Here is a 50,668-nt window from a genome sequence, read left to right as displayed (position 1 = left end):
AATAAGGGATACCACATCCTTTCAGACCAGCGGATAACGGTGGTCTATTTGTTGTACCTGAAATTCAATCAACAATAAATTTTGAAAATTTTTCATTTTCCTATTGACTTTTTATTTGCAGGCTTAATCAGTTGACATCATTCTAGCATAAATTATTTGACTTTACCACTGCTGCGTATAGAGAAGAAATCATCTAATATCAGGTGGCAAATCTGTCGCCCCTGTGGTAAAATCGCAGTGTAACCATTTTTATCAACGGCAGAAGCCATAATGAAAATAAGCGATCCGTATATCCCTTAATTTTCATCCCTGAAAGGAGTTGACGCGCATGAAAAGTACAGCATATCTCTCATTAAACAGTGTCAGGAGGGGACACGGAAAGTCATAAGCCCCGGCTTACAGCACGCGGGAATAAAAATCCCTCCGCAAACTATGGAGGAAAAACATGGAAATTATTGATTTTAAACGGGAACATATAGAAGAAGCCTCTCTTCTGGCTATGGCTAATTATAACGAAGAGAGGACGAAAGTAACATGCTTACCTGAAGTCAGCCGGATCCCCGGTCTTCAGTCATTTGCTGACAATGGGCTGGGAGTAGCCGCATTCGAGAACCGGAAAATGACGGGTTTTCTCTGCTGCTGTTCCCCCTTTGAGCACGCCTTCCATACGGAGGCAGTCGGAACCTTCTCACCGGTTCATGCACATGGCGCCGTCAAAGAGAACCGGGCCTTCCTTTACAGGCGAATGTATCAGAAAGCCGCCGAAAAATGGGTGGAACATAAGATTGTGTCGCACGCGGTCAGCCTTTACGCACACGACCGCGAGGGGCTTGAGGCATTTTTCACCTGCGGTTTTGGTTTACGATGCGTCGATGCAATCCGGCCGATGGAGCTGTTGTCCTTTACCGCCCCGCTCCCCCTCACGCTTTCCGGCGGAATTCGTTACGAGGAGCTTGGAAAAGAGCATCAGTACAAAATACGGGACTTACGCCGCATGCTGATCGAACATATGGGAAAAAGCCCCTGCTTCATGTATCAATCGCCGGAAGAGATTGATCAGTGTCTTATACGGGCCGAAAGCGGAGATTCACGCATATTTGCAGCCTTATCCGGAGGCTCCGCCATCGCCTGCCTGGAACTCTCAGCTTCCGCGGAAACCTTCGTGTCGGAAACCGGCGGCATCCGCAATATATGCGGCGCTTACTGCCTGCCGCAGCACCGCGGAAAAGGCGTTTACCAGGGGCTCTTAAATCACGTGATTGAAACCTTGAAAGCGGAAGGCTGGACCCGTCTGGGCGTCGATTATGAAAGTATCAATCCCACCGCGGCACACTTCTGGCCCAAATACTTTGAACCGTATACCAGCGGCGTAGTCAGACGAATCGATGAATGTGCGGTCAGAAACAACTGACAGCTTAACCTGAAAAACACCGGGGGAATGCAGCAAAACGGCTGCATTCCCCCGGTCTCTACAGTTCCTCAATCTCCTCCAGAAACTTTTTAAACTCTTCCTTCGCCTCCTCAATCAGTCCCGTATCATACGTAGACAGCGCCTTCTCATACTTATGAAGCGCCGCCTCCACATGAAGCCGCTTCTCGCCAATACTCTCCTCGTAGATCCGCTCACCGCGCAGAAGCAGATACTTGTTTTCCTCCCGGTCTCTCGGATGGATCTTTAAGTAAGACAGCGTCTCGAACCGTTCCCGGATCTCCTCATCCGTCATATCCACATTGCTTCCCTTAAAGACTTCTTTCACCTGCTTCTGACTGGAGACCACCTTTACCTCCACCTCCAGAATCGAGTTAATATCGTATGTATACGTCACATCGACAGCCTCTTCACCGGCCCGCCCGGCCGGAACATCGATCATCAGCTCTCCCAGCGATAAATTATTTGCTGCAAAGCGGCTCTCTCCCTGAAGCACGTTCACGCGTATCTTTGTCTGATTGTCACTGGCCGTGTAGAGCCGTTCCGTACGGCTGGCGGGAATTACCGTATTCCGGTCGATAATCGGGCAGAACACACCGTTCTCAAACACACCCTTCTCCCATTCCCTCACCACCTCGGTTCCCAGCGTAAACGGGCACACATCCGTCAGGATCACCTCTCTGATGGATTCCTTCCGCTCCTTCATGGCGCCTTGGACCGCCGCGCCTAAGGCTACGGCCTCATCCGGATTCACATTGGTATCCGGAAGCATTTTAAACAGCCTGCTGACAAAACGGCGGATGACGGGACTCTTCGTCGCGCCGCCCACCATCACCACCTTATCGATGTCGGAAAGCCGGATATGGGCGTCTGATAAGCTCCGCTTTACCGGCTTTCGTATCCGCTCCAGGAGGTCCTCACACGCCTCCTCATACCGGGAGAGCTCCACATTAAATTCCACGATCTCTTCCCCGATCCTGCAGCGCATCCCAGAGCTTCTGGACTCCGTAAATCCCATCTTGCACAGCTCCGCCTGCTTATGAATATGGCGGACCGTCTTCTCGTCAAGGGACAGACGGTCCAGCTCCCGGTGTTTCTCAAAGAACATGTCCTCCAAAACAGCGGTAAAGTCCTCCCCTCCCAGGTAATTATCTCCCGCCACGGCACGCACCTCTAAAATGGTGTCGTAGAGCTCCAGAATGGACACATCAAACGTTCCGCCGCCTAAATCGAACACCAGAAATCTGGCGTGCTCCCGGTTCTGGTACAGTCCGTAGGCGATAGCCGCCGCCGTGGGCTCGCTGATGATCCGCTCCACTTTAAGTCCCGCCAGCTCTCCGGCCCGCTTGGTCGCACGCCTTCTGGCATCGTTAAAATACGCCGGCACGCTGATGACCGCCTCCGTCACCGGTTCCCCGAGATAGTATTCCGCGTCCTCCTTCAGCGCCCGAAGCACGAAGGAGGAGAGCTCCTCCGCCAGAAAGCTCTTATGGCCCAGCTGAAACTTCTTCCCGCTTCCCATATCGCGTTTAAAAACACTGGCCGTACTCTCCGGATGGAGCAGTCCGCGTTCCACCGCGGAATCCCCCACGTAGATCTGTCCTTCCCCCTCGATACTGACCACGGAAGGCGTCAAACGCCTGCCTAGTCTGTTCGGGATAATCTTTGGACCTTCCTCTGTATAATAAGCCGCCAGGCTGTTGGTCGTTCCCAAATCAATACCTATGATCATTTCTTTCTGTCCACCCTCTTCTGTAGATTATCAAGCGCACAACTGACCGCTATGGAATGGGGATTCAGCCGGTCTGCCTCCCGGTACATGATAAGTGCATTCTCCTGATCTCCCATTGACTCATAATACCAGCCCTGGAACAGGAATTTTTCGTAACACTTCCGGTAGCGGCAGCCCTTGCACCGGTGTCCCTGATCCATCTGCCCGAACAGCTCCAGGCCCTTCTCCCGTTCTCCCAGCGCCAGATAAAGCCAGCCCATCACGCCTTCCCTGGCTGGTTTGTAGGGACCATAGGCCAAATAGTCCTCCTCCGTCCCTTCCCCGGACAGCTTAAAATGCTCCAGCGCCGCTTTCGCATGCTCTCTCGCAGGACTGTATTTCCCCATCCGGTAATATGCCCGCGCAAGATACCGCTCATAATCAAATAGGTCGCCGTGATCCGTCGTTCTGCCAATCGCACGCTTCAGCCAGGCCACCGCCTTCGGATAATTCTGCATCTGATCCATATAAGCCTCGCCTAAATCAGACTGCCGCTCCGCCTTCTTATCTGCCGCTGCGTTTTCGATCCCTGTCTTATAGAACCGCAGAGCCTTTTTTTCGTTCCCCTGGTAAAACCACAGATCCCCCATGCGGCTGTAATAATCGTCCATCTTCGTCGTATGGCCGTACGCCTCCTCCGCCTTTTCGTACTCCCCGAGATAGGCGTAAAGCTGACCGATTTCCTTCCAGAATGACGTATACTCCGGAAACAGCTTCAAATCCTTCTCATAGCACTCAATCGCTTTCCGGTAATCGCCCAGAGCCTCATAGCAGTCAGCCATATTGCTGTACGGAAGCAGGCTCTTACTGTCCTCCATGTATTCCACGGCCTTCTCAAAGTACTTTACGGCCTCCTCAAAACGGCCCAGATACTTATAACAGCAGCCCAGGTTATTATACGCGGCCCAGTCCTTCGGGACATACGTAAGCGCTTTCTCAAAATCGCGTATGGCCTCGTCCAGTTCCATGGCATTCATGTAGATCAGTCCGCGGTGCACCAGATAGTAGCAGTTCTCCGTAACTGCGATCTGACGGCTGATATAGGCAATGGCTGTATCAAAATCGGCCCGCCTGTACTGATTCTCATACTTCTCCCGGTAATAATCCGCCAGCTTCTCGCAGGCGTCCCGGTACCCCTCCTGCAGCTCCAGAGCCTTTTCAAAGTTTTCCGCTGCCTGTACCTTCATCTTCTTTCCCTCATAACACAGGCCGCGGTTGTAGAAGAGAGAAGTAGAATCGTGATAGACCTCCGCGGCGCTGGCGTATTCCGTCAGTGCCTCATTGTACTTCTTCATATCCAGATAGATATTTCCCCGCACCAGACGGTACTGCATCCGGTCCTTATTGTTCCGGATTGCCTCTGCCAGGTGGGAAAGCGCCTCATGAAACTCCTCATTGTCCCAGTGAAGGAGAGCCGTCTCAAACTCCACCTCGGAAACATCCTCTATGTCCGTTTCCCCCTCGATCTCCTTCATCAGTTCCCCACACAGCTTTAAGGGAAGCTCCCGGTCCTCTTTCGTTCTGGCCAGGTTGCGCAGAACCTTCACCTCATACAGCTTTAAGCAGCTGGAAAACTCTGCACCGTTCTCCCTGGCCCGGTCGATGACCTCCTTGGCGTCTTCAAACTGATTGTGGTAAAAAAAGACCTGCGCCGCCAGAAGATACGGCTTATAATAGCCGGCGAAAATGCCTACCGCCCGGTGGTAATCATCCACCACCTGCTGCCCCTTTCTCAGCTCATAACACGCCTCCTGCCTGAGGAGATAGGCCGGATAGTAATTTTCGTCCTCTGCTGTCATCTGATCACAGACATCTACCGCCCGTTCATACTGTTTTGATTCGCAGAGAATGTGGGCAAGGTACTGGAGATATCCCATCCGCTCCTGCTGCCCGTCCGCCTCTTTGGCTGCCCGCTCCACGTAACCGGCCGCGGCCTCTGATTCCCCCTGCTGAAAACAGCAGCCGCCCAGAATATAGAGGGCCCTGCCCTTTCTCGATCTCCGCCTCCGGTTTTCCTGCGTGCCGTCGTCCACGGTCTCGGTAATCATACGGAGCCATTTTTCCAAATAGGGACGCGCCTCCTCATAGCGTTCCGCCTGAAATAAAACCCGTCCAAACAGATTGGTATAGCTGTATTCCTGCGCTTTTTCCGGCGTATAGCTCTCCAGGTACCGGATCGTCTCATCCAGCCGCTCGTTCTGGAACAGGCACCATGCCAGCTCAATGGCCCCCTCTTCTGCCGGAACATCCTTTCCCTCCTCGTGGTACTCCGGATTCTCACGAAGCCTGGCGATCAGCGCCTCATTCGCCGCTTTCAGCCGGCCCAGAATTTCTTCATCCCGCCCGTCCAGCTCCAGAATCTCCATCATCCATTCCCGCGCCTGCCAGAATCTTCCCTTTTCCATCAGGCATGAAACGGCGCCGGATTTTGCCTGATAATAATCCGGATAGCTTTTCAGCACCCGGGTCCAGATGGTATAAGCCTCATCCTTTTTCTCCTCCATATAACGGACACGGCCGATATACGACCAGATATAAGGATCGTCTCTCATGGAATCGCCGCATGTTTTCTCCAGCGTATCGGCGAGACGTGATGCACGGTCCACATCATGCTCCGCGAGCAGAAGGCGCAGACGCTCCACCTCCTCATAGGGATGCCAGACGCCGAATGCTGCCAGGTCGTCCAGCTCCTGCCTGCAGCCCTCGAATTCATTTCTGTCCGCCTTCTTCTTCACCGCAAAATAGCCGTCCAGATAGCCGTCCACATTCTCTTCCCCCGCGCCCCTGCGCCGGAAATACTCGAACCGGATAAATCCCTCGTGTTCCACGTAATATTCCACATAATTCAAAAAATTTTTAGGAAATTTCTCCTCCAGAAGCCCGATATCCTCCACAATCTGAAAGCTTTTATCCAGCAGCTTCCATATCTTCTGCGGCAGATAGACATGGTTCATCAGATAGACCAGAAGCCGCTCCCTGGCCTCCAGAGACGTATCCAGGCCGTCACAGACCGGATCCTCCAGAAGCTGCCGCCACTTTCTTTCATCGGTGCGGCCGTACACATCACGGTAGCATGCGTCAACCCGGTCGATCCACTCGTCGAGCTCTGTCTTTTCCTCCGACGCGTCTCCTGCTCCGGATTCCCCTTCCTCCTCCGGCGCCGCCGCAAACGCCGCCGCAGTCTCATACGCCGTCCGAAGCCGCTTAAAGCCCTCCGGATCATCCTCCGGATTCGTCTCCTTTAAAAGGCGCATGTAAGCCATTTTCACGGCGCGTTCATCCTTCGTCTCTTCGATGCCCAGAATATGAAAACTCATCTCTTTTTCCATAAGATCCCCTGCCTTACTTATCGTTCAGTTTATAGTAAAACATGTACTGCTGCAGAATCCCCGCGTACCCCCTGTACCGTTCGAGGGGAAAACCGCCCGGATAATAGGCATTCACGATCTGCTTTACATGAGTGTCCACCGGAAATGCTTCCACATGGTGAAGCCCGAATAAGCAGACGCAGTCGGCCACCTTCCTGCCGATTCCAAATTCCGCGGTAAGCATGCCGTGAGCCGTGTGGTAGTCGGCGGCGCGCAGATCATCGAGCCACGCCGCACCGTCCGGGCCGCTGCATTTCAGCGCCATGGCCCATATGTACTTATCCCGGTACCCGAGTCCCAGGCCGCCGAGCCCCTCCGGGCCGCCTGCAGCCACTGCCCCGGCCTCCGGAAACGCATTATACGTTCTCTCCACCGATTTCACGCCTTCATTCGGGTCCAGGACCAGCCCGGTGCCCGTTTTCCTGGTTCCAAATTTCTCACACAGCGCATCTACGCTGTTTCGAATCCTGGAGATATTATTGTTCTGCGAAATCAGGAAGGTGACGATCATCTCCCACAGATCCTGACGTAGGATCCTCACGCCCCCGCCAAAGGCCATGGCCGCCTGCAGGTACTCATCCTCCGGGTCCACCGAACGCTTCACCGCTTCATAGTCGGTATCCATATCAAAATAGGAACGCCAGATCCCTTCAAATTCAGCTTCCTCACAGGAAAACAGAAAGCGGCTTTTGTCCTGCATGATTTCCACATACTGTTCTCCCGCTGCAGCGGACCATATTCCGCCGCATTCCGTTTCCGCGGCGGGCCGCATGCGGAAGCACTGACCGGATTTCGCCAGCTGGCCCAGATCCATATTTTTAATCTCTGTCTCGTACATTCACGGTCTCCATTCTGCTGACGCGGCACGCACTCTAGTTCCTGTTCAAACGCTTTAGAGCCGCACGGAGCGCCGCCTCATCGCCATCGGCAAAGCAGTATCCATCCATGCCGCAGGCTCTGGCGCCCTCAATATTCACCATCACATCGTCGATGAAAAAGCACTCCTCCGGCTTTAACTGGAACCGGTCAAACAGGTGCTGATACATCTCCTTCTGCGGCTTAATGCATTTCACCTCCGCCGAAAAGAGAATTCCGTCAAAACATTCGATGCCCGGAATTATCCGATAGCATTCCAGAAGCCGTACCGATGCGTTGGAACAGAGATAGATTCCATATCCCATCTCCTTTAATTCCCGGACCAGCTCTCCCATACTCTCCAGAGGCCACATATTGTACTCATGCCAGTGCGCCAGGCAGAGAGCTGCCATCTCCTTTGCATGATCCGTTTCCAGTCTGGCCTGCATCCGCTGTAAGGCCTCTTCCTCTGAAATCACACCCATGTCCAGCATCAGCCATTCCGGCGACACAAACACGCTGGTGCAGACCGCTTTTTTCTCCTCCTCATTGTCCATAAAATGGCTGCAGACTCTGTCCGCATCGTAGCCGACCAGCACTTTTCCCATGTCAAATACAATATTCTTTATCATCTTCTTATCTCCCGTCTCTTATAGTTACAGATGACTACATTGTATCGGATATTCCCCTTTCCGTCAAGAAAACACACACGAAGCGCGGCTGCCTCATTCCGCTCCATCTGCAAAAAAAGTCCCCGCCCGGGTACCTGGACAGCCGGATCAGCTGCCATGGTTCCCGGACGGGGAGAGTGTTGTATGGAAACATTATTATTGGGGGGTGCTTCCTTAATTACAGGAAAATTATACCGCCTCCGCCCCATTCTTACAATAGCTTTGCCCGAATCTTCACGTTTTCTTTACATGCCCTTCCTCCGGCCTGCTCATTGCCTTCAAAATACCTGCAAACATAAAAAGGCGGATAAGGATCAAAAGTAGATTGACAAAATTTCCCTGCCGTTCTATAATTAGTAGTAGTTACTATTATTATATCTTACCCAGGAGGAATATATTCACATGAGCAAACACCTCTTTACCGACATCCGGGTTCCCATCGAACCTGACAATCCCTCTGTTATGCGGCATGAGGAATTGTGCATCAAATGCGGCCAGTGTAAAACGGTCTGTACCGAATCCATCGGGGTAGCCGGCTATTACGATCTGCTGAAGACCGGCGACACCGCCATCTGTATCCACTGCGGTCAGTGCGCCAATGTCTGTCCCGTCGGCTGTATTACGGAAGTTCCTGAATGGGAACACGTAAAAGCGGCCGTAAACGATCCCGGCAAAATTGTCATCTTCTCCACATCGCCGTCTGTGCGTGTAGCTCTCGGGGAAGAATTCGGCATGGAAGAGGGGAGCTTTGTGGAAGGCCGCATGGTTGCACTGCTCCGTGCTCTGGGCGGTGATTACATACTGGATACCAACTTTGCAGCAGACTTAACCATCATGGAAGAGGCCAACGAACTGATCCGCCGTTTAACAAGCAGCAATATCCCCATTCCCCAGCTCACCAGCTGCTGTCCCGCCTGGGTAAAATTTGTGGAGACGTATTATCCCGAATTCAAGGAAAATCTCTCCACCTCCAAGAGCCCCATCGGTATGCAGGGGCCGACTATCAAGACGTATTTTGCCAATCAGGAAAATCTGGATCCGAAAAAGATTGTGAACGTAGCGGTCACCCCCTGTACCGCGAAGAAATTCGAGATACGGCGCGAGGAGATGTGCTCCGCAGGCAGCATGCTGGGAATCGAAGGCATGCGTGATATGGACTATGTCATCACCACAAGAGAGCTGGCCCAGTGGGCCCGTGCGGAAGGGATTGATTTCCCTGCCCTGGAGCCCTCCGGATACGATCCGTTTATGGGAACAGGATCCGGCGCAGGAGTCATCTTCGGCAATACCGGCGGCGTCATGGAAGCCGCGGTCCGCACCGCCTATGCTGTGCTCACAGGCGAACCGGTTCCCGATGACCTCTATGATCTTAAAGAAGTCCGAGGGCTGTCCGGTACAAAGGAGGCCTCTCTGACCATCGCCGGAACCAGACTGGATATAGCCGTCGTCTACGGCACCGCCAATGCAAGGCGCCTGCTGGACAGCATCAAGCGCGGTGAGAAATTCTATCAGTTCATCGAAGTCATGACCTGTCCTGGCGGATGCATCGGAGGCGGCGGACAGCCAAAGGATAAGAACTTCTCAGGTGACGGACTGCGCCAGAAACGAATCGACGGCCTCTATGCAAGAGACCGCCAGATGAAGCTCCGTTTATCCCATGAAAATCCGCAGATAAAGGAAATTTATAAAAAATTCTATGAGAAGCCGCTGAGCCCTCTCGCCGAGGAGATGCTTCACACCTCCTACATCGACAGAAGCGGCGATTTAGGCAATTAACCCCCAGACACCGTACCGTCTCAAGCGTACCGGTGGTTGTTTCAATCCCTTAGCAGCTCATGGCGGCGTTTAAACCAGAAGTAATATGGAACTTCCGCCATCAGCATAAAGCTCCAGCCGATCAGGCAGGAGCAGGCGACCCCCGTCATCCCCATCCGCGGCACCAGAAGATAGACAAAGACAACGCGGAAGGAGATCTGGATCAGCGTGGAGACCAGCGTAATCGACATATTCCCCATTCCCCTGAAAAACCCCTGGATTCCGTTGGTAAACGCCGGCATCAGATAGAAGAATGCCATCAGGCTCAAATACTCCACGCCGGGCGCCACCATCTTCGTATCTCCATCCGATACAAACAGCCTCATCAAAGGCTCCTTCATCAGCAGAATCACGGTGCAGATGATAACCCAGTACCCCGCTTCCACAAGGAGTCCGTACCGAAACCCTTTCTTAACCCGTTCTTTCTTCCCTGCGCCCCTGTTCTGGGCGATAAATGTCATCATACCACTCGAGATACTCTGTTCCGGTGTAAATGCAAAGTCATCCACCCGGTTCACCGCGTTAAACGCCGCAATCGTACTGACCCCCAGCGGATTGATCGCCCCCTGAATCAGAAGCTTTCCGATGGGCTGGCAGGACTGCTGCAGCGCTGTGATGGAGCCGTGCTTCAGAGTCAGCTTCAACAGTTCCCCATCCACACGGAGATCCTCCCGTTTCAGCTGAAGCAATGGCACCTTCCGGTAAACGTAGGCGACGCAAAGGAGGGCCGATACCGCCTCCGCGATATCCGTGGCCAGTGCCGCGCCCACAACGCCCAGCCCCAGGCCTGCCACGAAGACCAGATCGAGGCAGCCGTTGAGAACCGAGGCCATCGCCAGAAAACGGACCGGTGTCCTGGAATCCCCCACACTCCGCAGGGCGGACGCCACTGCATTATACAGATAGGTAAACGGCATTCCGAGAAATACGATCCTCAGATACAGCACTGCCTCCCCGAAGATCTCTTCCGGTACCCGCAGAGCCTTCATCACCACCCCCGAACACGCCAGCCCCAGAAGAACTACGACAGCCGAGAAGAAACAGCCGAAGATCAGCGTAGTGGATACCTGGCGCTTCAGCTGCTCCCCGCGTCCCGCCCCGAAGAATTCACTCATCAGAACCGAGGCTCCGATACAGATTCCGGTTATCCCCAGAATCACAATACTCATCACGGGATTTGCAGTCCCCACCGCCGCCAGAGCATTCTCTCCCGCCCATCTGCCGACGATAATCGAGTCCACGGCATTATAGGTCAGCTGAAATAAGTTGCCCAGAACCAGCGGAATAGAGAAACGGATCAGCTGTGACGGTATAGTTCCTGTTGTCATATCCTTCATCATAATGTACCGTCTTCTCCCCTTCCCTTTGCCGGAACCGCACCGATCCAGACTAAAACCATTCCGGCTCCTGCACAGACCACACCGGCGGTCAGCATGGCCGGAACCCCTGCCGCATCAATGATCTTTCCGCCAAAGAAATTGCCTACCATCCCGCCTGCCGTGATGGACGCGGTAATAAATGCCTGTCCCTTTATCCGGTCCTGCGCTTCCATCACCTCATCCGAGTAGTACACAGAGGCCGGGATCAGAATTGCAAATGACAGTGCCTGCAGCAGCTGGCTTGCATGGACCATCAGCACACTTCCGGCCAGCCAGATTGCACCTGCCTTAAGCAGAAAGCCGAGCCCCGCAATCTTAATCAGACGGTTGGGGCTGATTTTCTCTGCAAGTTTTGAAAACAGAACCATCACCGGAATCTCGCAGACTGCGGCAATCGCTATGGAGGTTCCCATATCAGAGCTGTTTCCGCCAAACCGCTCCATAATCTGTATCAAATAGGTATTTACCATATTGTGAAAGGCAAACAAGAATACAATGCCGCCCAGAACCAGAAAAAACCTCCTGTACTTCTTAATCAGCGCCCATCCGCTGCCGGGTGCGTGCGGGGAAGTACCAGTCCTTTTTCCTGATCCGGAAAATGGTTCTGCTGCTTCAATTGTTTCCCCATTGCAGCTCTTCTCTCTCTCCATCCGAAAGGAGGAAATCACCGCCACCATGGTAACCAGCAGGAAACAGATGGCAATGGGTATTACACGTTCGCCGAATGCTGCCACCAAATAACCCATGATCCAGGAAAGGACCGCAAATCCCAAAGAGCCTGTTGCTCTCGCCACTCCGAAGTTCATGGATTTTCCACAGCTTATATAGTATCCGTTCACCGCGTTAACCAGCGGCTGCTGAACGCTCACCACAACCATTATCACCATAAGCAGTCCCGCTGACAGAAACCGGGATCCCGGAGCCAGCATCAGCACCGCAGCCGGAACGATGCCGAGGCACGTAATCCCCGTCATCCTCTGTCTGAGTGTGTATCTCTCACTCTTATCTGCAGCCGCCGCGATCCATGGCTGCAGTATGGCGCCCGTAACATTTCCCAGCGCCATCAGAACACCGACATCCCCCGCTTTAAATCCCTGGGACAGCAGAAATACCGCAATAAAAGTAAAGACCGCACCAAACAGCATCCAGTAATTCCCCTGAAGTGCCGCATATTTTATCGTAAGACCTCTGTCACCACGCGTTTTTTTCATCCCTCGCCTCCCGCGGGCCTTAATAGCTCCTCAGCTTATCACTCCCGTCGTCCGTCGTATTCTCCAGACGCTTTACCACCACATAGTATCCCGCCTTATCGTTAATCCTTACATAGACCCGGTCTCCCACCCTGTGTCCCATGACAGCGCTGCCCAGAGGTGATTCCGAGCTGATGAGCCCCTTCATGGAATTCCCTCTCACGGTGGTCACCAGCTTGTACGTCTCCACCTCGTCGTCATCCTCAAAATATAAATCCACCGTATTGTAAAGGCCAATCTCATCTTCCCTGGATTCATCAGACACAATCTGCGCCGTCTTAATCATACGCTCTAAATACCGGATCCGGCTCTCATTCTGGTTCTTGTCCTTCTTGGCTGCGTGGTATTCGAAATTCTCGCTTAAATCTCCGTGAGCCCGCGCCTCCTTGACCGCTTCCAGCGCTTCCCTGCGCACCACCAGCTTTCTGTAATCGATCTCTTCCTGCATTTTCTGAATATCATTCTTTGTCAGCTTATCATACATAATTCCGCTTCCCTTTCTGTCATTCTGCCATCTACTGAGTATATCATATCGGCGCATTCATTTCCATCTTCGTCATCACGTTTTTTCAACGGCCCGATCCGAATTTACTGTTCATACGCTTTCATGGCCTTTTTAATTTATTTTCTGCTATATTTCTTGACTTATATCATAGTTTTTGTGTATCATTAAAGCAGATTAACAGGAGGCGTTATATATGAAACAGGATTGGGCAGCCTTAAAAGAGGAAAACGAAATACTAAGCAAACTGGCCAGCCACGACTGGCTGACCAGCATTTATAACCGTGGTGCTACGGAGACAAAGATCAACCAGCTGCTGGCCGAGAAAAAGACCGGCGTCCTTTTCGTACTGGACGTAGACCAGTTCAAGCAGATCAATGACCGATACGGCCACATTACCGGAGATTCTGTTCTTCAGGAGGTCGTCCGAATCTTAAGCCTCATGACCTTTAAACATGATATCCTGGGCCGTGTAGGCGGGGATGAATTCGTTATCTATATGCCCCTTGCACAGAACCAGAATTTTGTAGATGAGCGGTGCCGTCAGATCCGGTCCCGCCTTTTGGGAATCCAGATGACCAATCCGCTTATCAACGGAATCTCCGTCACCGTATGCGGAAGCCTGTATCAGCCCGGAGACGATTATAAAAGCCTGTTTGACCGCGCCGATCAGCTTCTTCTGTCAGAGAAACGAAAGAAAAATAAGAAGCCGTTTCTCACCGCAGCCGAAGAACGCCGTTCTGCCGCCAGAAAAGGCATTGAGATCGATATGGCGCTGATTCGCACCGAATTGTCGGAGCAGGAACTGACCACCGGCGCATACTGCCAGGATTACGATACCTTCAAAAGCATATACCGCTTCGTAGAACGCCGGCTGCGCCGGAGCGGTGAGAGCGCCTACATCATTCTTTTTACTCTGACCGACAAAAACGGGGATTTTCCAAAGCTGCTGACCCGTGAGAATCAGATGGATACCTTAAAATCCGTCACCCAGTATTCCCTTCGTCTCGGCGACGTCTTCACCCAGTACAGCAGCTGCCAGTACCTCGTCATGGTTTCCGACGTGGACGGTCAAAACGCGGAACTGATCGCCCGGAGAATCTCCGAAGCCTTTTATGCAGAGACGGCTGATATTGAAGATAAGCTTCTGCTGCATCACTGCTACCCGCTGAAACCGGCAGGGACCTCTTAACATCACAACACTCCGAAAGCGGATACTGAAACCCGTTTTCGGAGTGTTGTTTTCATTTCATCGGTTATTTTCCCCATTTCTTTGACCTTCTTTCCCTTACTTCTTATGAAGGGAAAGCAGCTTATCGAGATACACGGACTTTAACTGCTTGCTCGCCAATGCCTGCTTAACCGGAGGCAGCTCCAGAATAGAGGCAAACACGGCCGCCATGGCCCGGTGGTTGGCAAACGCCTGATTATCGAAAATCAGATTCTGCAGCGTCCCCTTCTCAATCGCCTGGAGCACAAACCGGTGAGTGCTGTTGACCGGCGTGATAATCTGTTCCGGCCTCCTCTGCAGCTCGATGGCCTTCACCGCGCAGTTTCTCGCGCAGACGCCGCAGCCCAGACAGATCTCCTTATTCACCACTGCCTTCTTCTTTCCGTTCTCCCCCTCTTCCATGGATACAGCCAGAACCGGACAGACCTTTGCACACTTGCCGCAGCCCACACAGTGTTCCAGTGATATCTCCGGAATATAATTCGTCGTTGCCACCGGCTGCATCGGGCTGAAATGTCTTGCCGCCTGCAGCGCCTCACAGCAGCAGCCGCAGCAGTTGCAGATGAAGGCCGGATGTTCCCGCACGTTCTCCCCGATCTGCACCAGATTGCTGGCATAAGAACGTTCCAGGGCGTCCAGCGCCTCCTCCCTGGAGATCAGACGCGCGTAGTCGCCATGCTGCGCCAGAGACCGTGCCACATTATCGAAGGTAAGGCAGACATCCCATGGCGCATTGATCTCACACGGATGGCCTGCATGGTACATCTTATGGCGGCAGTAGCACAGCCCCAGTCCGATGTATTCCGCCTCCTCCACGATATGGGTGGCCCGCTCGTAATCCAGGATATGATTCGTCTTATCATTGGCCAGAACCGGCTCCTGGACATACACACGCCCCAGCTTCGTCTCCGTGGCAAAGAACAGATCCTTGATGAAATCCTCCTCCACGTTCATATACTGGTAATAGAGCTCCCCCAGATAGTGCTGGTCAATGTCTCCTCTCGTCCTCATCAGTGCAAACTCGATAAACCCCGCCATAGGCGGCGGCATCACAAACTTGCGCACACCGTTGTGATAGGAGTCCACCAGAAGCGCCTTTTCGCACAGGTGGTCCAGCAGCCGCTCCGCCTTAAACTCCGACGTCTGCCAGATCTTCGCCGCCTTCTTCACCGTAAACGGGCGTACAGGCAGGAGCGCCACCCACTTCGCCTCTTTCTCCGTATACAGGACCTCCAGTATCTTATATAGGGTCTCTGAGGTCGGAGCCCCCTGTGTAAACCAGTTGATGCGGTCGCTTAGATTCCGGTAGGCGTCCCGCGTTGTCAAATGTCCCATTCCTGTTCCTTCTTTCTGTCCGGCTTAGAGCCAACTTGTACCGCTTCCTGTTTACCGTTCCGGCTTCCGAACCCAGTATTCTTATAGAAATATTAACATATTTTTGCAATTAATACCAGAAAAGAAGGTCAAACAGCTGCTCGTCATCGTTCCAGGCATTACAGTTCACACTCTGTCCGGTGGTCCGCAGCCCGCTTTGGCTCCTTCCCGTCTAGGAAAACAGCTCACGGTACAGCCGTCTGGCGTAATTATCGGTCTTCCCGCCTAAATACCGCTGAAACCACTCCCGGACAGCATATTCACCAAAATGGCCAAACGGCGGATTCCCAATATCGTGAACCAATCCGGCACACAAAAGCGTATCCGAAAATTCCGTCTCCGGGTTATGCTCAAACCAGGCGTCTTTCCCTGCCTCTTTAAGCCGCCGGTACACCAGTTCTCCCAGCCTCTTCCCGATCGCGGAGACCTCCAGAGAATGAGTAAGACGCGTTCTGACATAATCATCCGACTCCAGCGGAAATACCTGCGCCTTGTCCTGAAGACGGCGAAACAGCGTACTCCTGATAATCGTATCATAGTCAGACCGGCCAGGCTCCTCCCCGTCTCCTGATTGATAAAACCGTTCCTTTGAAAGCAGTTTTTCCCACTCCATACAGTTCCTTTCCGATGCTCAGTCCATCTCTTTCAATTTTAGGAAAAAATAGATTTTACCACAGTCCGGCCCAGGATACAAGCGCTATTTAATTAAAAATCCCTTCCAGCCACTGTCCGATCCGGCTTCCAAAGTCTTCCCCCCACTGTACCATCTTCTTCTCATACTCTTCCTCCAGTTCCTCGATACGCGCTTTCACCTCCCCGGAGAATTCTCCTGCTCCGAAATTCCCCATAAACGCCTCGATCAACGGGTCTGTAATCTTCATGATCCATCTGCCGTTTTCCCGGCATACCGTCACCACCACATCGGTCGTCACACTTCCTTCTGCCTCGTCCAGATACGGGAGGACTCCTCCCCTGTCGTAATCCGCTTCCGCGATCTCCTCAAACAGTTCTTTCAGCCCCGTTCCCTTTCCGTCCGTCATTTTCTCCAGAACATGTACGGTATAGCGCCCCATTACATCGGACATATCCGTATTTGTAATGCGCACGGAGATTACAGACCGTTCGCCCTCCGTCTCCGCACCAGTGATCTCCCACGTCAGATTCTCCACTATCTTCTCCGCAAACGCACGGTTGGCCTTCTCTTTCGCTCCCTCCAAAATCCCCGGCTGCTGCAGCTCGCTGAATACCCGGTAACGCCTTCTCACCGGTATTCCCAGCCAGTTTCTTTCTGTGCTCACGTAATTATCCGTAAGAGCATTGAATGTCTCCAAATCCAGTGTCTGCAAGGCTTCCATCGCTGACTGTACCGCCGCTTCCGGCGTCTCTGCATAATCTGTGCTTTTCTTCCCGCTGCATGCCGCCAGGCATACGCATATGGCTGCCGCCATGAATATTATCTTTTTAAGTCCCTTCATTTCTAACTCTCCCCTTTCCGCGCTTTGTTCCCTTTATTATACAATTCCCCGCTTTATGGAACAATGGCCGCAGCACAAACCGGCAGTGCGGCAGCAAAAAAAGACGCCTTCCGGCGCCTCCTTCTGTTCTTTCTCAAATCATTCATTCTGCCGCGGGAATCATCGCGGAAAAGCAGAACCAGCCATCCTCGCATCTCAGTGCAGAGGTTCCCCCCAGGCGTTCAATCACGCCATTCACATTAAGCAGCCCGATCCCGTGGTTTCTGCCATCCCTTTTTGTAGTGGCAATCTTCTTCCCATCGATGATGACAGGCTCCGCCACAGGATTACTGACGGAGAGAATCAGTTCCCCATCTTCCAGGACCATTTTAAACCGGATGATCCTGCGCTCTTCCAGCTTTTCACAGGCCTCCACCGCATTGTCCAGCAAATTCACCAGAAGCGTGACCAGATCCTCCTCCCCCATCATCAGTCCGGACAGGTCATTGACAGACAGGATCATGGTAATATTCTTTTCCAGCGCACACTGATATTTCTGGTTTAAAACTACATTGACAACCGCGTGATTCGTGTTTACCACATCCGCGCTTTCCCGCAGATTTCCATTCAGTGTTTCAACGTAATGAAGCGTTTCCTCCAGGCGGCCCTCCAGCAGCAGCCCCTGAATGCAGTTTAACTGATTTTTATAGTCATGCAGCTCCCGTCTCTGCCGCTCATAATTCCTCTGCATATTCTGGTACATCTCCATCTGGTTCTGCGTGCGTTCCTGGAGCAGCCGCATCTCCTGGACCCTGGCGTCTTTTTCCAGAATATTTCCGATGAAATACAGGGCAATCACATTCAGAATGCCAAAACCGGATACCGCTACCAGCCGCTCTGTTTCACCGCTTCCCGTCATCATGCTGATTGCCATGATGACGATCATACTGAATACGGGGAAATATCCATACCTGGCCCACTGCCCCCCGGTTAAGCCGCTCAGCCCTTTTCGGTACCGGTAATGAAACAGCAGAATCAGGCACAGCAGAATACTGTAGGACAACTCTTCCTCCAATGCCTCAAGCCCCCTGTACTCCGACGGCAGTGCCCAGACAGCCGATACCACGATGGCCATCACGATCCACATAAGAGCACAGAACAGCACGGAAAGAATCAAACTCTGCACCGCCTTCATCTGAAAATAAATCCACGAAACCAGCCACAAAACAACGATCACTCTCACCGGCTGCAGGATATAAGGCGGAATTTCCGTCAATGCGATGGCCAGAAATCCCAGGGTAAATACAGGAACAGCCGTATCCTTCACCCACCTGTACCGCCACACACGCATCGGCACGATGGTTTCATAGTATATGCCGCATCCGATCCCCAGCATCAGGCACAGCAGAATATTCCGCATCACAATCCCCATGGCATCGCTCCTTTGTATACTGCATACTCTTCCTTCACTGCCTGGAAGCGGGGCCTGGGAATGGGCAGACGTTCCCCGTTATCGAGCTCCGCCTCATAATTCCTGATTCTCCTCACGTGCCGCATATTCACCAGATAGCTCTTGTGGATACGTAAAAAACCATATTCTTTCAACCGCCGTTCCACCTCGTCCAGCTTTAAATACGCCTGACAGGTCTCCGGCTCCGTCCCCTGACAGCAGAAGACAGCCTTATGCTTCCGGCTCTCTACATAGAGAATCCGCTCGGTAAACAGCCTTACCGTTCCCTCTACACAGGAAAATTCCACCTGCTCCAGCCGTTTTCGCTTAAGAACCGCATCCATACACTCCGGAAGCGCCGCATCCAGCGTATCCTTCATGATAAACCGCACCGCATCCACCTTATACCCTTCCGGTGCGTAATGAAGAAACGCGGTCACAAACACAATCGCCGTCTCAGAACGGAGGGACCGCATCCAGGCAGCCGTCTCGATCCCGTTCACATGGCTCATACTGATATCCATAAATACAACATCATATTTCACAGCATTTTCCGGCTGGCTTACGAATTCTTCTCCGGACATAAACAAAGAAAGCGCATACTCAAGACCGCGCCTTTCCAGATACTCCGTGAGAAGCGTTCTGATGGTTTCCCGGTAATAGTTTTCATCATCACATATGGCAATCTGAAGCATAAGACCTCCCTGCGCACTTCCGCCGTATTAAAAAATCCCACAGACGAAACCGCCTGCGGGATTTGAATAAACTCGTGTTCTGTCTGATTATCTCTTGGAGAACTGAGGAGCACGACGAGCTGCCTTTAAGCCGTACTGCGCGAGTTTTTGAGCTGTTTTTCCTTGATATTCCGGGCTTTTCCGGCTTTCGGCTTCTCAGTTATCCGGTGTGCGGACCATAAAAAACGGCCTTTTTTCATTCAGCGATAGCCTGATGAAACGCACCATTTACTACCCCAAACAACTCCTCTGGTTTATTGTACTTCACTTTTGCATAGATGTCCATAGTTGTTTTGCTGTTTTCGTGTCCGGCAAGGTATTGTACTGTCTTTGGATCAACGCCCGCATAGAGAAGATTGGTGATGTAAGTGTGCCGCAGCTGATGAGGTGTCACATCAAAGTCCAGCGTATATCTGATTTGGGGTTGATTCTTCTGGGTCATACCCAGCGTTGGAGTAACCGTATATTTGATACTCTCCCCATTTACATACTTATAATAGTTCCGGGGCTTAGTGGAGCGGACAACGACATACTGCCACACTCTTTGAAACTGCGAGGCAGCCAGTGGCTCTCCTTTGCTGTCAGCGATCACATAATCTGATATGGAATTTTCTTTCGTTTCTCTCAGACAATCCACCAAACACTTCGGTATCGGAATATCCCTTTTTGCCGCCGGAGTTTTTAGCACCGTAGAAACCACGGGTCTGTTATGCTCTGTACGCCATGCCCGTCTCACCGATAGATAAGGCGTATCCTCGTCCAGAAATACACAATCCCATTGCAGTGCAAGAATTTCTTCCCGACGCAGACCGGAATACAAACCGAGCATAATAAACAAATATGGAGGAAGCCCCTTGACTGTATCCAGAAGCACGGCTACCTGCTGATCTGTCAATGCCTCCTTCTTTTTTGTCGGTTTTCCGCCTTTACCGGATATTCCCGCACAGGGATTGTGCTCAAGAATTTGGTTTCTCTCTGCCGCATAAAAAATGCACTTGAGCAGCATATTGACCTTATTGTATAAGCCTTCCGATTTCTTTGACAATGGAACAAGAGCCAGCCGAATATCGTCAGCAGTCACTTCTTCCATATACATCTCTCCCAGAGGTTTGATGATATAGTTTGTCATATCCCTCGTATAACCTCTGAGTGTAGACGCAGACACCTTTGCCGACTGCATCAGCAGCCACTTCTCTCCATACTCAGCTACTGTCGGGTGCTGCCGGTGAAAGATAATTTCTTCCACCTGCTTCCGAGCCTCTAACTGCTTCTCATACAATTCTTCACAAGTAGCGGCATACAAACTCAACTCTTTGCCATCTGCATCCGTAATCCTGGTTCTGTAATACTGGATTCCTTTCAATGTAATGGTCCCATACTTCGGGATCTGTGTTTTCTTTTTTGCCATCTTTGATCGTCCTTTCTTGATAATGTGTAGTCTCCGTATCTACACTCTCTTTTTATCAGAAAGCCTCGATTTAATCAAAGATACGGCTGATGTAAAACAAAGAGCGAGACATCCTTGCCTCGCTCCTGCTTTACTTCCTATTTTATTATTACTGTGCTGCGTCCCAGCTTGCAAACGCGCAACTCATTGATCTGACCAGCTCATCTGGTCTGTTGTACTTAACCTTTGCATAAATGTCCATGGTAATCTTGCTGCTTTCATGGCCTGCCAGGTATTGAACCGTTTTGGGATCTACCGATGCATGAATGAGATTGGTAATGTAAGTATGCCGCAGCTGATGGGGTGTTACTTCAAAGTCCAGACTGTAAACCACTTTTCCGTTATGAGCAGCCTTTTCTCCCAAGACAGGTGTGACAGTATGCTTTACTCTTTTTCCATCTTCATACCGATAATAGCTCCGCTCCTTGACCGTCCTCGTAACAATATACTGCCAAAGTCGCTTAAACTGCGTGTAGGACAGCGGTTCGCCGTCCCGGTTTGAAACCACATACTCCGAAGTCGATGTTTCCTTTGCTGCTTTCAAACACTCAGCCAAGCAAACAGGAAGAGGGATATTTCTCTCCGCAGCCTTGGTTTTCAATTCGTCTGAGATTACCGGTCTGTTGTGTTCTGTGTGCCATGCCCGCCTTACCGTCAGATATGGAGTATCCGTATCCAGATATACTGAATCCCATTGCAGAGCAAGAATTTCTTCCCGGCGCAGCCCTGCATATAAACCAATCATGACAAAGACATAAGGCGGCAAATCTCGGATAGCATCCAAAAGGCGTGCTGCCTGTTCATCTGTCAAAGCCTGACGATCCTCTTGTGGAACACCGCCACCTTTTGTCGTGAGATAAATCGTCGGGTTATGGTCAATGATCCTGCTTTCCATTGCTGCGCGAAAGATAGATTTGTAAAGGATTACCACAGATTTATAAACCGATGCAGATTTCTTGGAAACCGGAACAAGGGCAAGCTGAATATCATCCAGGCTAACCTCACCCATCCGTTTATCTCCCAATTCCGCTATAATATGCCGCCTGACCTTTGAGGTGTAATCCGTCAAAGTAGTAGCTCGTACATGAACCGACTGCATCAGCAGCCACTTTTCACAATACTCTGCAACTGTGGGCGTTTTCCGATGAAAAGTGGCATTCTCAATCTGTTCCAACGCAAGTGTTTCTTTGTTGTATAGTTCTTCAGGTGTTTTTGCGTAGATAGCTACGAGCTTACCATTCGTGTCTTTGATTCTGGTCCTATAATATAGGACACCTCTTTTCATAACTGTGCCATATTGAGGAAGCATTATTTTCCTATTTGCCAATTCCTCCACCTCCTAAGAATATACTCCAGCGCTGTATCTATGTTTTATCAGACCATTATGATTTCGACAAGGATACGGACCGGCTCACACTCCAGCTCTGCGAGGTTTACGATATGTTGCGTTCTTTTCTGCTGGCTTTGCTCTGTGGGTGCATTTTGCGATATACTCCTGAAGGCCCGCCGAGGTAAAGTACACACAGCCATTCTGCACATATTGCACATAAGAAATAAGGCCATTGTTACGGGCCGCGTCCAGCGTTGCAATGCTGATACCCAAAATTTCTGCTGCTTCTTTTCGCGTAATAAGTTTTTCCATAAAGCATATTTCCTCCAATCCGTCAAGTTTGTCATCGTGTTTGTTCAAAATCACATGAATACGCTGGCAGCCGAAACCACCAGCGCATGGTATCTGATTTTGAACAGAAAGCGGCAAACGCTTCCTATTTATATTTCTCAGCTTTCGTCACATTTGCCACGCCCCCTGACGATGGGAACACAATAGGTCTCCGCTGGCGCGGATGTCATAACTCCGCAGCATCGTTCGTAACGTGTGCCGCAGGGTTCCCCCCAAGTCTTTGGCGGGCCGTGAGGAAGTATCTTTAAGCCCCCATGTAGTCATCGCGCCAAATCTGCCACCATTCTTTTATGAAATCGTAGATCGCTCCGAAGCAGTGCTTTCATCACCTCCCTGACTGCTCCATCCTCGCGGCGTTTCATATTCGCTCGTACATGGGTTATGTACCTGTTGTGCTGTCTATTCGATTGTCAATGTGCAGATGAAGGAGGAAAACTTGTCCTTCTTATTAACACTGACAAAAAAGGCAAAAAACAGGCGCATCAAACGAAACTCTATCAAAAATATTTTCCGAGCTGCTTTAAGCCGCGCCGGATACTGTCTCGGACACGGCTTGGGTCTACACCTTCTACCCCGGCAATTTCATTTACCGTCATTCCCAGGTAATATCGGGCATAAATCCTCTTTGCCTGTTTTTCCGGTAAATTCATCACAGCAGAATAGACCTGCTCCTGAAGCTGCTTTTCCTCCAGAAGCATCTCCGGTGTTTTCGGCTTCAACAGCACCGCATTTTCAATGCCATTCTCGCAATCCAGAGAATACTGTGCTTTATAACGATACATCTTTCGCTCATACGCAGCCTCCGCACGTTCAGCTGCTCGAATAGTCTCCATTACTTCCTCTGTCACATCTACAAAAAAGTCTGTTGTATAAACATCAGGATAAAGTTCCCGAAGGTTAATTTTCTTCATTATGTACCTCCATTTCGATTCACGGGTGATTGACGAGTGAATCGAATGGAGGTGGGGAACGACACCGGTATACAGCCGGATTATCTCCGAAAAAAAGGCAACAAAAAACGCCAGATTCCCGCAATGGGAAACTGGCGCACCAAGAACAGTCATTATTATGCTGAATCACATGGAACGATAATGCCGATGCAATGCTATACTTGCCCGGAGGAGGGGCAATGCTTTTTTTAATTGATGTAGATCATGGGAGCTTTGAAAAAGCAAAAGAGACACGGCAAATTAACCTCCAAGCGGCTACCGTGTCCCTGCAAGTCGTCATTAGTTTGTGTAAACGCAAAGAAACGGCGGCTCTGAAATTGTCCTTCAAAACCGCCGATTGAGTTCAAACCTTAAAATAGCGCACGAAATTATCTGCCCCAGTCAACGGTTTTTTTCTTTCCCCGGACGGGGCAGATAACTTATTATGCAGAGCAGAGCGGAGCCGATGTGCGCTAATCGGTTCCTTGTACTTTCTCCTTCAGCTTTCGGAAAGATGTATCACTGATGGCGTGTTCAATCCGGCAGGCGTCTTGTTCCGCTGTTTCCTGATCGACGCCAGCAGCGATAAACTGCTCCATAAAAAACAAATGGCGTTCATAGATTTTCTCGGCAATCTCCCGACCTATGACGGTCAGATGAAGGAACCCATCATCATCCACGGTCAGAAAACCTCCATTTTTCAAAACGCCTACCGCATGGCTGATACTCGGTTTGCTAAAGCCCATGTGCCGGGCAAGGTCAATGGAGCGGACCATGCCCTGTTTCCTTTGAAGAACCAACACGGCCTCTAAGTAATCCTCGCCTGACGCATATAGTTTCATTGCCTCCTCCTTCCCACGGCTATTTTAGTTTCCATCCAATCGCTTTCTTGCGAATACCAATGAAATCTGCATAAATACCAGGCTGCCTTATCAAATCCTCATGTTTGCCTGTCTGAACAATGTGACCACCAGACAACACGAAAATTTGATCTGCGTTTCTGACTGTTTTTAGCCGATGAGCTATCATAATAACCGTTTTATTCTTTGTCAGTTCTGCAATAGCACCCATCAGAAGATTTTCATTTTCTGGATCGACGCTTGATGTAGCTTCGTCTAAAATGATGATAGGAGCGTCTTTCAGGATTGCTCTGGCAATCGAAATCCGTTGCTTTTCACCGCCGGACAATGTAGCGCCTCCCTCTCCAATTACGGTGCCATAACCATCTGGCAGGCTCATAATAAACTCATGGCAGCAAGCCTTTTGAGCTGCTTTTACAACTTCTTCATGGGAAGCCGCTGGATTGCCGAATTTGATATTATTTTCTATGGTATCAGCGAAAAGATATACCTTTTGGAATACTTCGCTAATATTGGTAAGCAGACTGTCCAGTGTGTAATCCCGCACATCTACACCGCCGATTGTAATTTTTCCTCCGTCAACATCCCAAAACCGGGCGATCAGGTTACAAAGCGTACTTTTTCCGGCACCGGACGGACCGACGATAGCCGTTACGGTTCTTTCGGGTATAGTCAGGCTCACATGATCCAGAACCTGGTGTTCGCCATAAGAAAAAGAAACATCATCAAAAACAATATTGTAATTTTCAGGCTTTACGGGTTTACCATGTTCGTCCATGACGGGAGTTTTGTCAATTTCGTTTACTTTGTCAATCGAAACATCCAGTAACCGCAGGAGTGCGGAAGTATTTCCGGCTGACTGAAGCTGACTAAAGAGCATAAATGATGCTACTGTCATAAGCAGGCAAATGGAAAGCGCCATCGTTCCATTCAGGTAAAAGTACAACCCCTCCACTATAACAAGAATACTTGTTCCGTAGAGAATGATTTGTTGCAGCATATTGTAAGGGACGAATGTACGCTCTAATTTCAGATTTTTATCCTTGCTGTCCAGAATTGCCTGTCTCATTTTGCTATTGGAATTTTGACCGAGATTAAAGGATTTTACAATCAGCATCCCTTGAACGTATTCCAGCACATTAGAAACGAGGGCCTCCTGGGCCTGCTGTCTTTGTGGCGAAACCGTTTCCGATTTTTTCTGTAACCGGCCGATGCACCATGTAAAAAGCAGAATCCCGCACAAAATCGTCAGTCCGATCCGCCAGTCGATACAGAGCATAACAATAGTAATAATCGCTGCATGGATATAGCCGCCTAATATGTTGGTTAGCACCATGGACGCATTATTTTCAATATCGCCCATAGTCGTAGTGACGACAGAAGTCAAATTCCCCAAATTGTGATCGTTGAAATACCCCATCGGCATATATTTCATGCGATCTCCAATATGAATCCGTTTCTCCGCGCACATAAAATATCCAATTTGCACCTTGCCGAAATCTGAAATGTAGCTGCAATAAATTTTAAGCAACATACTTGCCAGGGTGATTCCAAATATCATCCAGATCATAGACGTAGTAAAACCGTCTGTTAAACCCGAAAAAACCATGGCTAATGCTCCAAAGGACATCATATCAAAAAGGGAGTGCAGGACAGAAAAAAGGATAGCTTTTTTCATTGTCCCCTGCATTTTCCCTGAAAACTGATAAATCTTGCTTAATGTCTTTATCATCTTCGCACCTCCTACGCCACATCTTTTGTGTCCATGTGCGCTTTCCACATTTCCTGATAGAGCGTACAGGAAGTCAATAAGTTTTCATGTGTTCCTTCGTCAATAATCTGCCCATCTTTTATGACAACAATTTTATCTGCATCGGTAATCGTAGAAAGACGGTGCGCAATCATCAGAACGGTTTTCCCGGCAATCACTTTTGCCATTGCCTCTTGAATTAAGGCTTCATTCTCGGCGTCAATGTAAGCGGTTGCCTCGTCAAGAATAACAATCGGCGCATTTTTCAGTACAGCGCGGGCAATCGCAATTCTCTGGCGCTCACCGCCCGACAAGTGACCTCCTGCACCTCCGACAACTGTATGGAATCCATTTTCCAGATTCAGAATGAAATCATAGCAGCCACAATCTCTGGCAGCCTGATATACTTCTTCATCCGTTGCGGATGGTTTTCCCATACGGATATTTTCTAAAACAGTTTCGTCAAAGAGATAGTTGTCCTGTGAAATATAAGCGATGTTATCCATAAGCTGTGACAACGGAATTTTGCGAATATCTGTTCCGTCTAACTTGACAGTTCCGTTTGTTACATCCCAAAATCCCGCAATCAGCTTTGTAATGGTAGACTTGCCGCCGCCACTGGGACCGACAAAAGCGGTAATGCTGTTTTCTGGAATAGAAAGGTTGATATTTTTTAGCAACGGCTTTTCGCTTTCATACGAAAAGCTGACGTTTTCTAACACAATATTGGAAGAATGAATAGACACCGGCGTTTCCGGGCGATCCAGTTCTTTTTCATCCAATACGGCGCACAATTCCCCGACTACTGATTTCATTTGAGAAATGCTGTCCGTAAAGTTCATGGCATTTAAAATTGGTGTGATAATACCCAATGACAGCACGATACAGGTAACAAATGCCGGAACGCTCAGACTCCCGTTCCGGTACAGGACACAGCCAATAGGAAGAACACACACTAACACACTGGGCCAGATTGTAACAAGCATGGATTTGTAAAGCTGCACGCTTTTCATCCAGTTCACAGCATAGGCCGCATTATCTTCAACGGCATCTGAATATTTCTGGTAAGAATTAGCAGACTGATTAAACGCCTTAATGACTTCTATTCCGCCGATATACTCAACCACAGTGCTGGTCATTTTACGCACGCGCATAATAAGACCCTGGAATTTTTCTTCATATCCATTTGCCATTCCCTTATAGCACAACATACCAATCGGCAGGGTAATCAATGCAGCCAGCGCCATTCTCCAATCCAAAAACAGTAGGTAAATCAGAATACAAATCGGAATACAGAGATTCGCTGTCAGCTCCGGTACTAAATGCGCAAGGGTCGTTTCCATTCCCTCCACACGATCTACCAAGACATTTTTTAATTCTCCCGATGGGGTGTTAATCATATAGCCCATCGGAACCCTGGTAAGTTTATCTGCTAGTTTCAGGCGGATCTCCGCCAGAGTTGCGAAAGTGGCCGTATGGGAAACTAAAGTAGAGAAATTTGCAAAGCATACTTTCCCAAGGAAACCAATTCCCGCAATCAGACACCACTCCATATAGACGGACACAGATGTCTCTCCATCCATCAAGAGAATCACAATTTTTGAAACTGCAAAAAACGGCAGCAATCCGGCGGCAACACCCAGGATTGCCAAAATCACTGAAAGAACATATTCACCCTTATATGGAGCGGCAAGTTCCATCAGTCTGGACATGGGATTATCTTTCTTGTCCATTTCACATACGCTCCTTTTCATAAAAATAGAGGTTGGTTAAACACTTCTAACCAACCTCTATTATATCTATTCGGCTATTTTCTGCCACTCTGATAGGGCGTTAAACCCTCCATTTAGACATTGGATTATATTTATTCCGCAGGCTGTACGTTATCGATCTCAAAGAACTGTGGCACGCTGGAGAAAGTATATCCGGCGATTTTGGAGGAATTATATACAACCAGATCCTTAGAATAGGAGATCGGAAGGTCAATCACATTGTCGTTGGAAACATTCAGTGCAGTAGCAATCGCACTCTGAACCACTTCGGGATCAGCAGAGGTGGAGAACGCATTTACCGCATCCGAATAGCTCTGGAAATCCTCAAGTGCCTGCAAGGAAATAGCATGAGGATCAGCACCGAGGGATTCCTGCAGGAACTTGTGCGGTTCAGTATAAGACCCTTCTGTATTCCATGTTGTAATGTCATAATTTCCTGCAACGCCTTCGGTCCACCAGGTCATCTGATCCTGGCCGGTAGTGGTTACGTCAATACCAACCTCTGCAAGCTGGGTCTTAATTGCAAGAGCCATGTCCTGTGCAAGAGAAAGATCAGTCCAATAGGTGTAATTCAGGGAAAGCTGCTGTCCATCTTTTTCACGGATACCAGTGCTTTCATTCATCACCCATCCAGCTTCATCCAGAAGTGCATTTGCTTTATCCAGATCATAGCTCCATGTGCTGTTATAAGTAATGTCTGTGTAGGGCGCTCCGGGTGCAAACAGGCTGGTGGCCGGAGTTTCGTATCCATAGGTCAGGCCCTTGGTGATTTCTTCCTTATTGACAGCGTATGCAATCGCCTGGCGAACCTTAAGATCGCTCAAAATTTCGCTGGACGCATTCAGAACCAGGTTCCGGGTCAGGGTATTTCCATCATTGATTGCGCCCTCGATCCCATCCAGAGAAAGAGCCTGATTATAGTCATCATAGCTGAGAAGGTCAGCACCGTAAATCAGGTCAACCTCACCAGTCTGTAATGCCTGAAGTCTGGAAGATGCCTCCGGGATATACTTTATGACAACTTCATCATAGTAAGGAGCTTCGCCCCAATAGTTTTCATTTCTGACAAAACGGGTGCAGTCACCGGAAATCATTTCTTCGCGGATGTATGGACCAGTGCCGACAACATCTGTGAATGTCTGGAAGTTTTCAGCTTCAAACACATTCGGGGACATCATACCAGCAACATTCTGGAAGCAGAAGTCATTGATATAAGAGAAGCAAGGGGCAGCATAATGAACGGCCACCGTGTATTCGTCAACAACCTCTACGCTTTCAATGTTGTAAATGCCCTTGATACCGCTAAAATTAGGGTTGGAACGGTCAAAGTCCAGAATTTCCTTTACGCTTTCCGCATTAAAAGCGGCTCCATCTGTAAAAGCAACATCCTGACGGAGCTTAAAGGTAAGGACAGTATTTGTCTCATCCCATCCCCATTCCTCGGCCAGTTCGGGAACAATTTCCCCGTCCTCGTAGGCAACCAAAGTCTCATAGACCAGACCGCAGGCGATATTATTCTCCTTGTTCATGGTCAGTGTCGTAAGGTTGTCCAGTTCCTTTGCTGTGACGATCGTCAGTACCTTCGCTTCGTTTTCACCGCCAGTCTGCGTCTGATCGGAGGTATCATTCTGACCACAGCCGACCATAGACAGAAGCATACTCACGCCCAATGCAGCGGCGAGAAGTTTCTTGTAAATCTGTTTCATGTTATCCTTGTCCTTTCTTGTTTGATAATTGATCTATTAGATAGCCTTGCTCGGCGATCCGTCCCTCCCGCATGATGATAATCCGATTTGCAATACGCATTGCGTCCTTTCTGCTATGCGTAATGAAAATGCAGGAGCTGCCGGATAGCTTCACAAAGTTCTCTACTAAAGTAAGTACGGCATCCGCCGAAATCAGGTCAAGCCCGCTGGTCACTTCATCCATGATTAAGTAATCTGGTTCCACGGCAATCGCCCGAAGCAAAGAGAGACGCCTCTGTTCGCCGCCCGAAAGCTGACGGACAGGAGTTTCCAAAAGCCTATAATCCATGTGTACGGCATCCATCAAATCTAAAATATGTTTTTTTCTCTCAGCTCTTTTCTTATCAGTTAAGTTCACCAGTGCTTCTTCCACATTTGCGTATGCGGACCTGGCAGGATTTAAAGTGCCGGAAGAATCCTGAAAGACCGCCTGTATTTTTTTACGATGCTGTTTCCATGTTCGATAATTCCAACAGGTTATATCTTCACCATCCAGTAATATCTTTCCCGAAGTGGGTTTCTCAAGTCCAATCAGAAGTCTTGCGAGCGTACTCTTTCCTGATCCGCTTTCTCCCTCAATAGCAATATTTTCGCCCTTGCTAAGACGGAGATTGATGCCCGAAAGTGCATTGAAATCTCCCTGATTCGCATTATGATATACCTGATTTACATTCTGGATTACAATTTCTCCCATTTCCATTCACCCCGACTTTCCCTATGGCTCAACGCGGAAAATTGTTTCATCCAGTCTGTCTGCGGACTTGACAAGAGTTTATCCATCGTTCCATGCTCAATAATTTTTCCGGCTCCCAGAACATAAACGTTCTGACATAAGTTTTTAAGTGCGGCCACATCATGGGATACAAATAATATGCCTTTGTCCTTCATTTGCTCCTGCATGATGAGAAGCAATAAATCCCTGTTTTCTTCATCCAATGCAGCGGTTGGTTCATCGGCTAAAACATAATCCGGCGACATTCCCAATAAGATTGCCGCAGCTACTCGTTGTAGCATTCCGCCTGATAGTTCAGACGGATACGCCCCAAAAATCCGATCCGTGTCTTTTAGATTCACGGAAACCAGTTTCTCTTTCGCCAGGTCAGTTGCTTCACTTGTATTCAAATGCAAACGATTGACAAAGGTTTCCCGCATCTGATAACCGATTTTTAATCGGCTGTCAAAAGCCGTCATAGGGTTCTGGGGGATAAATCCAAGCTTTTTCCCACAAAGCTCACGATGTGACTTGCGGGAAAGATGTGATAAATCTATATCGTCCAACAAAATCTTCCCGGCATCAATATGACAGCTTGTATGAAGCATTCCCAAAATGCTCCGCAGCAAAGTTGTTTTTCCAGAGCCGCTTTTACCTGTAAGTCCAATCACACGGCCTGCAGGAATTTCCATAGATATGTCTTTCAGAAGGTAGCGGCCTGACCGTTCCTTGACATCTAACTGTTCAATTTTTAACATCACTCTGCCTCCTTCGTTGTCAACTGCCTGCCAATGACGTTAAAGCAGAGTGTCGATAAAATTACCGCCCCTATTGGATAGAGAATCATGGTCGGGTGAAGAACCAAAGCACCCCTTGCGTCTAAAATCATACTTCCCCAATCTACTACATTATCACCAAGCCCTAATCCAATAAAGGAAAATCCGGTAATAGCCAGAATCATATCCGCACAGGAAAGGCACAGAAAGCGAATCATTTCGGCAATCAAATTCGGGAAAATATGAATCAGCATGATTCTGAGCTTTGAAGCGCCGGAAGCGATTGCACACATGACATAGGCTTTTCCCATTTCCATGTCGGTACGGGTACGAACCAGTTTTATGTATCTCAAAATGTAAGACACAGTGAGCGCGACAAGAGTAGTTTTCGCTCCGCTGCCCCAGGCTCCAATAAACACAATCAAATACGCAATCGGAGGAATAGCCGTGACAGCGTTAATCAGTCCATCTATCAGCGCATTTTCTTTCATAACGGCCCGGCTCGTCACCATTCCAATAACAGTACCAATCAGAAAAACAATAAGAGAGCCGCCTAATACAATCCCCAGCGTTGTCCATCCGCCATAAAGAATCCGCGACAGAATGCAGCGGCCTAACGCATCCGTACCAAACGGATATTCTGCACTGGGATCAGCATATCTCGCCAACAGATTTGATTTCATCGGATCGTTGGGAGCAAATAAAAATCCGATGAAAAAGAAAATAATCACAAGTGTCGGAATAAGGAGCGCAAACCGTTTCCGAAAACGCTTAGCGTTCATTTATGCCACCCCCTTTTTACGCCCGATTGCCCACTGCACCAAGTCAGCGGCAATGTTGCAAAGAGCAATCGCCAGCGCCAGAAAAAACACCTCGGCGTGTATCATGGGAGTATCGCGATCAAGCACATGGTTTACAATCAGATAACCAAATCCCGGAATTGAAAAAATGGATTCAATCACCGTTGCGTTAGCCAGTGCCAAACCAATGCTTTGTAAAAAGTTTGGAACTAAACCCATCGCTGCCCGCGGAAAAAAATGGCACAGCAAAAGCCTTTTTTCCGAAAGCCCACGGCAACGGGCATAAAATGCGTAATCCTCGTTGCTTTCATGCTCCAGAGCATCCATCAGAAGCGGCGTATAGAAAGAAGCCCCGAATACGCCAATGCAGATTGCCGGAGATATGTAGCTGAGTAGGGTTGTATTTCCTGCCACAGAAATTAAGGACTTTTGAACAGCAAAATAATCCAGATAAACGGTTGCCAAATAGAAAGAGGGTATGGACACACCCAAAATGCACAAAAGCCTGACTGCCTTTTTCGGAAGTTTCCAGGGAAGTAAAAAGGCAATACAACTAACGATTACAATGAAAACAACCTGAAAGATAGATGCCAGAGCTACAATTCCAAGCGTTTTCGGAAAGGCTGTGGCAATATCCGTCCAAACATCATGTCCATTTGCCAAAGAAACGCTTAAATCAAAATGCAGTAAGTCCCATACCCAACGGCCATACTGGACAAGCAATGGTTTATCAAAACCTAACTGAATCCGAATTTTTTCAATCTGCTCCGCTGTGGGGTTTCCGATCATCCTCTTTGCATAAGCTGTGGCCGGATCAACGGATGACAGTCTCATCAGCAAGAAAGACAACAGAGTTACAAACAGTAAAGTAAATATCAGTTCAATCAGTTTCCGTAGGATATATTTTCTCATATCCTGTTTCATAATACCGACTCCTTTGAGAGTTAGAGGGGGCTAACCTCCATGTAAAAAGAAAGAGCGTCTGCACGACGCTCTTAAATCATCTGCTAGTACAGATGATAGTATATTGTATCTGGTATTTTGCCGCCACTCTAAAAAGACCAAACATCCTCTATTTGGACAACTTTTTTCGGAACTCGGAAGGCAGTTCTCCAAATTCCTTTTTGAATACTTCGGAAAATTTACTTGGATTATCGTATCCCATTTTAGCCGCAATTTCTGTTATGCTGTCAGAAGTATCCCGAAGCAAGATCGTGGCAGCCTGCATACGATAGGATTTCATATAAGCATAAATAGAACACCCATAAACGCCCTTGAAGCAAACCTTCATTGAGGTAAGAGGAATTTCAAATTTTTCTGATAACTCCTGCAAAGTATAATGGTTGCGAAGATCAGCTGTCATATATTCCTGCATTTTCTTTATTGTTTGTACTTGATTTCTTGCAAAATATCTTCGTTCTTCCTGGTAATCCTGAAGCGAAACCTGATTCAGAAACATCAGCAATTCCAACACTTTCACTTTTAAATAGTAAGCGATCATCCGAGGCTCCACCCGATAAAGTTCCGAAAAAATATGTTCAATTTCGCTTTGAGTTCTTAATACAATGCAGGTATCATTCTTGCAAAACTTATCTGCAATCGAAAAGACATCTATATTCAGACCTCCAATCACACTTTCTATCCGCTTCATAGTTTGATCTGCCGTAGGCAGATCAATGGTAATAGAAATGCCGTGATAATGCGACAACGGAAAGTAAGTTGATGTAGTTTCGTTTGTCAGGCGGTTAATTGCAAGATCGCCAGCACCGACATACTGATAATCTCCATTAGCAAATTCGCATTCAAAACGTCCCTCCCGGCAATGATTGATTTCAAGTACATCAGAGTGCGGAAGCTTGTTTTGATTCTGTCCATCGCTCATGTGAAAATCATTATAGAATAATTCAATACCCGGAAGAATTTCATAACGAGTGATAACACCCTCTCCAGTTACGTTTTTCATTCTGTAAATGGAGCAGCCATCTTCGCTGACAATTTTTTGAATTTCCGGATCAAAAAAGTCTGTAAATTGCTGTTCGCTCATTTGTATTTCCTCCCTGGTTAGCATAAGCAAACCACGGTTAGTATAGCATATTTTCATGGCCGCAGTCCATGGATGTTTTTTGAATTTTGAAGTATGCGTGTTGATTCTCGATATCATAACTCATATAAAATTTTTATTCCTCTCTTTTTATGCACTCTTTTGTAAACTAACCATACCTTAATAAAAATCTATTTGCAATGTTTAACTTCGGTATAATCATTCCTATTCGTCAGCATAATAAGGTTATTCCTTTGTGTAAACCGGAACGATACAATATTCTTGAGGTGAACGATTATGCCGATTGATGATTTAACTGCTTTAGGGCAAAAAATGCGGGAAGCCCGAAAGAATAAAGAACTGACACAGCAGGAACTTTCTGATCTGAGCCATGTTTCTGTAAAGCAAATCGCCAATATCGAAAAGGGAAAAATGAATCCTTCCTATTTGATTTTAAGAGCATTGGCAAAGGTCCTGCACATCTCTTTAGATACGCTTATAAATCCAGATATTTCTCTGGAAGATGAAGGTGTCAATCAGATGAAAATGCTTTATTCCAGCTGTCCGCCAGAAATGCGTGACACCCTGCTGCATCACACCCAGGAAACGGTGAAAGAACTGACAGAGTTGTCCGAAAAATTTGAAACGAATTGAGCCAGTGAGTGAAATTTAACGATTCTCTCACTGGTTTTTTTCATTTTCGGAGAAAAGAGGCAAGCAATGCCTGTGTTAATACACACAGGCCCGCAGAGAAGAAAATCCCTCCGTGATTTTCCTCTCCGCTTGCTTGTTGAGGGCAACGCCCCCAAGCCCCTTTGAACACAGAATTTCATTCTGTGGCTGCGCGTTCTGCGAACGCTTTTGACCAGGACCAGCTTACCGCTGGCCGTGGTCTTTTTCCTTTTCAACATCCTGTTCTACCTCCATTTTCAGCACTCGATCCACATTGGCCTTTGCCGTTAAAAGCTCCCGCATTTCCTCACGGGAACGCCGGTACTCGGCATAGGTCTTTTTCTTTTCTTCCAGCAATTTCGCGTACTCCGTCTGCAACTCTTTGACCTTGGGAAGCTTCTTGACTCCCATCTCATCAAAGGCATTCTTAGCAGCCTGGTGGAGCAGAATTTCTTCCTCATGTTCTTCCAGGAATTTCTTAGAGTAACCCGCCTTGCGGTATGCCACATAGACCTCACGGGTCTTGGCATAATTTACGATGTGAGTACGCAGAACAGCGATCTCTGCCATGCGCTTTTCAGCCGCTTTGATCTGCGCCGAAAGATCATTGTGATGTGCCGTGGCAGCCGCAGCCTTTTCTTCCAAAACCGCATACTCCAGCAGATTGTTCTCTGACAGGTAATTCATGGTCTGCGCCATTTGTTTCAGATTAAAAACTTTAGCCCATCGAGCATAGCCAGCACCTTTTCCAGCCTGCAATTTTGCCTGAATGTCCACCAGCAGATTGATCTTCGGCGGCTCTGCCTGTGTGACTGTTTTCTTTCGCGGGGTATGTGCTTTCTTCCCTAAGAGAACTGCCCGCAAATCTTCCAATCCATATCCTTCGCCCAGACTGTCCATGCGGGCGGCTTTCTCCCAACCAGAGAGTTTCAGTCGATACGATTTTCCGCGCTTTGAGACTTCACAACCATACTCTTGCAACAGCTTCAGCAGTTCTTCAAAGTCAGCAGGACTTTGTGATAATGCGTTGTCAATCATCACACGCAGCTGTTCCCGATGGGAGGGCTTGGCCTGTTCGCCCAGCCACTTGTTGTAGCTTTTTCCGTGGGGTTTTGGGTCCTCCACAATGGACAATCCGTTCTCGATACAGATGGTATCGCTCAAGCGCCGGACGGCTCTGGTGCTGCCCCAAAAGTTGCGGAATTTTCGGTCACAATCTGCATTGACCGCCGACCAGATGATGTGATTATGAACGTGCGATTTGTCTATGTGGGTGCAGACCACAAAGGCGTGATTGCCCTTGGTAAACCGCTTGGCAAATTCCACGCCCAGGCGGTTTGCTTCCTCCGGCGTGATTTCACCGGGTTTGAATGACTGGCGCACATGGTAAGCGATCACATCATCCGCGCCGCGCACTCGTCCGGTAGCGGCAATGTATTGCCTCTTTGCCAGAAGAAACTCTGCATCCGCAGTCCGGCTGTCACACGCATAGCCGGTAATGAGCCTGCCGTTATCTGTTTTCTTTGGATTGGCCACATAGTCGATGATGTCACTGATCGCCCGACTCTCTGTGCGGCCTTTGCCGACATGAAGCGGCATAATTCTTGTAGTTGCCATAATAGAAGGCCCTCCTCTCATAAATATTTTTGTTTTCGCTGAACTCTTTGCTTCTATCGTTGCAATAACTTTCTCCGCTGGGTATAATAAAAAAGAACTTTCTACAACCTCAAAGGAGGGATTTCTATGATAGAACAGCTCATTGCTGAAGCAACAGAATGTGATTTCAAAGTTGCTCTCGAAATAAAAAAGCCAAAAAGCTGGTTAAAAAGTGTCAGTGCCTTTTCCAATGGAATCGGCGGCACTCTGTTTTTCGGAATCTCTGATGACCGGAAACCTATCGGCTTGTCCGATGTTCAAAAGGATGCTGAGGCGATCAGCCGCTTAATTAAAGAACGTATCACACCATTACCTCAGTTTATCTTAAAACCATTACAGGAAGATGGTAAAAATCTATTAGCTCTGGAGGTTTCTCCTGGCCGTAGCACCCCATATTATTACAAGGCAGACGGCGTGATGGAGGCATATATCCGTGTTGGAAATGAAAGCGTAATTGCCCCTGATTACATTGTGAATGAATTGATCTTAAAGGGAACCAATCAGTCCTTTGATACCCTAACAACAGACGCGGTAAAAAAGGATTACAGCTTTACACTTCTGGAAGCAACCTATCTGGAACGGACCGGTCTCCGCTTTGAGCCATCCGATTATGTTTCCTTTGGTTTGACTGATAAAAATGGACTCCTGACCAATGCCGGAAAACTCATGACCGATCAGCACACGGTTTATAACTCCCGTATGTTCTGTACCCGGTGGAATGGCTTGGAAAAAGGCTCTATCTTTGATGATGCGCTGGACGATAAAGAATACGAGGGAAATTTAATTTATTTACTGAACAGCGGCAGTGAATTTATTCGCAATAATTCCAAAGTCCGTTTTGTCAAAAAGGCACAGTATCGTGTAGACAAACCGGATTATGCTGAACGAGCTGTGACAGAGGCTCTTGTCAATGCGCTTATCCATCGTGATTATATTGTGCTTGGCAGCGAAATCCATATTGATATGTTTGATGATCGGGTGGAAATCACATCTCCGGGCGGTATGTTTGGCGGTGGATCAATTCAGGAATATGATATTTACAGTATCCGTTCCATGCGGCGAAACCCTGTGATTGCTGACCTGTTCCATCGCATGAAGTACATGGAACGCCGTGGAAGTGGCCTACGCAAAATCGTCAGTGAAACCGAAAAGCTGCCTGGATACACAGAGGCATATAAGCCCGAATTTTCCTCAACAGCGACAGATTTCAGAGTCATCTTGAAAAATGTAAACTACAACTTAGAGGGTGACGCCCACCAAGTTATCCACCAAGTTACCCACCAAGTTATTGAACTATCAACGGTATCCAAACAGATTTTGGCTTTTTGCACAACACCAAAATCCAAGAAAGAGCTTGCAGTATTTTGCGGCTTCAAAGATTTAAGAAACTTCACTTTGAAGCATATCAATCCGCTTTTAGAATCCGGGCAATTAGAAATGACTATTCCCGATAAACCTAAAAGTCGCAATCAAAAATATATTACAGTTCGTTCCGAATAAACAGAGAAGCAGGGCATTGGGTCTCATCTCCCATTGTCCTGCTTCTTTTTCATTCCAAATTATATTCACATCATTTACCCATACACCCAATCCTGAATCGCAAATTTCAAACTCTGCACCTTTCCCAGCAGCCAGATCGCAGCCAGCGGCAGTCCCATCGGGCTAATCAAAAATGCCATAATCAGCAAAATTGCACCATTCTGCGGGGAATAGGTAATAAGCACAGCCACGCCAAGTAGAGCAATTACCGTGCTGAGCAGACCAAGCACCAGACCAGATATGTAGATCAGCCCCATGCAGAGCCAGACAAAAAGCGTCAACACCAAAACGACCGGTGCAGTTACAATCATCAGCAAGCATTTCAAAATCTTCATTCCAGTTCCTCCCTCCAACGCTCCAGATGCCGTTTGCACAGGGCATCCGCTTCTCTCTCATCATCTTCCGTCAACTCCCGTCTGCCTTTGGTCAGTTCAATCTCCACATAAGTCCGGTAATCATCAGCTAAGAGATTGAACAGTTCCTTGGGAGTATGGCACACCTCGCCAGAGCAATAGTGAAAATCCTGGTCAAATTCAACCCTTACACATCCGTGGCGGCTGATATAAACTTCTATGGTCTCGTCTGCGGTCAGGTAATCCGCAAAAATCTCCAGCACCTTTTCAAAGGTCAGCATCTATTTTCACTCCTTTGCTTCACTTTTTATTCTACTCATATTATCCGGTACGGACAGGCAAAAAACAAGGATACCGCCAAAAAGAAAAAGCGGAGGAAGGTGCGGCGAAGAAACGCCGTTCCTCCCTCCGCAAATGGAGTATCTATCCCTGTTATGAAAGTTTAGAAAGCTGAGTAAGGATTTGACTCACACCCTCCCATAGCTGTTCCTGCCGCTGGGATATATCCTCCAAGTCAGCATCGTAAACCCGCCCGGTCTCATGCACTTTGCGGGTCAGCTGATTTAAGTTGTTGCTGCTTCGGCGCATCAGGGAAACCAACTCCTTCAGCTCCGGCAGATCCAGTTTGACCACATAACCATCCAGCGCCATTTTCCGCAGATAAGCACTCAGATTTTCTGTCCCGTATTGCTGCATCTTTTGATGGATCAGTTCCAGTTCTTCTGCGGACACCCAAAACAAAACCGGCACATCTCGCTTGCGCTTTGCCATGGTTATCGCTCCGGCTCCCGTTTTTTCGGGGCGGCAGACTTATGGGCGGGCAGTTCCTGTTTGAGCTTATCCCGTACTGAGGGACGGGACGGTTCCAGCTTTTCTCTCTGGGTACGGCTACGCTGCTGTTCTTCACGCACCAGATCAATAAAACCATTCAAAACAGCAGGGTGGCTGTTTAAGGCATAACCACAACGGACGGTTTCTGGATTATCGTTGGGAATGGTCTTGGCCCATTCTTTGTTGCGTCGGGAGTAGCGCCCATCCCAGTCCTGAAGCTGGACCGTGTTAGACAGAACCATAGACACACGCTCCATGCCATAGGTCTCAATCACACCCTTTGCCGCATCGTGGCTGAGATACATTCCGTCGAAGTGTTCCCGCACCGCCGCTTCAATGGACTCCTTGCATTGGAGATTTACATTGTTGGAAGCTCGGTACTGCTCCAGCTCCCCATGTTCTCTCGCATAGGAAGCTGAATGGGGATAGACCGGTGTTGTTCGCAGTTCCTCTTTGGCTCTGCACACATCGTCGGCACGGCTTTCAATGCTGTCCCGGATCACATCCATATAGCCGGTCTCCAGCTTTTCAAAATAGCGGTACACATCCGCCAGCGGAGAGGGAGATTCCAAAAGTGCCTGAGCCTGGGTGTCGGTCAACTCCAGTTCCTCCATTGCCATCACGATGTCCTCGCGGATGGTGTACTCATAGGCATGGTTTAAGACTTCTTCCGGGGGCTGGCTTTTCAGCCAGTCCCGGAACTTGTCCTGTTCGGCAGCCATCTTTTCATAAAGGGCTGTATTCAGATCGTTAGTATTCATGTTATCGCACCTCCTCATGCTGTTTTGGTTTCTTGTCTGTACTACGGGGTTGCACCGGGCGTTTTAGGGTATCCAGCACCGAAGGCCGTGTGCTTTTGGCAACAACAGACTCGGTGTGTGCCTGCCCCTTTCCGTCGATGTTGAGCAGGGTATCCAACTCCACCAGACGGGCGTTTTTGCTTCTCAGTTCTTCTTCATAAAGGAATGGCTTTCCGACTTCCTCCTTTGCGGCAGCCTGCTGCTGATAGAGGTTATCCAGCTGGGCCTTTGCCGCCTCCAGACGCTGGGGCATCTGGGCGAGGGCATTGTCGATACGGGTAAGATTTCCGCGAGGGTCTGTACCAAGGGTTGCCCGGTGGGTCATCTGTCCTTTCAGCAGGAGCGTATATTCCTGTTTCCAGGCGGAAAATTCCACGGACATGGCATAACCCCGGTAGCTGCCGATCTGCACCGGATCGGAGGTTTTGACCTCCTTGCAGGCATCCAAAAGAGCTGCACCAGCGTTCTCCTTATCGGTCAGCAGGTCTCCACGAATCTCCATACCGGCAAAGCCGTCCTCTGGGTGCGGGTGAGCTGCCAAAACCTCCAGATCGGATTCAAAGCCCTTGATAAAACCTTTGTGCTTTTCAATCTCCTCCGGGAAGTATTTGAGCAGCTGGTCCTCCAGACGATATTGCTTGCTCTGGTGGTCGGCTTTCATCAGCTTCAGGCGGGATACCTCCACATCCAAATCCATACGCTCCTTGATACGGGGATCTCCGGCACACAGAGCCTTGATCTCGGCAAAGGAAAGTGCTGTTTCGTCCACATCATCGCAGGAGCGCACCGGCGATTTAGAAGTCATGATCTGACTGATGAATTTTTGCTTATTCTCCACCGTCTGCCAGAGGTATGCGTCAAAGGTTCCTTCGGTCACATAGCGGTACACATGGACAAGAGGATTCTGGTTACCCTGGCGCTCGATACGGCCCTTGCGCTGGGCAAGGTCTCCCGGTCTCCACGGACAGTCCAGGTCATGAAGTGCCACCAGACGGTCCTGCACATTGGTGCCTGCGCCCATCTTTGCGGTGCTTCCTAAAAGGACACGCACCTGACCGGTACGGACTTTAGAGAACAGCTCCTTTTTTCGCACTTCGGTATTGGCTTCATGGATAAAAGCGATCTGGTCGGCAGGCATCCCCTGGGCAATGAGTTTCTGACGAATATCATCATATACCGTAAAGACCGGTTCCTGCTCCGGCAGAGGCACAGCGCCTTCCAATGCGTGAAGCAGTGGATTATCCAACGTTTTCGCCGCCTTGCTTGCAGGAGCTTTTGCCTGCGGTGTAGAAATGTCGCAGAACACCAGCTGGGTCAGCTTGTCAGCTTTGCCGTCCCGCCAGATCTGCATGATGTTGTCCACGCACTGATTGACCTTTGTGCCAGGTTCATCCGGCAGCATCTGGTTGACGATTCTCTGGTCCAGGCCCAGCTTACGGCCATCCGAGGTAATCTTGAGCATATTGTCCTGGGACGGGTCAACGGTTCCGCTGTGTACCAGCGATGCGCGCTCCGAAAGGGTCTTGACCATTTCCTGCTGATGTTCGGTAGGCTGCGCCACGATGTTGTGGTATTCCACCTCCGGGGTAGGCAGATTCAACTGATCGGCAGTCTTAATGTCGGCCACTTCTTTGAACAGGTTCATCAGCTCCGGCAGGTTAAAGAACTTGCTGAATCTCGTTCTTGCCCGGTAGCCGGTGCCTTCCGGTGCCAGCTCCAATGCTGTGACGGTCTCTCCAAATCGGGAAGCCCAGCAGTCGAAGTGGGTCATGTTCAGTTCTTGCAGGCGTTCATACTGAAGATAACGCTGCATGGTGTAAAGCTCGGTCATGGAGTTGCTGACCGGGGTGCCGGTGGCAAAGATCACACCTCGGTTTCCGGTGACCTCATCCATATAGCGGCACTTGGCAAACATATCGGAGGATTTCTGCGCATCCGATGTGGAAAGACCAGCCACATTCCGCATTTTTGTGTATAGAAACAGGTTTTTATAGTTGTGGGCCTCGTCCACAAACAAACGGTCCACACCCAGCTGCTCAAAAGTCACCACATCGTCTTTTCGTCCCTCGGCTTGCAGCTTTTCCAGTCTGGCTTCCAGAGACTTTCTGGTACGCTCCAGCTGCTTGACGGTAAAACGCTCGCCGCCACTGGCCTGTACCTCTGCAATCCCCTCGGTGATCTCGTCGATCTGCTCATAGAGAAGCCGTTCCTGACGCTCCCGGCTGATGGGGATACGCTCAAACTGGCTGTGTCCCATGATGATGGCATCATAATCACCCGTCGCAATACGAGCGCAGAACTTCTTTCGGTTATGGGTCTCAAAGTCCTTTTTGGTGGTGACTAAGATATTGGCGGAAGGATAGAGACGCAGAAACTCCGACGCCCACTGCTCGGTCAGGTGGTTTGGAACCACAAAAAGAGATTTCTGGCACAAGCCCAGGCGTTTGGCTTCCATAGCAGCGGCCACCATCTCAAAAGTTTTGCCTGCGCCTACTTCATGTGCCAACAGGGTATTTCCTCCATACAGCACATGGGCAATGGCGCTTTTCTGGTGTTCCCGCAGGGTAATGGCCGGGTTCATCCCTCCAAAAGTGATGTGGCTGCCATCATATTCACGGGGACGGGTAGAGTTCATTTCTTCGTTGTACTGGCGCACCAAAGTCTGGCGGCGTTCCGGGTCTCTCCAGATCCAGTCCCTAAAGGCTTCCCGGATCGCTTGCTGTTTTTGGGCCGCCAGGGTGGTCTCCTTGGCGTTCAGCACGCGGCGCTCTTTTCCGTCTGCGTCCTCTATGGTGTCATAGATACGGACATCCCGCAGGTTCAGGCTGTCCTCCAAAATCTTGTAGGCATTGGCACGGCTGGTTCCGTAGGTGGTGTAGGCTGCCACATCGTTGTAGGATACGGAAGATTTCCCCTTGATCTGCCATTCAGCAGTAAAGGAAGAATAGTTGACCTCGATACTGCGCTGGAGATAAAACGGGGTGTTGAAGGTCTCGTACATAAACTGCTGGATGTACTCTTTGTCGATCCAGGTAGCGCCCAGACGCACCTCAATCTCCGACGCATCCAGGTCTTTGGGCTGGGCGGCGGTAAGAGCTTCCACATTGACTGCATAAACCGGGTCCTGCTGTGCGGCCCGTTGCGCCTGACGCAGTTTGCGGCGTACATTGCCGGAGAGGTATTCATCAGCAGTCACATAATGGGGCGTTCCGTCCTGCTCCAACTGTCCCGGTACACGGAAGATTACGCCTTGCAGCTCTCCGGCCAGTTCTTCTTTTGTTTTTCCGGTAAGCTGGCTCATATAGTCCATATCCACGCAGGCTTTTTCCGAGATGGACACCGCCAGTGCTTCACTTGCCGTATCCACCACAGCCACCGCCTGATGGGGCTTGATGGTCCGCTTGGTGAACATATCTGCCTTACGTTCCAGTTTCCCGTCCTCGTCGATGACTTCCAACGCACAGAGCAGGTAATAGGAAGAATCGTCTGCATAGGCCAGACGGTTTGCACGGTCATTGATGAGACCGTATTTGGCAGAAAAGCTGTCATAGAGGCTGTTCAGTTCCGCCTGCTTCTCCCGAATGGTGCTGTCCGGAACCGCTGCATCCATCTGAAGGTCGATCAGTTCCTGCACACAATCACGCAGTCCCACAAGACCTTTTACACGGGCTTCGGCGGTGGCGTTGAGGTCAGGGCGCACCATACGGCTGTTTTCCCGGTAGTACACCTGCCCGTCTACAATGGCATAGGAATAGTTCTTCACATTGGGGTCGGCAGGAATGGAGGTGTCAATAGCTTCGCCTTCGCCCAGCTCCGGCAGCTCTGCCTCCTGATAAGTGCCATGAATGTACTTCACGGCATCATGCAGCTGGTCGGAAAGCTCCAGTCCCTCGATAGGATTCACAGTGTAGTCCATACCATGAGCAGTGCTTACCGGCTCCTGTCTGCCCAGCACCATTTCCGGGTGGTCAATAAAATACCGGTTGATGGCAAACCCATCCTCCGTTTGTCCGGTCTGAGTCCATTCCGGCACGATGTCCAGCGGACGGTCCCGCTTTTGGAGAAAAATGATGTCCGATACAACCTCGGCACCGGCATTCTTTTTGAACGCATCATTGGGCAGACGGATAGCACCCAGCAGCTCAGCACGCTGGGCAAGATAGCGGCGCACGGTGGAATCCTTGGCGTCCATGGTATATCGGGAGGTCACAAAAGCTACCACGCCGCCGGGACGCACCTGGTCGAGTGCTTTGGCAAAAAAATAGTTATGAATACTGAAATTCAGCTTGTTGTAGGCTTTGTCGTTGACCTGATACTGACCGAACGGCACATTGCCGATGGCAAGGTCAAAGAAGTCACGCCTGTCGGTGGTCTCAAAGCCGCCTACTGTGATGTCCGCCTTTGGATAGAGTTGCTTTGCAATCCGTCCGCTGATGGAATCCAGCTCCACGCCGTACAGACGGCTGTTTCGCATTCCCTCCGGCAGCATACCGAAGAAATTGCCCACACCCATAGACGGCTCCAGAATATTTCCGGTCTCAAATCCCATACGGTCCACCGCTTCATAGATGGCCTGAATGACCGTAGGGCTGGTGTAATGGGCGTTGAGGGTAGAGCTTCTGGCGGCGGCATATTCCTCCGGGGTCAGCAGTTCTTTTAGCTGGGCATACTCTAAAGCCCATGCCGGTTTCTCCGGGTCAAACGCATCAGAGAGACCGCCCCAGCCCACATATCGAGAAAGAACCTCCTGCTGTTCGGGGCTTGCCTGCTGTCCGGCAGCTTCCAGCTCTTTCAGCAAACGAATCGCATTGACATTTGCCTGGAACTTGGCTTTCGGACCGCCTTCGCCCAAATGCTCATCGGTAATGCGGAAGTTTTTTGCATTGCGGCGCAGGTTAGCCTTGTATTCCTCATAGGAGGCTTCCTCGGCAGCTTTGGCATTGGGGAAGGTCTGCCACTGGCCATTGACCTGAATGGAAACCGGGTGTTCGTCCAGCACTTCCTCAAAAGTTTTCTCCGGCTCTGTCACAGGCGCTGGTGGCTCCGGCTCCTCGATATGCAGCCGTTCCACCACCACATCATAAGGCAGATTGTTCTTATCGCCCGGATAGACGGCCACGGTCTCGGAATGGAAGGTCGGGGATTCGGCAGCCGGTTGGGGCTGTTCCTGTCCAAAACCGTCCTGCTGACGGGCATACATCCCGCGCAGCAAAGGTGCAACCTCATCCCAGCGGAAATACAGCATAGCCAGACGCTTTTCCTCTGCGTCCAGGACTTCCAGTTCTATGCCCTGTGCCGTGGTACGGTAATCGGCAATATCGCCAGTCTCCAGATTCAGTGTCTCGATCTCACCGGAATAGGCTCTGCTCAGCCAGTAGGCGATCTCGCTGTTGCTCCTGCCGGATTGCAGCAGCGTGGAAATCTGCTTTTTATCCGCTTCATCCATCAGTCCATGAGCCAATACATCCCGCAAGTCCTGATCTGCCTTGTCCGGGTCAATAGGAAGAAACTCGGTATAGTAAGCATTGCGGCGGTCTGCCCGAAGCAGCTGCTCAAACTGTTCTTTGCGCTCTGCCCGGTAGATGGGATATACCATCCCGGTGGGCAGAAGCTGTACGGTGTCCTCCCGCAGCTCGGTGATCTGATAGACGTCATCCTCGATATACACGGTATCGCCCACGGCATAGACCGGGGCGGCTGGCTCATAGGAGGTTCTTTGCGGAATTGGGCGGCGAACTGCGTCATATTCCTCATCGGAAATGGAAACTTTGGAAGTCTGCTCTGTCTCGGCATCTGCGATCTGCTCGGCATCTGACATCACCTGTTGGATAAACGGGGCATTGTCCAGTTTTTCCGTGTCTGCCACCTGGCCGTTGACGATCCCTCTTTCTTCCAGAGCTTCCCGGATGGCGATGGGGTCGATGTCGTCAAAACGGTCCTGTTCTTCTTCGGTATAGAACCGGTCCTCCTGAATGAGCTGGGCAATCCGGCGCTGTACCTTCGGCCAGGGCAGCTGCGTTTCCTCCGGGCTGCCGGCACGGACAACGAACAGGCTGTTGCTGTTACTGCCGCCGTATTCCTGAGCCAGCCATGCGGCGGTATCTTTTTCTCTTGCATGGTCTTTCATATAGCGGACAACAGCGTGTTTACTCTCGATATTGCCGTTCCATGCACAAAGGGCAGTATCAATATCTTCCTGAGAAAGAGGGCGCAGAAGCTCATGGAGCTTTGGATAGGTCTCGTCGATCACTTCCCGGTGTAAACGCTGACGGAACTCCGGCACATCCGAATAGAGTCGGATCAGCTCCATATCCTTAGAACCAAGGACTGCACGGCGCACAGCGGCATTACCCTCGATGACAGCATTTTCACGGTCAGAATGACCGCAGGCATTGCGGTATGCGGTATCCTCAGAAATGGCGGCAGTCACCACAGGCTTATACTGCTCAAACTGCTCCCCAAGGGTAGGCTTTGGTGTTTCTTCATCCATCTCCGGCTGCTGGGCTTGAATGGCATCTTCTTCGGCCAGTTCCTGTTCAGACTGGATCTTGTCATACTGTGCCTGTTCCTGTTCGGTAAGATAGCGGTCTTTCTGGACAAGTGAGGTAATGCGCTTGGCAACCTTTTCCCAGTTCAAGTGAACATCCGGGCAGTCCTGCTTTTTATAGTGCAGTCCTTTCCCATCGTGATCTTCACCGCTGTGTGTTGCGCCGGACAGGGCATGAGAGCGTCCGCCAATGCCATACTCGTCTTTGAGGAATCTCACTTTCTCCTTATCCGTATGGTTTGCCATGAAGAACGCATAGATACGGCCTTTTCCTCCGGCGAAACTGCTGCCGCCGGTCATAGCGGCGTCGATCTCATCCTCGGTAATGAAGTGCTGAACGGTTGGCACTTGGGAAAGGTCTGAAGAAAAGGTCCTGCGTGGCAGGTCAAGGTCCTTCAGGTTCTCCCAGATCTCCCTTGGTCTGTGATAGTGAAAACGCAACAGGTCACGGTCCTGCTGATAGGCAGTCCAGAAGGCGGCGTATTCTTCCTTGAGGGTCTGGCGGAAAGCCGGGTCACTCAGCTGCTCCGTCAGGCGGCAAGTCTCCTCCGGGAAACCATTGCCTTTGATCTCTGACAGGCAGGACAAATATCCGGCTTCTCTGGCACCCTCACTGAGATCGTGATACAGATACCAGAGCTTTTCTGCAAGGAGGGAGCGTTCATAGCCTGCCGCTTCTGCAAGCTCCACATTGGAGGCAAACTGACCACTTTCCAAAAGCTCCCCGATACGCTCTGCGGCGCTCTCCCAGGAAATGACCTGGGCAGACCTGTCATAACGGACAGACTTCCCATGGGAAAGATGGATACCATCCTCGGCATACCATGCGCTCACACTGCCAAGGCCATTGCCGCCGTGGTACAGCGTTTTCAGTATCTCGGTAATCTCAGCGGTGGTTTTCTGCTTTTCAAAGGCTGCAACCACACGCTCCCTTTGACGGTCTGTATTGCCGCCCAAACGCAGCACATGGTCGATGTCATTTTGGGCAAAAGAAAAAGCAGAGGATGTATGCGCTACATTCTCTGCTTCATCTATGGATTGGATCTGTTCCGCTTCGGAAAGGAACAGGTTTAGGGTCAGCTGTTGATAAGCTCCGCCATCAGGATCTCCTCTGCCTGGGCTTTGCAAGTGTTCATCAGCCCCACCCACTTCATGGGATCGCTGGCTTTCAGTTGCTCGGTGGCTCCCGCTTCTTTCGCCAGCTGGGGCATCATCTGCTCCAGTCTGCTCTGGGCGGTCTCGTCGATCTCCAGAAGGTGCTGGTACAACTTCTCGCTCATCAGCATCTGGTTGTAGAGGATGGGACGGTGTTCCTTCAGGTAGGTTTTCCTCATCCTGCCGTACTTGCCCAGGGTTTTCTCCGGCTGCTGGCTCAGCTTCAGGTCGGGAATCAGATAGTCTCCGTTCTGGATATAGGTCATGGGATTGTTCATCTTGTTTGCTCCTTTCTTGGTTGGCTTCGCGCTCTGCATTTCGGACGGTAACGCCGATCTGCCGCAGCACCTGCTGATTGATCTGGCTGACCGCTGTTCCCAGCGCCCCGATGGTGGACGGGGTGTTGAAATCAAAGATCGCCATAAAATCTTCGTGGTCGAAGTAGTGTTCCGGCTCCAGTCCGCAGCGGGACATCAAAGCGTAAGTGATGCTGACGGTGGCGGCTGCCTTAAACTGCACTCCGATGTTAAACTCATCATATTCCTCCAAAAAGGAACCGTCAACGATATAGAAGAAGTCCTGCTGATGCTCCGTCCAGTATTCCTCAGCCAGTTTTCCGGCTACCTCAGTGAGCTGTCCGGCAAGGTCATCACCGGAAACATCATAGGTGCGTTCCAGCATGACCTGCACGGAATCCAGATGGCGCTCCTCCAGCTGCCACAGCCAGGGAGTGCGGGAATGTTCACGGGTCCCGGTGTCCGTGATGTCGAACACATAGCGCAAACGGGGTTTATCACCGGAATCGTCCACCAGAGCAATCCCTTTGGAACCGCGCCTTACATACCGGCCCATCTTTTCATTCCACAAATCGTACTCCGCACAGGCGGTGGCGTCCGGTCGCTGGGCATAGATCATCAGCTGCTCGTGGAACGGGTACTTGTAAAGGCGGGAAGCAGTGGTGAGAAACCCTGCCCATTCCTGCCAGCTCCCCGTGAGCTGCGTTGTTACCTTCTCCGCCATCTGTGCATATAGTTCAGCTTTGGTTGGCATAGTGTTCTGTCCTCCTTTCAGTTTTGGGGTAAAAAGGTGGGGTGGCATATTGCCACCCCATCCCTGCGATTATGGTGTTTACTGGTCAAAATCCGGATACAACTCCAGCTCGGCAAACTCGGCATCACTCATGGCCTGGAGCTTGCCCAGTGCGCTGTCTGTCAACTCCCGCAGCTCGGTTTCCTCCGGGGCCAGCTCGCCGCGCATCTCACGTAGGCTGTCGATCAATCCGGTGCGGCTACCGGTATTGTAAATGCACATCAGGTTCATTTCCTCAAAAGTAAAGTTTCCCATATCAAATCTCCCTTTCCGCACTCTTTTTTGGCGCTGTCTTTTTGTGTTCTGCCTTGGGCTGGCTTTTCAGCTGCTCCATGACGGACTTTTTCTTTTCCCGTTCCTCCCGATGGGCAGCGGCAGCCAAATCCATGAGGGAAATGGACTGACCGCTGCGGGCCTGCTGTTCCAGCTCTGCCACCGTAGGCTCTTTTGCGCCATTGTTGATGATACCGTCGATCATGCCGTAATCATCCTCCACGGCCATCTCCGCATTTTTCAGCGGATTTTCTGGCAGGAATCCGGGGATCTGGGTAAAACCAACACTGTCACAGTAATGACAGGATACCTTACCATCCTGCTTGATCGCAACGATGTCACTGACACTCATAGAAGGACTGTGAAAATCCGCCGGTTTTTGCAGATTAAACTGCTCATATAGTTTTTCCAGCTGCTCCGGTACCGTGCCAGACTCCCTCAGCGGAGCAGTGTAAATGAGATCATAATTGCTGCGCTCTATGGAAATATCATGGGACTTTAGCCAGTCCAGATTCATAAAGCGCACATTCTGCGGATCGTCACGGCTCACCTGATAGATGGCAAAGCAATCTCTGTTCTGGGATAGAAATGCCTGTTCGCGTTCCTGCTGATGTTCCTGACGCTCCATGACCTTTTCGTGGAACTGAGGGCTTTTCTCCCATTCCTCACGGTCCACACCGAAAAGTCCGCCATGATCCATGATTTCCTGCGAGTCAAATACCATACTCTCCGTATTGTCCTCATGCAGCACATAGACAGTCAAACCAGCGGCATCCAGTTCCAGCGCCCGTTCTCTGGTGACAGGGAGCATCCCATCATAGAAGTAGCCGTATTCCTGCATATCCGGTGTGGATACCTGCTCATCAGGCATGGGGTATTCATCCAGTGCCTGCTCCTGTGCTTCCGGCAGCTGGGAAGAAGCAGCCATCTGACTGGCCTCTGCCTGCATCTGCTGGTAAACAGCTTCCTGCAAGGTCTCAATCATGGACAACGGTGCGTATTTTACAGAGTCTCTGCCCAAATCGTTGTCATCACAAATCTGGAGAACTGCCTTCATGCGAGAAATCTCCGGCATATCCAGCTGACCACCATCCAGCTCTTTCATGGACGCGGCATCGTAAAGGGTATAGTCCCAGCCGTTGTCACAGGACTGGATATGAAGATAGGTGGCATCGTCAATCAGAAACAAAGCCTCCTGCTGGTTGGCGTCCGCCCCCAGCACTTCCATTTCCGGCATTGCCGCAGCCAGTTCCTTTACCGCTTTTTGCACCAGAGGATTATCACGGTAATAGTCGATTGCCTGGATGGTGTCCAGGTCAATGGTCTGGCCGGTCAAAATCGGAAAAGGTCCTTCATAGTCGCTTCCGTCTTTCAGCTCAAAACCAATGCCCTTGATCCCGTTCATTCGTTCTGCCGGAATCTCCTGATAAATGCGGATTGCTTCCTCCAAAGACAGGTTATCGTGGTATTCTCCGAGGTTTGGAAATTCCATGCACTCTGCTACATAGTAGGTCAGATCGCCGGTCTGCTGTCTATCAGATACCTTAGCGGCATCTTCTGGCTGCTCTATCGGGGCGGGTTCCGGCTCTACCTTTGCATGAGGGTCGATTCCGCGCTCTTTGCAGATTTCCTTATAGTGGCGCTCAATGTCGGAGATCAAAGTGCCGGAGGTTTTGTTGATGGTCTCCAAACTGGCTCTCAGTTCTTTCAGCTCCTTGCCCTGGCTCCAGCTTGCAATATAGCCGAAGCTGTTTTCTCCGGTCTCGATGCCAAAATACTTGCAGACCGCATAGGAGATGCTTTCCGCTTCAAATGGAAATATTAACATTTGAAGCGTTATACTCAGCATTCCAAAATGTTAATCATTTTAAAGAATGCTGAGAAATAAGACGTCTTTCTACTAAAAGATGAGCATTATTCGTTAGCGCAATCCACAAAGTCTTGCCATTTCATCTTC

General features: G+C 49.8%; 39 protein-coding genes and 2 pseudogenes. 7 read left to right on the top strand and 34 right to left on the bottom strand.

Annotated features, from left to right (window positions below):
- Positions 1-445: 445 nt before the first annotated feature.
- Positions 446-1,411 carry a GNAT family N-acetyltransferase gene (locus tag NE473_RS27160; protein WP_055650462.1) on the top strand — a complete coding sequence of 322 codons (966 nt, stop codon included), beginning with the start codon at positions 446-448 and terminating at the stop codon, positions 1,409-1,411.
- A gap of 58 nt (positions 1,412-1,469) precedes the next feature.
- Here the strand turns inward: NE473_RS27160 and NE473_RS27155 are convergent, their stop codons facing one another.
- The 4 genes from NE473_RS27155 to NE473_RS27140 are packed head-to-tail and all read right to left on the bottom strand — an operon-like array spanning position 1,470 to position 8,055.
- Positions 1,470-3,161 carry an Hsp70 family protein gene (locus NE473_RS27155; protein WP_055650461.1) on the bottom strand — a complete coding sequence of 564 codons (1,692 nt, stop codon included), beginning with the start codon at positions 3,159-3,161 and terminating at the stop codon, positions 1,470-1,472.
- Positions 3,158-6,529: a tetratricopeptide repeat protein gene (locus NE473_RS27150; protein ID WP_055650460.1), complete on the bottom strand. Its 3,372-nt coding sequence runs from the start codon at positions 6,527-6,529 to the stop codon at positions 3,158-3,160. The genes NE473_RS27155 and NE473_RS27150 overlap by 4 nt, the downstream gene beginning before the upstream one ends.
- 13 nt (positions 6,530-6,542) lie before the next feature.
- Positions 6,543-7,406, bottom strand: coding sequence for a DNA-3-methyladenine glycosylase family protein (locus tag NE473_RS27145; RefSeq protein WP_055650459.1), 864 nt, complete (start codon positions 7,404-7,406; stop codon positions 6,543-6,545).
- A gap of 34 nt (positions 7,407-7,440) precedes the next feature.
- A complete protein-coding gene (locus NE473_RS27140; RefSeq protein WP_055650458.1) occupies positions 7,441-8,055 on the bottom strand; it encodes an HAD family hydrolase in 615 nt (204 codons plus the stop codon).
- A 441-nt stretch (positions 8,056-8,496) separates the two neighbouring features.
- Here NE473_RS27140 and NE473_RS27135 point away from each other — a divergent pair, with 441 nt between their 5' ends.
- A complete protein-coding gene (locus NE473_RS27135) occupies positions 8,497-9,870 on the top strand; it encodes a [FeFe] hydrogenase, group A (protein ID WP_055650456.1) in 1,374 nt (457 codons plus the stop codon).
- A gap of 41 nt (positions 9,871-9,911) precedes the next feature.
- Here the strand turns inward: NE473_RS27135 and NE473_RS27130 are convergent, their stop codons facing one another.
- The 3 genes from NE473_RS27130 to NE473_RS27120 are packed head-to-tail and all read right to left on the bottom strand — an operon-like array spanning position 9,912 to position 13,022.
- Entirely contained in the window at positions 9,912-11,249 is a 1,338-nt protein-coding gene (locus tag NE473_RS27130) for an MATE family efflux transporter (RefSeq protein WP_055650455.1), read from the bottom strand.
- Positions 11,246-12,499 carry an MFS transporter gene (locus NE473_RS27125; protein ID WP_055650454.1) on the bottom strand — a complete coding sequence of 418 codons (1,254 nt, stop codon included), beginning with the start codon at positions 12,497-12,499 and terminating at the stop codon, positions 11,246-11,248. Before NE473_RS27125 ends, NE473_RS27130 begins: the two co-directional genes overlap by 4 nt.
- Before the next feature lie 19 nt (positions 12,500-12,518).
- Entirely contained in the window at positions 12,519-13,022 is a 504-nt protein-coding gene (locus NE473_RS27120) for a GreA/GreB family elongation factor (RefSeq protein WP_055650453.1), read from the bottom strand.
- 214 nt (positions 13,023-13,236) lie between these two features.
- Here NE473_RS27120 and NE473_RS27115 point away from each other — a divergent pair, with 214 nt between their 5' ends.
- Positions 13,237-14,232, top strand: a complete 996-nt coding sequence (locus NE473_RS27115) for a GGDEF domain-containing protein (protein WP_006770719.1) — start codon at positions 13,237-13,239, stop codon at positions 14,230-14,232.
- A gap of 96 nt (positions 14,233-14,328) precedes the next feature.
- On the opposite strand, the gene NE473_RS27110 is transcribed toward NE473_RS27115, so the two are convergent.
- The 9 genes and pseudogenes from NE473_RS27110 to NE473_RS27070 form a co-directional block, all read right to left on the bottom strand.
- Positions 14,329-15,606, bottom strand: a complete 1,278-nt coding sequence (locus NE473_RS27110; protein WP_055650452.1) for a 4Fe-4S dicluster domain-containing protein — start codon at positions 15,604-15,606, stop codon at positions 14,329-14,331.
- Positions 15,607-15,871: 265 nt separating this feature from the next.
- Positions 15,872-16,258: pseudogene (locus NE473_RS27105) on the bottom strand (HD domain-containing protein); the annotation flags it as partial.
- Positions 16,259-16,346: 88 nt separating this feature from the next.
- Positions 16,347-17,120, bottom strand: coding sequence for an outer membrane protein assembly factor BamD (locus tag NE473_RS27100; protein ID WP_055650450.1), 774 nt, complete (start codon positions 17,118-17,120; stop codon positions 16,347-16,349).
- Positions 17,121-17,262: 142 nt separating this feature from the next.
- Positions 17,263-18,531, bottom strand: coding sequence for a sensor histidine kinase (locus NE473_RS27095; RefSeq protein WP_055650449.1), 1,269 nt, complete (start codon positions 18,529-18,531; stop codon positions 17,263-17,265).
- Positions 18,519-19,244, bottom strand: a complete 726-nt coding sequence (locus NE473_RS27090) for a LytR/AlgR family response regulator transcription factor (protein ID WP_055650448.1) — start codon at positions 19,242-19,244, stop codon at positions 18,519-18,521. The genes NE473_RS27095 and NE473_RS27090 overlap by 13 nt, the downstream gene beginning before the upstream one ends.
- 235 nt (positions 19,245-19,479) lie before the next feature.
- A complete protein-coding gene (locus NE473_RS27085; protein ID WP_055224661.1) occupies positions 19,480-20,691 on the bottom strand; it encodes a tyrosine-type recombinase/integrase in 1,212 nt (403 codons plus the stop codon).
- Positions 20,692-20,839: 148 nt separating this feature from the next.
- A complete protein-coding gene (locus tag NE473_RS27080) occupies positions 20,840-22,057 on the bottom strand; it encodes a tyrosine-type recombinase/integrase (RefSeq protein ID WP_055224659.1) in 1,218 nt (405 codons plus the stop codon).
- A gap of 84 nt (positions 22,058-22,141) precedes the next feature.
- Complete coding sequence (locus tag NE473_RS27075) at positions 22,142-22,372, bottom strand: helix-turn-helix domain-containing protein (RefSeq protein ID WP_008728422.1); 231 nt, start codon at positions 22,370-22,372, stop codon at positions 22,142-22,144.
- Between the two features lie 536 nt (positions 22,373-22,908).
- Positions 22,909-23,322 (bottom strand): sigma-70 family RNA polymerase sigma factor, encoded by a 414-nt coding sequence (locus tag NE473_RS27070; RefSeq protein ID WP_015518833.1) that lies wholly within the window; start codon positions 23,320-23,322, stop codon positions 22,909-22,911.
- 218 nt (positions 23,323-23,540) lie between these two features.
- On the opposite strand from NE473_RS27070, the gene NE473_RS27060 reads away from it, so the two are divergent.
- Positions 23,541-23,702, top strand: coding sequence for a hypothetical protein (locus NE473_RS27060; RefSeq protein ID WP_015529866.1), 162 nt, complete (start codon positions 23,541-23,543; stop codon positions 23,700-23,702).
- A 111-nt stretch (positions 23,703-23,813) separates the two neighbouring features.
- Here the strand turns inward: NE473_RS27060 and NE473_RS27055 are convergent, their stop codons facing one another.
- The 9 genes from NE473_RS27055 to NE473_RS27015 form a co-directional block, all read right to left on the bottom strand.
- Entirely contained in the window at positions 23,814-24,182 is a 369-nt protein-coding gene (locus NE473_RS27055) for a metal-dependent transcriptional regulator (RefSeq protein WP_117453447.1), read from the bottom strand.
- A 19-nt stretch (positions 24,183-24,201) separates the two neighbouring features.
- Complete coding sequence (locus tag NE473_RS27050; RefSeq protein ID WP_178683542.1) at positions 24,202-25,932, bottom strand: ABC transporter ATP-binding protein; 1,731 nt, start codon at positions 25,930-25,932, stop codon at positions 24,202-24,204.
- An 11-nt stretch (positions 25,933-25,943) separates the two neighbouring features.
- Positions 25,944-27,650, bottom strand: a complete 1,707-nt coding sequence (locus NE473_RS27045; protein ID WP_502802852.1) for an ABC transporter ATP-binding protein — start codon at positions 27,648-27,650, stop codon at positions 25,944-25,946.
- Between the two features lie 164 nt (positions 27,651-27,814).
- Positions 27,815-29,428, bottom strand: coding sequence for a nickel ABC transporter substrate-binding protein (locus NE473_RS27040; protein WP_227104897.1), 1,614 nt, complete (start codon positions 29,426-29,428; stop codon positions 27,815-27,817).
- A 1-nt stretch (position 29,429) separates the two neighbouring features.
- Positions 29,430-30,161, bottom strand: coding sequence for an ATP-binding cassette domain-containing protein (locus NE473_RS27035; protein ID WP_227104899.1), 732 nt, complete (start codon positions 30,159-30,161; stop codon positions 29,430-29,432).
- Positions 30,146-30,937 carry an ATP-binding cassette domain-containing protein gene (locus NE473_RS27030; protein WP_227104901.1) on the bottom strand — a complete coding sequence of 264 codons (792 nt, stop codon included), beginning with the start codon at positions 30,935-30,937 and terminating at the stop codon, positions 30,146-30,148. Before NE473_RS27030 ends, NE473_RS27035 begins: the two co-directional genes overlap by 16 nt.
- Positions 30,937-31,737, bottom strand: a complete 801-nt coding sequence (locus NE473_RS27025) for an ABC transporter permease (RefSeq protein WP_227104903.1) — start codon at positions 31,735-31,737, stop codon at positions 30,937-30,939. The genes NE473_RS27030 and NE473_RS27025 overlap by 1 nt, the downstream gene beginning before the upstream one ends.
- Positions 31,738-32,679 (bottom strand): ABC transporter permease, encoded by a 942-nt coding sequence (locus NE473_RS27020; protein ID WP_227104905.1) that lies wholly within the window; start codon positions 32,677-32,679, stop codon positions 31,738-31,740.
- 148 nt (positions 32,680-32,827) lie between these two features.
- Positions 32,828-33,799, bottom strand: a complete 972-nt coding sequence (locus NE473_RS27015; RefSeq protein ID WP_044921512.1) for a helix-turn-helix domain-containing protein — start codon at positions 33,797-33,799, stop codon at positions 32,828-32,830.
- A 294-nt stretch (positions 33,800-34,093) separates the two neighbouring features.
- Here NE473_RS27015 and NE473_RS27010 point away from each other — a divergent pair, with 294 nt between their 5' ends.
- Positions 34,094-34,450, top strand: coding sequence for a helix-turn-helix domain-containing protein (locus NE473_RS27010; RefSeq protein ID WP_116704857.1), 357 nt, complete (start codon positions 34,094-34,096; stop codon positions 34,448-34,450).
- A 222-nt stretch (positions 34,451-34,672) separates the two neighbouring features.
- Here NE473_RS27010 and NE473_RS27005 read toward each other — a convergent pair whose 3' ends face one another.
- The gene (locus NE473_RS27005) at positions 34,673-36,085 is read right to left on the bottom strand and encodes a relaxase/mobilization nuclease domain-containing protein (protein WP_256265442.1); all 1,413 of its coding nucleotides are present in this window, start codon (positions 36,083-36,085) and stop codon (positions 34,673-34,675) included.
- A 126-nt stretch (positions 36,086-36,211) separates the two neighbouring features.
- Here NE473_RS27005 and NE473_RS27000 point away from each other — a divergent pair, with 126 nt between their 5' ends.
- Positions 36,212-37,624, top strand: coding sequence for an ATP-binding protein (locus NE473_RS27000; RefSeq protein WP_256265441.1), 1,413 nt, complete (start codon positions 36,212-36,214; stop codon positions 37,622-37,624).
- A 74-nt stretch (positions 37,625-37,698) separates the two neighbouring features.
- Here the strand turns inward: NE473_RS27000 and NE473_RS26995 are convergent, their stop codons facing one another.
- The 6 genes from NE473_RS26995 to NE473_RS26970 form a co-directional block, all read right to left on the bottom strand.
- Positions 37,699-37,998, bottom strand: a complete 300-nt coding sequence (locus tag NE473_RS26995; RefSeq protein ID WP_008728403.1) for a CD1845 family protein — start codon at positions 37,996-37,998, stop codon at positions 37,699-37,701.
- Positions 37,995-38,297: a hypothetical protein gene (locus NE473_RS26990; RefSeq protein ID WP_215687094.1), complete on the bottom strand. Its 303-nt coding sequence runs from the start codon at positions 38,295-38,297 to the stop codon at positions 37,995-37,997. Before NE473_RS26990 ends, NE473_RS26995 begins: the two co-directional genes overlap by 4 nt.
- A gap of 151 nt (positions 38,298-38,448) precedes the next feature.
- Positions 38,449-38,787, bottom strand: coding sequence for a plasmid mobilization protein (locus NE473_RS26985; protein WP_004800182.1), 339 nt, complete (start codon positions 38,785-38,787; stop codon positions 38,449-38,451).
- Positions 38,788-38,789: 2 nt separating this feature from the next.
- Positions 38,790-39,608: a DUF3848 domain-containing protein gene (locus NE473_RS26980; protein ID WP_256265440.1), complete on the bottom strand. Its 819-nt coding sequence runs from the start codon at positions 39,606-39,608 to the stop codon at positions 38,790-38,792.
- 1 nt (position 39,609) lies between these two features.
- Positions 39,610-47,322, bottom strand: a complete 7,713-nt coding sequence (locus NE473_RS26975) for a helicase-like domain-containing protein (protein ID WP_502802851.1) — start codon at positions 47,320-47,322, stop codon at positions 39,610-39,612.
- On the bottom strand, positions 47,271-47,615 hold the full coding sequence (locus tag NE473_RS26970) for a TnpV protein (protein WP_432764160.1): 345 nt from the start codon (positions 47,613-47,615) through the stop codon (positions 47,271-47,273). The genes NE473_RS26975 and NE473_RS26970 overlap by 52 nt, the downstream gene beginning before the upstream one ends.
- Between NE473_RS26970 and NE473_RS26965 the strand changes: the two genes are divergently transcribed.
- Positions 47,614-48,381, top strand: a complete 768-nt coding sequence (locus NE473_RS26965; protein ID WP_256265439.1) for a hypothetical protein — start codon at positions 47,614-47,616, stop codon at positions 48,379-48,381. The genes NE473_RS26970 and NE473_RS26965 overlap by 2 nt on opposite strands.
- A 96-nt stretch (positions 48,382-48,477) precedes the next feature.
- Here NE473_RS26965 and NE473_RS26960 read toward each other — a convergent pair whose 3' ends face one another.
- Both NE473_RS26960 and NE473_RS26955 read right to left on the bottom strand, forming a co-directional pair.
- Complete coding sequence (locus NE473_RS26960; protein ID WP_002576226.1) at positions 48,478-48,693, bottom strand: transposon-transfer assisting family protein; 216 nt, start codon at positions 48,691-48,693, stop codon at positions 48,478-48,480.
- A 1-nt stretch (position 48,694) separates the two neighbouring features.
- Positions 48,695-50,521, bottom strand: a pseudogene (locus NE473_RS26955) (YodL domain-containing protein); the annotation flags it as partial.
- Positions 50,522-50,668 lie beyond the last annotated feature (147 nt).

It is taken from the genome of Hungatella sp. SL.1.14 (assembly GCF_024460495.1).
GTDB lineage: Bacteria > Bacillota > Clostridia > Lachnospirales > Lachnospiraceae > Hungatella > Hungatella hathewayi.
Note: the sequence above shows the minus strand (reverse complement) of the source record. Positions and strands in the feature narration are given on the sequence as shown.

What these genes read in the sequence shown, in the direction of transcription:
- NE473_RS27075 (WP_008728422.1), bottom strand. Translation starts at nt 22,372, where the DNA reads ATGGAAAAACTTATTACGCGAAAAGAAGCAGCAGAAATTTTGGGTATC.
- NE473_RS27090 (WP_055650448.1), bottom strand. Translation starts at nt 19,244, where the DNA reads ATGCTTCAGATTGCCATATGTGATGATGAAAACTATTACCGGGAAACC.
- NE473_RS27140 (WP_055650458.1), bottom strand. Translation starts at nt 8,055, where the DNA reads ATGATAAAGAATATTGTATTTGACATGGGAAAAGTGCTGGTCGGCTAC.
- NE473_RS27095 (WP_055650449.1), bottom strand. Translation starts at nt 18,531, where the DNA reads ATGGGGATTGTGATGCGGAATATTCTGCTGTGCCTGATGCTGGGGATC.
- NE473_RS27035 (WP_227104899.1), bottom strand. Translation starts at nt 30,161, where the DNA reads ATGGGAGAAATTGTAATCCAGAATGTAAATCAGGTATATCATAATGCG.
- NE473_RS26980 (WP_256265440.1), bottom strand. Translation starts at nt 39,608, where the DNA reads ATGAATACTAACGATCTGAATACAGCCCTTTATGAAAAGATGGCTGCC.
- NE473_RS27000 (WP_256265441.1), top strand. Translation starts at nt 36,212, where the DNA reads ATGATAGAACAGCTCATTGCTGAAGCAACAGAATGTGATTTCAAAGTT.
- NE473_RS27135 (WP_055650456.1), top strand. Translation starts at nt 8,497, where the DNA reads ATGAGCAAACACCTCTTTACCGACATCCGGGTTCCCATCGAACCTGAC.
- NE473_RS27085 (WP_055224661.1), bottom strand. Translation starts at nt 20,691, where the DNA reads ATGGCAAAAAAGAAAACACAGATCCCGAAGTATGGGACCATTACATTG.
- NE473_RS27120 (WP_055650453.1), bottom strand. Translation starts at nt 13,022, where the DNA reads ATGTATGATAAGCTGACAAAGAATGATATTCAGAAAATGCAGGAAGAG.
- NE473_RS27110 (WP_055650452.1), bottom strand. Translation starts at nt 15,606, where the DNA reads ATGGGACATTTGACAACGCGGGACGCCTACCGGAATCTAAGCGACCGC.
- NE473_RS27100 (WP_055650450.1), bottom strand. Translation starts at nt 17,120, where the DNA reads ATGAAGGGACTTAAAAAGATAATATTCATGGCGGCAGCCATATGCGTA.
- NE473_RS27130 (WP_055650455.1), bottom strand. Translation starts at nt 11,249, where the DNA reads ATGATGAAGGATATGACAACAGGAACTATACCGTCACAGCTGATCCGT.
- NE473_RS26965 (WP_256265439.1), top strand. Translation starts at nt 47,614, where the DNA reads ATGGGATTGTTCATCTTGTTTGCTCCTTTCTTGGTTGGCTTCGCGCTC.
- NE473_RS27115 (WP_006770719.1), top strand. Translation starts at nt 13,237, where the DNA reads ATGAAACAGGATTGGGCAGCCTTAAAAGAGGAAAACGAAATACTAAGC.
- NE473_RS27145 (WP_055650459.1), bottom strand. Translation starts at nt 7,406, where the DNA reads ATGTACGAGACAGAGATTAAAAATATGGATCTGGGCCAGCTGGCGAAA.
- NE473_RS27030 (WP_227104901.1), bottom strand. Translation starts at nt 30,937, where the DNA reads ATGTTAAAAATTGAACAGTTAGATGTCAAGGAACGGTCAGGCCGCTAC.
- NE473_RS26990 (WP_215687094.1), bottom strand. Translation starts at nt 38,297, where the DNA reads ATGCTGACCTTTGAAAAGGTGCTGGAGATTTTTGCGGATTACCTGACC.
- NE473_RS27150 (WP_055650460.1), bottom strand. Translation starts at nt 6,529, where the DNA reads ATGGAAAAAGAGATGAGTTTTCATATTCTGGGCATCGAAGAGACGAAG.
- NE473_RS27040 (WP_227104897.1), bottom strand. Translation starts at nt 29,428, where the DNA reads ATGAAACAGATTTACAAGAAACTTCTCGCCGCTGCATTGGGCGTGAGT.
- NE473_RS27010 (WP_116704857.1), top strand. Translation starts at nt 34,094, where the DNA reads ATGCCGATTGATGATTTAACTGCTTTAGGGCAAAAAATGCGGGAAGCC.
- NE473_RS27045 (WP_502802852.1), bottom strand. Translation starts at nt 27,650, where the DNA reads ATGGAACTTGCCGCTCCATATAAGGGTGAATATGTTCTTTCAGTGATT.
- NE473_RS27125 (WP_055650454.1), bottom strand. Translation starts at nt 12,499, where the DNA reads ATGAAAAAAACGCGTGGTGACAGAGGTCTTACGATAAAATATGCGGCA.
- NE473_RS27025 (WP_227104903.1), bottom strand. Translation starts at nt 31,737, where the DNA reads ATGAACGCTAAGCGTTTTCGGAAACGGTTTGCGCTCCTTATTCCGACA.
- NE473_RS26960 (WP_002576226.1), bottom strand. Translation starts at nt 48,693, where the DNA reads ATGGGAAACTTTACTTTTGAGGAAATGAACCTGATGTGCATTTACAAT.
- NE473_RS27055 (WP_117453447.1), bottom strand. Translation starts at nt 24,182, where the DNA reads ATGAAACTATATGCGTCAGGCGAGGATTACTTAGAGGCCGTGTTGGTT.
- NE473_RS27160 (WP_055650462.1), top strand. Translation starts at nt 446, where the DNA reads ATGGAAATTATTGATTTTAAACGGGAACATATAGAAGAAGCCTCTCTT.
- NE473_RS27155 (WP_055650461.1), bottom strand. Translation starts at nt 3,161, where the DNA reads ATGATCATAGGTATTGATTTGGGAACGACCAACAGCCTGGCGGCTTAT.
- NE473_RS27005 (WP_256265442.1), bottom strand. Translation starts at nt 36,085, where the DNA reads ATGGCAACTACAAGAATTATGCCGCTTCATGTCGGCAAAGGCCGCACA.
- NE473_RS27015 (WP_044921512.1), bottom strand. Translation starts at nt 33,799, where the DNA reads ATGAGCGAACAGCAATTTACAGACTTTTTTGATCCGGAAATTCAAAAA.
- NE473_RS26995 (WP_008728403.1), bottom strand. Translation starts at nt 37,998, where the DNA reads ATGAAGATTTTGAAATGCTTGCTGATGATTGTAACTGCACCGGTCGTT.
- NE473_RS27050 (WP_178683542.1), bottom strand. Translation starts at nt 25,932, where the DNA reads ATGATAAAGACATTAAGCAAGATTTATCAGTTTTCAGGGAAAATGCAG.
- NE473_RS27060 (WP_015529866.1), top strand. Translation starts at nt 23,541, where the DNA reads ATGCTTTTTTTAATTGATGTAGATCATGGGAGCTTTGAAAAAGCAAAA.
- NE473_RS26985 (WP_004800182.1), bottom strand. Translation starts at nt 38,787, where the DNA reads ATGGCAAAGCGCAAGCGAGATGTGCCGGTTTTGTTTTGGGTGTCCGCA.
- NE473_RS27020 (WP_227104905.1), bottom strand. Translation starts at nt 32,679, where the DNA reads ATGAAACAGGATATGAGAAAATATATCCTACGGAAACTGATTGAACTG.
- NE473_RS26970 (WP_432764160.1), bottom strand. Translation starts at nt 47,615, where the DNA reads ATGACCTATATCCAGAACGGAGACTATCTGATTCCCGACCTGAAGCTG.
- NE473_RS27070 (WP_015518833.1), bottom strand. Translation starts at nt 23,322, where the DNA reads ATGAAGAAAATTAACCTTCGGGAACTTTATCCTGATGTTTATACAACA.